Genomic DNA, 51,929 nt, shown 5'->3' with positions numbered 1-51,929 from the left:
TCTGTTGTTGCCACTTATATTTACTTGTCATGATACCTATTGCTTTTTAATTATTTTCTAATTACCTATTGACTTTTGATAGCTGGTCTCGGTTCGAAGCATCACATGTTGCGTCGTCATCATCCACGATCTGCCCCAATTGCGATATGGGACTATCGTAAAGACCTTAAAAGCGCGGCGCTAACTTAGCAACACTTGTGGAGCCTTCCTTCGACGTATTAAGTACGATGGCGAAGTGCGGCATGAAGATACCGCGGGAAGCTGCGATAGGAACGGTCGCGGGAAGCGGTTGGGAAGCAGTTGTAGGAGCAGTAAAACAATGGCCAAATGATCTTAAGAACTTGAGATACTAGCTTTTTATCGTCTTCCCGGTATGGGGTCGAGACGGGATCCAGGTCCTCTGCCCCTTCCGTCTTCCCGGTATGCACTTGTTGGGGGAGCACTGTTTTCCGATTAGTAAAACTTGTAAAATTAACCTTAGTGCTCAAAACATTTCGAATGCGTTTTGAGATGCGGGGATCCACGTCCGGCCTTGTCTCACGTTCCGTCCGTCCCAACGACCGATTCCCAATTGATTTCCAATCGATTTGCAACTGACTCCCGTGAGGTTTCTCTCGACCGTTTCACAATTGTTTTACGCCGGTGATCTTCCGGCAGTTTCACGTGGCATGTTCCATGTCACTGCCTCTCGAGCTACTTCTCGCTGCACGAGAGCGTCATCTGGTTTTTTCCTTTGTTCTTGGAGGAATACATTGCTTTGTCTGCCCATTCTGTCAGGTCGGAGGCGCTTACGCCGGGTTCCCACTGGGCGATGCCGATGCTCAGTGATATCCTGATATCTGACAGCCCTTCACTTCCAAGGTCATTGGAAAGAAGCGTTGACTGTATCCTTTCCCCAATGACTCCTGCCTGTTCTTTTGTCGTATTAGGCAGGATTATGACAAATTCGTCTCCTCCATAGCGGAAACAGAGGTCATCATCCCTTATACACTTTTTGATCGATGCAGCTATCTCTTTAAGGACCTCATCTCCTGTCAAATGTCCGAAACGGTCGTTGATATCCTTGAAGTCATCGATATCTATTACCATCAGAGAAAAAGATCTTCCGCATTTTGATGCTTCCTTGACAGCTGTTTTGATGCAAGTGTCGAAATAACACTTGTTATACAGCTTGGTCATATAGTCTGTGTTGATACTTTTTTGCCTTATTGCAAGCAGCACATTGACAGCAATACCGGCAAGCAGTATAGCTCCAAGAAGACCAGCGATTATCAGAGCCCTGATCCCTGTCATGGCCCTATCGACATATAGCGGCGAAAAATCTACCCCCACCAGCCCGACCGTTTCACCTGTCGTTTTGTTTTTTATAGGAGCAAAAGCAGATATCAGTTTACCCCATCTCTCATACTCAACTGAGCCCGAGACAGAGCCTTCTTCTTTTTTTAAACTTTTCTTTTCCAGGTCCGACATGTTGTCCTTTGTTCCCAAAGGGCAGTAGTGCTCACTTGATGGGTCTTCTGCGTCAAGCACATACGCTATTTTATCCTCAGAGATCAATCTTTCCGTGTAGATGAATTTTGCCTCCGGCTCTTTTTTGATATCTCTGAGGAGTCCGGACATTTTTTTGTAGTAATCCATGTTGTAATTGCCAGGTAAGTTTTTGGCGACGGCGTCGGAAAGCTTTTCATATTCATCTATATCCTGTTCAATAAATTTTGATATTGAAACTGCGACAGTTCCTGCCTTTTTGTTTGTTTCTTTGAGTACTATCTTTTCGACATTTTGATACAAAAAAAAAGCCGGGACAGAAAATATTGCACCGATCACCAGAAGCACTGCAGCAAAAGTGTGGACTTTTCCTTTTAGCAGCTTTTTCAACAGGTTTTCCCGCCTTGCTGTAATAAATTATTTGTTTGCAATAATTTTAGTTATCAATTTGGTCTGCATGTAGATTTTCAGCTTTCAAATTTTATATCAGCAAAGCGGATAAATCAATAAGCGTTTGAAATAATGTTTGAAATAAAGCCGTGAATTTATTACATTAAAGTTAAAATTCACTATCTTGTCTTACCGCCATTTTATTTGTAAAATTTAGAATATTCAGGTTGTTAATAGACCTCATTTATACCTGACAATTAAAATGATTGTAACGAGGAGGTGACTTGCAGGGGGAAATTGTTTAATAGCCAGTTAGTTTAGAACGGGTTTAAACTTTGAATGGCGGCGTTCTTTAATTTATGACTTTGGTATCAGCTTAACAATTGACTTAAATTATAAAAAATCGTAGACAAATTTAATGCAGCGTGATAATCTGTCAAAGGAGTATGGGGTATTTCCCCTGTTTTTTTGCTTTATTATTTAAATTATAAGGAGGAGTTTTTCGTGGAAGCGATATGGAAACTCAACGGTATTATTAATGGGATCGTCTGGGGCCCATGGATGCTTACCCTGCTTGTGGGTACAGGTGTGTGGTTTACTTTCATCCTTGGTTTTCCGCAGATACGTTATTTCGGGGCAATGCTTAGGGAAGTTATTGGAAGATTAAGGGAGAAAAGTGCAGAAGAGGGCAGCATATCCTCCTTCGCAGCTATGGCAACAGCCCTTGCTGCGACAGTCGGAACAGGCAACATCGCCGGTGTCGCGACAGCCCTTCACCTCGGAGGCCCTGGCGCACTTGTCTGGATGCTGATCTCTGCGATCTTCGGCATGACGACGAAATTCTGTGAAGTTACTCTTGCTGTCCGGTTCCGTGAAAAGGATGAACTGGGACAGTACAGGGGCGGCACCATGTATATCCTTGAGAAAGGACTTGGGATGAAATGGCTGGCTGTGATCTTTGCCCTTTTTGCATTCCTGGCCTCTTTCGGCATAGGAAACATGGTACAGGCAAACTCAACTGCCGAGGGTATTTTCCTTGGGTTCGGCGTTCCGCACATATACACTGCGGTAGCGCTTGCCGTCTTGACAGGTCTCGTTATATGGGGCGGACTTACAAGTATTGCAACAGTAACAGTATACCTCGTTCCCTTCATGGCGATCTTCTACATAATAGGAGCTTTTGCAGTTATCTTCAATCACCTTGACGCAGTACCCGGAGCGATATCAATGGCATTTGAAGGAGCCTTCGGAGATCCTATGGCACTGCCGGGTGCTCTTGCAGGCTGGGCGGTCAAGACAGCTATAACCCGCGGTATAGCACGCGGCGTTTTCTCCAACGAAGCTGGTCTTGGTTCCGCTCCTATGGTCCACTGTACAGCCAGGGTCGACCATCCTGTACGCCAGGGGCTGTACGGAATTTTTGAAGTTTTCATGGATACTATAGTTATCTGTACTCTTACCGCTACAGCGATACTCACGACAGGCGTTCTGACCAGCCAGCCTGAGCTCACGGGAGCACAGCTTTCGCTCTCGGCTTTCTCGATGACACTTGGAGGGGCTGGAACAATGATACTTTCGCTTGGACTTTCCCTATTTGCCTTCTCAACGATCCTTGGCTGGTACTGGTACGGAGAGACTGCCCTTGTCTATCTATGCGGCCCCGGAATGATCAAGCCATTTAAAATAGTCTGGATAGTGCTCGTAGTACTTGGCGGATGGGGTGGAGCAGGGATACTTACAAACCTTTGGGACCTCTCCGATACGCTGAACGGCCTTATGGCCATCCCCAACCTTATTGGACTCCTTCTGCTGACGAAGGAAATGAGGCGTCTTACTGCCGATTTTGATGCAAAGGTCAAGTCGGGAGAACTTAGGAAATAGGTATCAGCATTCGATCCATGATCTGATCTAAAAAGAGAGGGTCCCTGCTGATAAGGGGCCCTCTCTTTTTAGTATTCAACTAAGTAAATTCTCTGCCCTGCTCAGTCCTTGCACATTGCTATCAGGTCGACTAAAAGGGCCTGGCCTGTCTCACGTCTTCCGGCGCCGGGACCTATAAGAGTGACCTCTCCGAGGTTGTCAGTTATTATCGAAACAGCATTGGTTGCCCCCTTTATTGAAGCAAGAGGGTGCGTGAGGGGTATCTCTTTGGGCGTAACGTACGCGTAAGGTATCCCGTTAAGCATGCTCAGTCCTGCGATGAGCTTGACTGCATATCCATTTTCATTGGCCTCTTTTATCTTTTCCGGAGTTATACAGGTTATGCCCTGGCGGTCAATTTCTGAAACAGAGATATTTTTTCCGAATATGATCTTTGCAAGGATAGAGACTTTTCCTGCCGCGTCCCATCCTTCAACGTCCCCGGAAGGGTCAGCCTCTGCGTAACCTAGGGATGTAGCTTCTTCAAGAGCTTCTGCATAGGAATATCCATTGTCCTTCATTTTTGTAAGAATAAAGTTAGTTGTGCCGTTCAGAATGCCTTCCAGTTTCAGGATGCTGCATCCTGCCATTCCGTATCGGAGCATCTGCAGCAATGGTGTGCCGCTCATTACGACTCCTTCATACCTGAATTTTGCGCCGCAGCTCTTTGCCAGTGTGCTGAGTTCATCAAAAGCAACAGAAACAGGCCCCTTATTTGTTGTCGTAACATGTATGCCTCTGGACAGCGCTGCCCTGATGTGAGTAAGGCCGGGCTCGCCTGTTTTGAGGTTTGTCGGGGTGGCTTCTGCCATCATGGTAGCGCGGGATTTCTCAAGAAGTACTCCGAAAGCGCCCTGAGTTTTTGGGAAAGAGTCAAGGCTATTGCCCTCTTTAAGGTTTTTTAATACTTTTTCAAGATCAAGCCCCTCAGGATCCAGAGCTGTACCTTTCATAAGATCTGTTATAAGTGTCACCCTGAAATTAAAGCCGTGCTTCTCGGATAGCTCGGCACGCTTTTCGTTAAGTATCTCGAGAAGCGCAGTGCCTACGTTTCCGCAGCCTGCCAATGCTAAGTTGTGTATCATTGCTATGCCTCCTCTATCGTCAAAAAAAAGTTTTTTTGAGTTTAAGTGATGATGTGAAAGTATATCACAATAAAAAAAATAGCGCCCGCTAAAAACTCAAAGATGAGTTTTTAGCGGGCAGCTGGATATCTGTTGCAGTTAATGACCTGCTATTTTGTTATCCGGCGCCTTTTCGGACGATCGGAATCTCTTTCTCTTGTTCCTGACGGTTTGCGGTCGCGATGAGGACCTCTGCTCTCGGATCTCGGCTTGCCTCCGTCTCTCTGATCATGGTAGTCATGGGGGCGTGATTCTATCTTCCTGGCAGAAGTGACGTTGAGCCCTTCTTTTTCGAGGCGGTCCTTTCTGGATTCAAAAAGGACTGCTCCTCTTTCAGAAAGCTCAATAGAAGCGCTGTTGTCGCGAAGCTTGATGTTTCCTACATCTTCTCTTCCGACACCGATGCACCTGCACATCAGTCCAAGAAGTGCTCCCACTTCCCAGCCGTCTGACTTTCCTTCAGAGAATTGAACGATGAGTCCTCCGCCCATATTGGGTCTTGCAGAACTCTCTTTTCTTCCTTCTGAAGGTCTTTTTCCCGAGGGAACCGGTCCCTGGCGGCCTTTGTCATTTCTTGATTTTTCCCTGTTCAGTTCAGCTTCGACATCAGCCTTTATTGAATATCCTGAAGGCTGGTCTCCGTATGCTTTTGCAAGCAATCCTGATACAAGCATCAATGCTTCGTCACGTGTAAGAAGGTTCTCCGCCCAGGACTGAAATTCATCAGATCCGAGGGCATGTTCGATAAGTGTCTTCTCAAAACGGATCCTGGCCTGTCCTTCGATCTCAAGGGCATCCGGAGTAGGTATCCACTCCATTTTCATTTTTGATCCGGCGTTTGAAGCCATGAACTTGAACTGCTTTGCTTCACGGGCTGTCAGAAGGAGCATGTTGCTTCCCTCGTGTCCGGCGCGACCGGTTCTTCCGCTCCTGTGGACAAAGGATTCAAGGTTCTGAGGCAGTCCGAACTGGATAACGTGGCTGACGGCATCGATGTCGAGGCCTCTTGCTGCAACGTCTGTTGCGACAAGGATACCTACACGTCCTCCGCGAAGTGCTCCGAGAGCTGTATTTCTTTCCCTCTGGCTCATGTCGCCATGTATCGCGGTGGCCTTGAAGCCGATATCACAGAGCTTATCCGATATGTCCTGGGTCTCCGCCCTGGTACCGCAGAATATAAGAGCTCTGCTAGGCGCTTCCCATATGAGAACGTTTGTCAGTCCCTCAAACCTTCTGCGGGAAGGAATTATGTAAGCTTTCTGAGTTATATCTTCATGTGAAGTTATGTCCGATACAAGAGATATCTTTTTGGGCGCATTCAGGTACTGTCTTGCAAGGCTCATGACCTCAGGAGGGATCGTGGCTGAGAAAAGCCAGGTCCTTTCTACGTTGTCCATAGACTGTAGGATAGCTTCCATTTCATCATGAAAGCCCATGTCAAGCATATGGTCTCCCTCGTCCAATACTATACTGTGGATAGAAGAAGTTTTGAAAGTTCCCCTGCGTACATGGTCGAGTATCCTTCCAGGTGTTCCAACAACAACATTTGCGCCATCCCGGAGCGATCTGATCTGGCGTTCCATATCAAGTCCGCCTACGAGTGTTGCCACTCTCACGCCGCTTTCAGAACCCAGCCATGCAAATTCACGCGCGGTCTGCTGTGCAAGCTCGCGGGTAGGTGAAAGAACTATTATCTGCGGTTCCCTGGTTTTGAAGTCCAAAGCGTTGATAAGAGGAAGGGCGAAAGCAAGTGTTTTGCCTGATCCTGTTTTTGCCTGGACTATAATATCGCTTTCGATGAGCGTTTCGTCTTCGAGAACGCATACCTGTACCGGCATTGGTGTTTCGAAGCCCTTTCGCTCCAACGCACGCAAAAGCTCCGGCCGCAGATTAAAATCTGCGAATTTTTTTGTTTCCTGTGTCATTATATAATTACCTCCCGTTTTGCATCTTTAAAAAGATGCTCTGTTGCGCCATTGCATGAAATCCCTACGTGTGGCACAACTCAGGTAAGGCAATCATAAAACTCCCCAGCGGAACAGGCCGCGATAGCGGAAAGGTTTTCGTGCAACGGCAATTGGCTTTTTTAAGCCTTGTGATAATGGCAAAAAAAATGAGAATCCCTAAGGGCCTCCCATTTTGTTGCCCCATATGTAGAATCTTTCTACAGGCAAATCATTATGAATGATGTTTAAAAATTGTCAAGAGCATAATAATCTAATCTGAATTAAAAATACACCTTTGTTCAAGTTTGCAGCAGAAAACGGAAACTTGAAAATGACGGATATTGCTGCAGTAAAGTATTTGCCGGACGGGTTTCAGTATCAAATTGCCCAAAATACTTACTTTTTAGATGCAGGATAAGAAAAAGTTAAAGAAAATGTTTGACACGTTTTTGAAATGATGTTAATATGCTCACCAATCTGCGGGAAAGGGAGGAAGTTTGATGTCGTATAAAAGTATGATGGACCAGAACATCATTATTATAATTATTAACGCGGCTCCTCCTCGCAGGAACGGCGCTTAGCGCTGTATTACCGAGCGAACGGATGGAGCCCTTCATTTTGAAGGGCTCCATTTTTTTATCTTCCGACAGGATTTACGGTCTGTAAATTTTGAAACATAGAATGGATGGAGGAATAATTATGGATAACGGAAATAAGAGGACACTTGAAGTAAGATGGCACGGACGCGGCGGGCAGGGCGCAAAGAGCGCATCAGCGATACTTGCCGAGGTCCTTTTTGAAGAGGGCAAGCATGTCCAGGCATTTCCCGAGTACGGTGCAGAACGTCAGGGCGCTCCGATGAGAGCTTACAACAGGGTATCGGATACTCCTATCCGCCGCCGCTGCAGCGTAGAAAATCCAAACATAGTTGTAATAGTTGACCCGACCATGGTAGTCAGTTCAAATCCATGCGAAGGCTGCATGTCCGATGCTGTTTATGTTGTCAACACACCGGAGGACGCCCTGGCGCTCCGCAGCAGGATGAACCTTTCAGCGGATGCCAGAGTCCTTGTAGTTGACGCAACTAAGATCACACTCGAGGAACTCGGACAGAACAGGCCAAACGCCCCCTTGCTCGGAGCGCTTTCACACCTGTTCACAGACGTCTCGGTTGAAACGTTTGCCGATCACTTTACAAAGAAAATGAAGCAGCTTTCGGCACCGGTCCTCGAAGCAAACCGGAGGGCTATCCTTCGCGGCCGTGAGGAGGCTGTATTGGCATGAGCAAACCCAAATGCTGGCAGGATGTTCCTCCCGCGACGATTGCATGGGGAGCGTCGGCTCTTGATGTCGAAACGGGTCTTTGGAGGAGCATGCGTCCGGTGCTTGATCAAAACAAGTGCATATCCTGCCTGAAATGCTGGCTGCAGTGCCCGGATTCTTCCATAAAGACCAATGAAGAGGGACGTGTATGCGGAATCAATATGTTCTTTTGCAAGGGATGTGGTGTATGTGCGCAGGTTTGTCCTGTAAACGCGATATCCATGCACCAGGAAGCAGATTTTAACAACGAAAACAGAGAGCACGGAGAAGATCCGGGGAGAGTTGCAGACCATGTTAAATAAGAGAAAAGAAATGACTTCCGGCAACCTTGCCTTCGCTGAAGCTATGAGGCAGGTCAACCCCGATGTGGTGGCCGCATATCCTATCACTCCCTCAACGGAGATCCCTGTAAAGTTTGCGGAGTTTGTGGCAAACGGAATGGTAGATTCGGAGTATGTCGCTGTGGAAAGCGAACATTCAGCGATCACAGCATGTGTAGGGGCATCTGTATCAGGTGCGAGGGTGATGACAGCGTCAAGCGCGAACGGCGTGGCGCTGATGCACGAGATATTCCCTATAGCGGCCTCATTCCGTGCGCCGATAATATTCGGTCTTGTAAACAGGAGCCTTGGCGCGCCCGTAAATATCCACTGCGACCATTCAGACAGCATGCCGGAGCGCGATTCGGGATGGATACAGATATACTGCGAAGATGCTCAGGAAGTTTACGATTCTGTTCTTCTTGCCGTCAGGCTGGCGGAACATGAGGATGTGCTGACGCCTGTATTTGTATGTCAGGATGGCTTTATTACGAGTCACTGCTATGAGCCGGTAGAACTTCTTTCAGATGAGACGGTCAAAAAGTTTGTGGGTGAGAGGAAAGCGAAATACCCGCTTCTTGATGTAGACAGCCCGGTCTCCTACGGCTCATTCACAATGTCGGAATATTATTTTGAAATAAAAAGAACGCAGATAGAGGGTATGAACAACGTCCCGAGGGTCTACAAAGAACTTACTAAAGAGCTTGCTGAGTACACAGGAAGAGAATACCCGGCGCTTGATGCCTACCGCGCTGAAGATGCTGAATACCTTATCGTGATCATGTCCTCGGCAACAGGAGTTGTAAAAGATGTAGTTGATGAAATGCGTGAAAGGGGAGTAAAGGCGGGATGTCTCAGGGTAAGATTTTTCCGGCCCTTCCCCGCAGAAGACCTTAAAAAACTTGCGAAGGGCAAAAAAGGCGTTGCTGTCCTGGACAGGAGTGCGAGCATCGGAGGAACTGCCCCGCTGGCCGCAGAGGTAAAGTCCGCACTGTACGGACTCAGTGAAAAGGTGCCGCTGCAGGAGTACCTGTTCGGACTTGGAGGCAGGGATCTCTACCCCAGAGATGCCGAAAAAGTTTTTTCAGGGCTTATGGAAAATGACTACAGCGATACTGCAAGGTATATAGGTCTGCTTGAAAAGGATGAAGAAAATGGCGGGAATTAACCTTAAAGAACTGACAAAAAAACAGAATCCACTTACGGAAGGACACAGGATGTGTCCCGGATGCGGGGCGCCTACGGCGGTGAGACAGGCATTGATGGCTGTCGAAGACCCGGTCGTAGTCGTAGGTGCTACGGGGTGCCTTGAAGTCTCAACTACGGTTTACCCTTACAGTGCATGGAGAGTCCCATTCATGCATGTGGCATTTGAAAACGCCGGTGCGGGAGTATCAGGAGTCGAGGCTGCCCACAGGGTTTTGAGCAGAAAAGGTCTTGTCAGGGAGAAGATAAAGTTTGTTGCGTTTGGCGGCGACGGAGGTACCTATGACATAGGGCTCCAGTCTCTTTCCGGAGCACTTGAAAGAGGGCATGATTTTACATATATCTGCTATAACAACCAGGGCTACATGAATACCGGCGCACAGAGAAGCAGTGCCACACCCATCAGCGCGAATGCAACGACATCGCCTGCAGGAAGCGTGATACCCGGAAAACTCCAGAGGGCCAAAAACCTTACGGAGATAGTCGCCGCGCATGATATTCCATATGTTGCCCAGACAACGCTCCATGACCCGATGGACCTTATCGCCAAGGTCAAAAGGGCTGTCGAGACGCCGGGTCCGGCATTTGTAAATGTACTTGTCCCCTGTCCGCTCTTCTGGAAAATTGATTCCGGGGACCAGATGAAAGTCTGTAAGCTAGCTGCTGACAGCCGTTTCTGGCCCGTATATGAAGTGATAGAAGGAAAACACGTCCTCTCATATAAACCCAAAACCCCGGTCCCTCTGGAAGATTTCCTCAGGGCGCAGGGACGTTACTCCCACCTTTTCAAAAAGGACAGGGAGAGGATGGACCTTGTTGCACAGGGCCAGGCTGATGTCGACAGGGAATGGGAGAGGCTTCTGAAAAAGTGCGCAGGTTAACGCATTTCCTTTAGGCATGACAGCTTTTAAGACTGCACAAAAGTTATTCCGAAGGCTCACCTTTGCAGGGTGGGCCTCAGTATTTCCTGTGGACATGAGAGGAGTCCGCTGTTGCTCCCCCTTGTTTGACTGGTTATAATATGGGAAGCAATACAAACGGTTGCATTATGAGGTGTTCAGATGAAGGTCACGATGCAGGATGTCGCTCTTGAAGCAGGCGTAGACAAGGCAACAATAAGCCGTGTTCTTAAAGGGGACCACAGGATCTCTGAAAAGACCAGAGTAAAGGTGATGGATGCTGTAAGGGCGCTCAATTACCGCCTTGATAAAAACGCCCGCAACCTTTCTACCAACAGGAGCGGACTGATCGGCTTAGTAGTCCGTGATTTCACACCCGACTGGTTTCCGAATTTTATATCAGGGCTCGACAGGACTATCTCGAACTCTGAATATGAGATCATATTGAAGCGCACGGAGGGAAGTCCGCTCAGGGCAGCAAGGGAATATGGCAAACTCATTGACAGGAGCGTTGAGGGCATCATCTGGATCGATCCTGAAAACTTTCCCGGGGAGTCTGCCGCTCCGGTCGTCACGATCGGTTTTCGTTATCCCGGGTCGTATCCTGTAATATGGGAGAGGGAATTTGATGTCCCAACCTTTGAGACGGGAGTGCTTGCGGGAAGGCTTATCCTTAACATAATTACAGGCAAACCGGTGCCGTCTAAAGAAATAGTCATAAAAAGCACTTACAGCGGGGAGAGCTTATGAGCCAAATGCAAAAAAGTTTCACCAGGCTGTTCTGTATCCTTCCCTGTTTCTTTTTGATCACAGTTCTGAATTCAACTACTGCCTCAGCAGGTGAAAGGTTTGATCCGGAGAAGGTATACGGTCCGCGGATAGAAAAACTGTGCATGGTAATTATCACAAATGCCGACTCCCAGGTCCTGGCTGCTGAAAAAGGAGAACTTGATATTGTAAGTGACATCAGCCGACCTTCAGATATTGACAGGCTCAGCAGGGATCCGGGGCTTTCAATGTCGCTTGCCAGGGGATTCCACGCATTTTTCCTGCTGCTCAACAATAAGAGCAGACCATGGGATGACCCTGAAGTAAGGCATGCCGCGGCAGAAGCAATAGACAGGAACAATATGGTGCGTACCATATACTCCGGATACTGCGAACCGATAAACAGCTGGCTGCCTCCGGTATCACCATGGTCCCTGCCGGAAAGCACAAAGAACATTTATGACAAGGCATCTGCAAAAAAACGTCTCAGCGCAAAAGGATACAAATGGAGCATTACAGGCGGCCTGATATATCCTGACGGAACTCCTGTGGGTAAAATGAAGCTTCTGACGCCCCTTGCACGGGTAGCGCCTACAACAGCGGAGCTTGCAGAACAGATAGCTGATTCTCTGAGGTCAGTCGGTTTTCCTGTTGATGTCGAGCCGATGGATTTCTCTGCAATGATAGGTAAACTTGACAGAAAAGAATATTCCCTTGGCGTCATCGCATGGAGCATGGGGAAGAACCCTGATTCTCTCTACTCCTTCTATCACAGCTCAATGGACATGCCCGGCGGCTACAACATGACGTCGACCCATGACCCGGCCCTTGACGATGTCCTTTTGAGGCTGAGATACGCAAAAAACAGAGCAGATGCAGAAACTGCGTCGAAAAAATCACAACTGCTTCTGGCTGAACTTATGCCCTCCATCCCTGTTTACAGCAGATTTTCTGTTTCAGCGGTCTCAAAAAAATGGAAAAATGTTTTTTCCAACGAAAAAATGACGGCGGATAATATGTGGACGCTCATCATGGCGGAGCCTGCGGACGGTAAAGAGCGGCCACTCAATATGGTCCTTGCTGAAGAGCCGCGGAACCTGAATCCTTTTGTGGCAAGCAGCGCATATTCCTGGCAGATCCTCGGCCTTATATACGAAAGCCTGATCGGCACGGATCCTTTCACGCTTGACGATATGCCTTCACTCGCGGAGTCCTGGTCTGTTGAAACTGTAACAAATGACGGGAAGGAACATACAAGGCTGACTTTCAGGCTCCGAAAAGGCCTCAAATGGAGTGACGGAAGCCCTCTCACTGCAGGAGATGTAAAAGCTACCTTAGATTTTCTCAAAAAAAACAGTATCCCCAGATTTTTTGACTCTGTCAAAAACATCAGTTCCGTGAGGGTGACAGACAGCACCCAGCTTACTGTGGACATGGATGGAACGAGTTACTGGTACCTCGACAACATCGGGGGACTTCCGTGCATGCCGGCAAAGGTGCTGCAAAAGGTAAACGACTGGCAGAACTGGAACCCGATAGACCCAAAAGGCAAGTTCGGTCCCTATGGTCTTGTGGGTGCCGGCCCGTTCATGCTTGATGAATACAGGCCGGGTGAGTTTGTAATGATGAAAAGAAATAATCACTATCGTATGCTCGAAAAGAAAAATGTGAGGACCGAATGAAGAACAGATGGTTCTGGGGCAGGTTATTATCATCGATAGGGGTCTTGGCCGCTGTATTGGTACTGAACTTCATCCTCTTCAGGATAATGCCCGGTGACGCGGTAAGCACTATCATCGACCCCAATTTTTCTCCTGAGGCAAAGGACAGGCTGAGGGAACTATACGGCCTGGACAAGCCGCTTCCGGAACAGTTTTTTATTTACATCAAGCAGATGCTCACATTCAGCTTCGGACTCTCTTTCCTCAGCAGGAAACCGGTATGGGACGAACTTATCTCCCGTTTGCCCGGAACATTGTTCCTCATGGCGACTTCAATGTTCCTATCCTCGGTTTTAGGTATATGGCTTGGGATCAAGGCCGCATTGAACAGAGGAAAACTCGCTGAGCGGATAGTTTTAAGGGCAGGCGCAGTCACAGCGTCATTTCCCGGATTCTTTGTGCAGCTTGTCCTTATCATGCTTCTTGCACGGACATTCCCGATATTCCCGCTGAGAGGAAGTGTCTCGATCCCTCAGCCGACCGGAGCCGTTTCGATCACACTGGACTATCTTTGGCACATGGCATTGCCTGTCCTCTCCCTCACACTTATGGGATTCGGCGGGTGGGCACTGTATGTTCGCAACCTGATGGTGAAGGCACTGGGGGAAGACTTTGTCCTGATGGCGAGGGCAAGGGGGCTTTCGGAAAACCGAGTGGTCTACGGACATGCCTTCCGGACGATACTTCCGCCGATACTTACTATCCTGCTCATGTCAGTACCCGGACTTGTATCAGGTGCTGTGATCACAGAATCGGTCTTTTCACTGCACGGGGTAGGGACATTCCTGCTTGAAGCAGTCTCAGGCCATGATTATCCTTCCGCAGGTGCTGCATTCTACATGCTGGCCCTGATAACGGTAATATCAAACCTGCTCGCGGATGTTGTATACGGCCTGGTCGATCCGAGGGTGCGCGTAGGAGGCAGGGATCAATGACGGACATCCTGAAACGGAAGAGCGTCATCCTGCTCATCTGCATATTCCTGACAGGCTTCCTTGGTCCGATGCTTATAACGGGGCATCCGTCCGATGTGACCGGGGCACCATTTGCGAGACCCGTATGGTGGAATGCGAAACTTCCCCTCTCTTCGGAATATACGGTGGGAAACAAAGCTGTTGATATCAACTGGGACAAATTGCCTCCTGAAATTTTTGCACTCAATGGGAGGATAACAGCCGATCCTGTAAAAGAAGTAAGGATAATATGGTCCACACCTCATGGAGAAAAGGTACTGGATATTCTCAGAGGAAGCGATGTCTACTGGATAAATATGGACGGCAGGGACATGATCTTCAAGCAGAAGCTCGGACTTCCGCTTATAGGAAAAAGCGTAGAACATCTTTTTCCTTCGAAGGGAAGATACACTATACGCATAGATGGTGCCGAAGAAACAGAACTTTCGCTCTCACTTTCCGGAGGCAGGGAGGGCTTGCTGGGTACAGACCAGAGAGGCCGTGACGTTCTGACGCTCCTTATTTTCGGCATCCGTACCTCCCTGATCGTTGGCATAAGCGCAACGCTCATTGCAAGCCTGCTGGGGCTTGGACTGGGTCTTGCAACAGGATACATCGGAGGATGGTTCGACGCTCTTGTGATGAGGATCGTAGATGTATTGCTCTCGATACCGACCCTGCCAATAATGATGGTCCTGGCAGGGCTGTGGGGAAAAGGCCTGTGGCAGCTGGTACTCATACTTTCCATATTTTCATGGATGGGAACGGCGCGTTCGGTCAGGGCGCTTGTGCTCACCGTGAGAGAAAGTCCCTGGGTGGAGGGACTGAGGGTCCTGGGGGCAAAACGTGGATACATTCTCCGGCGCCACCTTGTCCCTGAGGCGGCACCGATACTCCTTGCAAATATTGCGCTGGGAGTCCCGGGTGCGATACTGGCCGAGGCAGGGCTGGCTTTTCTGGGACTCTCGGATTCGAGGCTCATATCATGGGGACGGATGCTGCATGAGGCGCATTCCTTTGGAGCTTTCACGGAAGGCGCATGGTGGCTGCTTATACCCCCGGGTCTCGGTATAGTGGCTTTGTGTTTGATTTTCATGGACATTGGGCGATATCTTGAGGAGAAGATAGACCCAAGACTTGGGAGCGGTAAAAATGCTTGACATAAAAGATCTCACAGTAAGATACAACTCTATGGACAGAGTGACAGCTGCAGTTAACGGTATTTCCCTCAGCATCGAAAAAGGCAGCTTCACGGGTCTTGTGGGAGAGTCGGGCAGTGGCAAGAGCACACTGATGACTGCCCTTCTGGGACTTCTGCCTCCACGTACGGAAGTCACAGGTGAGATCCTATACAAGGGGGCCGATATCCTAAGGATGTCGGAGAGTGAGATGAGAAATTTGCGATGGAAAGAGATATCGCTGGTACCTCAGGGAGCCCAGAATTCGTTTACGCCGGTAATGAAGATCAAAAGGCATATTGAGGAAGTGCTTAACGTACACTTAGGCATATTCGGCGAAGATGCAGAAAAAGAGGTGGTCCGTCTTCTGGAAGATGTCGGGCTTGATGCAGGCATCAAAGAAAGGTATCCCCACGAGCTTTCGGGAGGCCAGAAACAGCGCGCGGCGATCGCTCTTGCTCTTGCGTGCTCTCCCGCACTTCTTCTTGCTGACGAGCCTACTACTGCGCTGGATGTGATAGTGCAGGCCGAAATACTTGAACTGCTTTCCGGGCTTAGAAAAAGCAAAGACCTGTCGATAATTCTTGTCACCCATGACCTGCCGCTGGCTGCGATGGTCTGTGACAGGCTTGTTGTTATGAAGGATGGGATGATCGCAGAGTCGGGCACACCACATGAATTGGTGAATTATCCCCGGCATCCCCATACTAAAGATCTGATCAGGGAAATGTTCTGGCAGAGGAATAAAAAGAATGGATAATAAAATTATTGAAGCAGTGGAACTGACAGTAAGTTTCAGGTCCAAAAAGGGCTCCGTCCACAAAGCTGTCAGTGATATATCCCTCTCACTGGCGCCCGGGGAGAGACTTGCGGTTGTTGGAGGGTCCGGAAGCGGCAAGACCACTCTGCTGCGTGCCCTTGTCGGACTTGTAAAACCGGAGAAAGGCCGAGTTGCTCTTTTCGGTAAGGATCTCTCCTTGCTTGGTGCAGACGAACTGGCAAAGGCCAGGCAAAAATGTGGGTATGTTCAGCAGGATCCATACGGTGCTATTCCTCCCGGACTTTCGGCACTGGATGCAGTGTGCGAACCGGCAGTTATTGCGGGACTTGATATCAGCAAAGAAAAGATAAGGCAGAGGGCAGAGGCCCTGCTTGCAGAGCTTGGCCTGAGAGGAGAGAGGATACTGAGATCACGTGCTGTTTCCCTTTCCGGCGGACAAAGGCAGAGAGTGCAGATCGCCAGGGCTCTCATGCTCTCTCCGAAGATATTGTTATGCGATGAGCCAACTTCGATGCAGGATGCTTCAACGCGCGGTGAGGTTGTCGAAGTACTGGAAAAATACGCAGCGTCAGGGACTGCGATGATATTTGTCACTCATGACCTTTTACTTGCCGGAAATGCGGCAGAGAGGATAATGGTTATGAAAGAGGGCAGTCTCTGCGAGGAAGGGCCGTCTGAAAAGGTGCTGAATGCTCCTGATGATCCTTATACTGTAAAACTGATCAATTCGATCCCAAGCTTTGACAAGCTTGTAAAGTGATGTTAAGAATGTTTTTCACCCGCTAACTGTGATTTTTTAGTTTATTTTTTTCTTTTTGATATTATAATATTTACAATTTTAACTTATAATCTAATCATTAATGACGCGGAGGTGTTCTCATGTCAGTAATGCAGGATTTTAAGAACTTTGCAATGCGAGGTAATGTTTTGGACATGGCAGTAGGTGTGATAATAGGTGCGGCCTTTGGTAAGGTGATCGCTTCTCTGGTAACCGATATCCTCATGCCGCCGATAGGACTTGCGCTGGGCGGTGTAGATTTTTCCAATCTGTTCATAAATCTTTCAGGGACTCCTGCTGCGACGCTTGCTGAAGCGACAGAAGCCGGTCTGCCTGTAATAAGCTATGGCCTTTTTATCAACACGATCATTAATTTCCTTATTCAGGCATGGGCGATATTCTGGGTCATACGCTTTGCAAACAGAATGTCAAAACCTGCCCCTGCACCGGCTCCCAAGCGTAAATGCCCCTTCTGTTTCTCGGAGATCGATGACAATGCAACAAGGTGCCCCCACTGCACCTCGCAGCTATAGACTGACTGCTAAACCCTGAATTATAATCTGCAAGAAAAATAAATTTTCCATTTATGGATGGGCAGGAAGGAAGTTAACATGGAAAAAAATGGAAAGGTCTACTCAATATCTGTCAGTCCTCAAAGAGGACAGCTTAAAAAAGAAGTACCGGAAGCGCTCTTTATTGCCGGTAAGGGGATCGAAAACGACGGACATGCCGGAGACTGGGGACGTCAGGTCACATGTCTCAGTTATGAAAGCCTTGAAAAAGTAAACAGGCAAAAGGGCCTTAACATGGGACCCGGTGATTTTGCGGAGAATGTTTTGATCGAGGGGCTGGATCTCTCTTCTCTTTCACCCGGAAGCAGGATAAAGCTAGGGGAAGATGCAGTTATAGAGGTCACACAGGTAGGCAAGGAGGATCATCCAAGCATCGTGAGCAGAACATTTGGAATCAGCCTGCTGCCTTCAGAGGGTCTTTTTTGCGTAGTTGTTTCAGGAGGAAAAGTGAAAAAAGGCGACAAAGCTCAGATAGAGAGTCAAATTTAAGTTTCTTTTCGTCCTGGATAAACAGTCTGAAAGGCCGAAGCCCGGAGGTTAACTTCCGGGCTTCGCTTTTTAGCTGATTATTGCTGATGCAAAGGTCAATCAGTGTATTTTCTGATGTGTTCCTGGATATCCGTTAGTGAGACTCTTGTGAGCTCGCTTCTAGGCAGATTGCTGAGTATTTCCCAGGCCATATCAAGTGAGTACCCTATCTCACGTTCCTCTTCTTTTCCCTGCTTAAGGAATTTTTCCTCGAATAGTTTTCCAAATTCCAATGACATTTTGTCATTTTTGGAAAGCTCGTCCTCGCCAACGACTCCTGCAAGGGATCGTACTTCCTGGACCCTGCTGTAGGAAGCGAAAAGCTGGCTTGAAACGCTGGGGTGGTCTTCCCTTGTGTATCCTTTGCCTATACCGTCTTTCATAAGCCTCGAAAGACTCGTCAGGATGTCTATCGGAGGATAGATGTTTCTTGAGTCCAGGTCTCTTGACAGAACTATCTGTCCTTCTGTTATGAATCCTGTCAGGTCAGGTATAGGGTGGGTGATATCGTCGTTGGGCATTGTAAGTATCGGGATCTGTGTAACGCTTCCGCTGACGCCCCTTACGACTCCGGCCCTCTCATAAAGAGATGCGAGGTCGCTGTAGAGGTAGGCAGGGTATCCTTTACGGCTGGGGACTTCACCGGCTGCGACGCCTATTTCTCTCAGGGCTTCGCAGTAGCTTGTCATGTCAGTTATGATGACAAGTACGTGCAGTCCAAGTTCATAAGCAAGATATTCCGCTGTCGACAGCGCCATCCTTGGAGTCGCGATACGCTCGATGACCGGATCGTCGGCAAGGTTCAGGAATGTTACTATGTTATTGCTGTGCCCCCTGTTGGATAGTTCCTGGGTAAAATAAGCCGCGTCATCATGCTTGATGCCTATTCCTGCAAAGACAACGGCGAAATCGTCGGATCCCATGATCTTTGCCTGAGTTGCTATCTGTACTGCCAGCTGATTGTGCGGCAGTCCGTTTCCTGAGAAGATAGGGAGCTTTTGTCCCCTTATAAGCGTCGTCAGGGTGTCTATCGCAGATATCCCTGTGTTGATAAAGTCCTTAGGATACTGGCGCGCCATTGGATTAAGGGGGAGTCCGTTGATATTGACCCTTTTTCCGCCGTATGTCTCTCCGCAGCCGTCTCTCGGTTCCCCAAGACCGTTAAAGGTACGTCCAAGCATATTTTTTGAGAGCCTGATCTCAAGAGGCTTTCCGAGGAAACGCAGTTTGGTCGTATTTGGAATGAGGTCTTCAGTTCCGGTGAATACCTGCACCAGTGTGGCTTTTTCGCTCAGGGACTTTACCTGTCCATGGCGGAGACGCCCTTTGCTGTCACGTATTTCAACAAGCTCGCCGTAACCTACACCGCTTACGTTCTCAACAAGAACAAAAGGGCCTTCAATATCTTTTACTCCGATATATTCAGCGTTTGCCACCGGCTACTCACCTCCAAGCTTTCTTGTTCTTTCAGCTGCAACCCTGTCGAGGTGAGCGTTTATCCTCTTTCTCACCAGAGCAAAGCCATTTTTGTCATCGGGTGAGAGTTCACGGAGGTGTGTGATCGAGTCGACTGATTCGTCTTCTTTAATAAGGGATATCGGAATGCCCTTGCGGACCAGTCCGAGAGCTTTCTGGTAGAAATCCATTATTACTTCAAGTATCTCAAACCCCTTTGACGGAGGAGAATAGGAGTCTGAACCGAAGGAATTTTGCTGCAGATATCCGTTCTTGATCAAAAAGGCTGTAAATGCGACAAGTCTCTGATCGTCGGGAAGTACATCCTCTCCGACCAGCTTTATGACCTGCTGTACCTTGTTATCCTCAGCAAGTATCTGACGGACCTCGTCTCTGAGATCTCCCCATCGGGGATCTACGTTCGAGCAAAACCATCCGTTTACCTCTTCTGCATATTCACTGTAAGAGTCTATCCAGGAAATGGCAGGATAATGTCTGGCATTTGCGAGGTTTTTGTCCAGTCCCCAGAAGCATCTGATAAAGCGTTTGGTGTGCCTCGTAACAGGCTCTGTAAAGTCTCCTCCCGGAGGTGAAACGGCTCCTATTACAGTAATGCTGCCGTTTTCTCCGCCTAATGTCACTACACGTCCGGCTCTTTCATAGAATTCAGCCAGCCTGCTCGGCAGATAGGCAGGGAACCCTTCTTCGGCAGGTATTTCTTCAAGGCGGCCCGAAAGTTCGCGAAGGGCTTCGGCCCATCTTGAAGTTGAGTCTGCCATTATAGCAACGTCATATCCCATGTCACGGAAATATTCGGCGATCGTGATCCCAGTATAAATTGACGCTTCGCGGGCCGCAACAGGCATGTTTGATGTATTGGCGATCAGGATGGTTCGTTCCATAAGAGGTCTTCCCGATCTGGGATCTTCGAGTACAGGGAACTGTTCAAGAACGTCTGTCATTTCGTTCCCTCTCTCTCCGCAGCCTATGTAAATAACTACCTGAGCATCTCCCCATTTTGCAAGCTGATGCTGGGTAACGGTCTTTCCTGTCCCAAAACCTCCTGGGATGCATGCCGTACCACCTTTTGCTATCGGGAAGAGTCCGTCGATGACTCTCTGCCCGGTCACGAAGGGCTCGTTCGGAAGCAGGCGTTCCCTGTATAGCCTGGGAGTCCTTACCGGCCATCTCTGGATCATAGGTATGGATACTTCACGCCCAAACGCGTCTTTGATCTTTGCGACCATTTCGCCGCCTTTGTGAGGGCCTTTTGAGATCACCCAGGTAAGTTCGCCCTCAGTGTCAGGAGGAGCCATTATTTTGTGAAGCAGTAGAGGTGTCTCCTGTACTGTGGCAATTACCGTTCCTCCTGTTACGAGTTCGCCTGGCTTGGCAACAGGGGTCACCTCCCAGATCTTGTCACGGTTCAGCATATTGACCGAAGTGCCCGGAGAAATATACATTCCCTCAGATTCAAGAAGGGCATCCAGAGGCCTTCCTATCCCATCGAAGAAGCTGCCAATCAGTCCGGGACCCACCTCGATCGAGAGGGATTCACCCGTGCCGGTGACGGTTTCATAGATACTGAGCCCGTCAGTGTCCTCATAGACCTGGATAGTTGCATTATCGCCGTCCATGCTTATTATTTCACCCATAAGCTTTTTGGGGCCGACATTAACAACTTCACGCATTGCAAAATTACGCATATTAGAGGCCTTTATGACAGGACCGTTGACGAAGGTAACTGTACCTTCCTTATTATTTGGGGCGATGATTGTCTTAGCCTCCAAGTTCCATTCCTCCTAAAGCAGCGGCAGGAGCCGTTCAGCCAGAGTATCGGCCATTTCCTGCGTAAGGCTTTGCCAGTCAGAGTTGACCTGCCTGCGGTTGTCATTTGTAGATACCCAGCATCCGCCGAGTATGGGAGCCGTCTCAGGATCAAAAGTAATTCCAGCTTCCGGCATAAGTTCTTGTACTTTTGATATCACTGAGTCAGCCAGGCCCGCGTCAACTGCTGAAAGCCTGAGTTTTAGTCCATTCGTCTCCCTTAGGGAATTTATTGCATCGATGCACATCCCTGCAAGGATTTCAAAATAGTCCTCACGTTCCCTGATATGCACAAGTTTGTCCTGAAGCCTTCCAAGCGCTTCAGATAGTATCCTGTTCTGCAGTCTCAGTGTTTCTGTGGATTTTTCTCTCTCTGCAGATAAGATTTGCCTGCGTCTGATATCCTCAGCTCTTTTTCTTGCATCCTGAAGGATAAGGTTGGTTTCACGCTGAAGTTTTTCTGTCTCCCTGAGCAGCCATTCTTCGGATTCCTGTCTTGCCCCTGCTACCAGATCTTTCTTTCTGGAATCAGCTCTGTCAAGGATTATGTCTCTTAATGTCCCTATCTTTTCACTGGATACTTCTTTCATTACATTTTCACCCCAATGGCTTCCTGTACGTATCGGGTCAGAAAATCCGGTCCCCGTTTAGTACCGAATCTGTCAGGTATCTCAACCAGAAGAGGCAGTTCCCCGCGCTCTCGCAGCTGCTGAATAACATCCGGAGCCATTTCCGCAGCCTTCTCTGTAATTGCGAGAATGGCCAGGTCAGGCATCTTTAGCGCTCTGTCTATTGCCGCAAAAGTTTCATCGGCGGTGTGAACGAGGCAGCCTTGAATACCGGCAAGTCTCATGCCTACCAGGGAATCATGGTTGTCGCTCACAAGAAAAGCTTTCATGATATTGTTTCTGTCCTTAGATCCGTCCTAGTATCAGAAGTGAAACGATAACGCCGTATATAGCGATACCTTCTGAAAGGCCAAGATAAATGAGGGTTGTTCCCAGCATCTCGGGTTTTTCTCCTACCAGACCGAGGGCCGCGGATCCAACGCTTGCAACTGCAAGTCCGGCTCCCAGGCAGGCGAGTCCTGTTGAGACAGCAGCGGCAATAAAGCCCATTCCGGCGCCTGTCCCCAGAGGTGCTGCAGTGGCCTCAGCGAATGCGGGGTGCATCGTTAGAGAGAGCGCTGCCCCTGTAAATACGAGGAGCGATGATACCCCCAAACCTGAAAGGTAAAAGGCTCGGCCTCCCTTATAGCCTCTGCGCTGCATTAAATACCCCAGACCTATCATTGTTGCGACAGTGCCGCAGCACATTGCAAGTCCAAACATCAAAAACCCACTCCTTCACATTAATTGTACAAAAAATTATCAGTTTGATCTTTATTATGTCAGAAAACTTTTACATATATGTAATTATTTTTGGGCGGCCGGAGCAACATACTTGGAACCGTCCTTTTTCCAGCCGACCGGTTTGAATTCACTTCCACCTCCCTTGTAGAATTTACCGAAGAACTCGTAATATTCGAGCCTTAGCGTCTGGATAAAGACAATAAGACCTTCCAGACATACTATTACGACATTTCCAACTACGAGTATTATCCCTTTCATTACGATCCCGCCGGGGAGTGAATGTACCATCTCGGAGAGCATTATTACTGCCATCGAGAGCCCGACGTGGTTGAGCGCGAAGGCTGCGAGCCTTACAAATGACGCTGTGTTAGAAACGAATGACATCAAGTTGTGCATTATCTCAAAAAGATTAAGGACTACAGATTCTTTTTCATCCTTCTGATGCAGCAGGTATCTTGCCAGGATATCCCTGAATATCATAAGAAGCATCATTACTCCGATCCCGCCCCACATTATGTCAGCTGCGATCTCAGGGATCTTTGTGCCCGTCATATATATTGCGGCGAGGGCAGCCATTGTCCAGTAAAGCATGAGTCCGGCCATTCCCTGTCCGTCGAAGAGCAGTCTTCCAAAATCCCTGGCTCTGTACTGTTTTATCATGTTGAGTATGAGCCCGAGGCTTATCATGAATACTCCAAGACAGATGGCGATTATCAGAAGTTTGTTAGTATCGTGCATCGGAGACAGCCACAGTGCGGGAATTATGTCTTCCATCCCGAATATGCTCCCGTAAAGTACTCCAAAGACCATAGAGCTCACGGCTGCTGATTTCATGACCTGTCCAAAGGAACGTTTCATCATCCCCCGTTTGACCATAAACATTGAACCGAGAAATATCATTAATCCGTGTCCAATATCTCCGAACATGAAACCAAAAAAGAGGATGAACGATATGGCTACTATGGGAGAGGGGTCTATCTCTCCGTAAGACGGCAGACTGTACATTGACACTATGTCCTGGAAAGCCCTGAAAAAAGAGTTGTTCTGAAGAAGCGTCGGTACACGTATGCCTGAATAGCTGATGTCCTTTGTCTCTTCTACCATGACGGTCGTCATAGGGGCATCTTCCTCGACAGTTTTTTTGATAACTGCTAGAGTGTCAGCCGGTATCCATCCTGAAAGTACGAACATCCCGCTTACCTCGCCGCGTCCTTTGCAGACGTCATAGACTCTCTGCATTGTGTAGAGCTGCGAGTAGAGAAGTTCATATTCCGAACGCTGCTCCCTCAGCATGTCCTTGGCAGCCTTGGCGAGTCCTTTGATGGCTCTCTGGTGGTTGGCTATCCTCTTGTTTACAAGAGTAAGGGGATCCACCCCTTTTAACTGCGATGCGATGTCTTTTAATGAAAATTCCTTGAAGTAGACAGCTTCCAGAAGCTTCCGGGTAGATTCTTCATGCCCCTTTACGGTCAATACAAGTACCCAAGTGTTGCCGTTGAGCACTGTCAGCTCATTTGTCGTAATGGGCGACTCTTCGCTGCTCTCTGTCAGCCTCTGATAGTTTTCATTCGAGAGCCGGCCAAAAAATGGGATCAGGAATGTGCCGCTTGCAAGTTCCTCCGGGCCGAATTCAGTGCCTTTCAGTGCTTCAACGAACAGTTTGGTGGCTGTTAAGAGATCTTCCTCTTCTGAAAGTACGACCCTTCTCTTTTCCCATACTTCCAGTCTTTTTGAAGTCTGTTCAACTTTCCTTCGGGCTGCAGTAAGGGTAAACTCTTTAGTAAGCGTGACAGGAGACGGATCGGGGATCATTTCACCCGCGATCTTCCATACTGTTGTGACCTTTGCCAGAAGTTCATCGTAAGGATTTTCTGTTTCAGTCGTTACTTTAGACCGGAGATTCCTGTCGTTTACCAGGAGGTCGAGCGGCAAAGGCTGGAAGCCTCCCGTCAAAACCATCTGACGGGCGACAGGTTCCATTTCCGAGTCAGGACCTATCATGGTCAGTGCGACCATCTTCATTACTGCCATTTGGGTTCACCCCCGCTGATTATCGGCCTTATAAGGTAATTGGCCGCATTCCTGCGATCATAATCATATCTGACATCTTCTATCACACGGATCACATCGTCCAATTCATGAGATTTTAATACAAAGTAACTGATAGCTGTATGAAAACCAGGAGATCCCTTCTGGAATATAGCCAGGGCCTTGAGATAGTTGTATCTCTTTATGGACATCTCAAGCGCCAGTTCCTTGTCTTCCTGTTGAAGGGCATTTCTGAATATTTCAGCATAAACAGGGAAAGACGACCCCAGCCTGTCGATCCTCTCTTCCCAGCTTGTCCCCTTTGTCATATCCCTGAGATGGTGGGTCTTCACCTTGTATTTTACCGGGAGCATCCTGCTGAGCGTCTCTTCAAGCGTCATCTGGTAATACCATACGCACCTGTGGAAATGATAAAGGTTGAGAAGGTCTATCCTGGTCCCGAACAATGGCTCAAGTAATTTCTGCTCGTTTTCCGGCAGATTTTTAAGGTCATTGTATAAAGATGTTTCTACAAGGTTGTCTATCGCAATTTCAAGCGAAAAAAGGGACTCCTCACCGTTGATCAGGCGTTTGACCGGTTCTGTGAGGACCCTATGATATCTTGTATCTTTTAGTGCATCAAGGACATCATTGTAGTCCCTGCTGTTCAGCAGGAGGTCATAGGAGAGTTTTGATCCCGGGACGGCAAAAAGACGTTTTCTCATTTCATCGCGGTCAAGCCTCTTTGTCCTTACCCATCTGAAAATGCTTTTCAGATGCTCTGCCTCATACCATCCAAGCCAGTCTGTGAATAACTGACGCCTCGGTCCCGAAAGGTAGAATAAGAATGCAGTTGCTTCAGCGAGTATCGATGACTTCACGGCATTCTCAAGATTTACACGGTGCACCTTTGCGGGAGGCAGAGTTTCAAGGTGTTCTTTGTATCCCTCGGTCTGTTTAAGAAAATCTGCTATCTCACTGATACTGTTAAGGTTCAGCAACGCCCAGTACTCTTCAGAAGTAAGAAGCTTGCTGAAGAGTACGTGTGACTTCACACCTATGGCTGTTGCCTGCCCCTTTGAAGTGGATTGCAACCTTAATTACCCCTTTTGGTTTTTGAAATGTATCTTTCTGCTATTTCAGAGACCATAGAATCAATAACAGGGTCGACATTCTCTTCGAAGCGTTTCTGCATACGGGTCCGTTCCTCTTTTCCAAGGACCGCGATCTGTTCAGCCTCTGTCCTTGCTGAATTAAGCGCTGTTTCCATCAGGCCTTTTGCCTGCTCCCTTGCCGAAGCCATTTGGTTTGCACGTTCCATGGCAAACTTTTCCTGCGCTGTGCGAAGGAAGCCATCTGATTCATTTTTTGAATCCTCAACGATCCGTTTTGCCTCTGATTCCGCTCCAAGCAGAACTGCGAGAACTTCCTGCAATGTACCCATCGTCATTACCTCCGGAATTTGACTACTTTTTTGTCTTTTTCTGAGCCATTTTCATCCTTGTAAAGTCTTCGCGCTCACCCTCCTCCAGGACGTCTGATATAAATCTTATATCGGCCTGGTTTGAAGGGATAACAACCTTTTCAAGAGCATTTACACGCCTGTGTGTTTTCCTTATCTGGACTGCAAGCCTGTAAACGCTTGTCTCAACTTCTGCAAGCTGTGCGAGGAGCACCATGACCTTTCGGAATTTTGAATATGCCGCATCCATTGCCCCGGAAGATCCGTAAAAAGAATAACTGGGGACGGTCTTATCTGATAACGGATCAACATCTGGTATCTCGACCCCCATCACAGAGCGAAGACGCACGGTGATATCAGATGTAATGGGGACGGCTTCGGAAATATCTTCAACAGTATCTATTCCAAGAGAGATGTTGGCTTTCTGGAGGGCATCGTATGCATCATTGAAAATTCGTTCAACATCCTTCTGGATAGTTTTTGCAGAATCTATGAAACGGACAAGCTCCATCATGAGTACCTGTCGTTTTTGATCCAGGAGATCATGTCCAGACTGTGCCATTTGCATGGAGCGTGTAAGTTTAACAAGGTTTCCCCTGGTTGGAGCAAGTTTAGTAGCCATAAGATCCCCCTTTGCCTGGTCAGGGTCATTGTTAATGATCAAAAAACACTCAGTGTGGGGTCTGTTAAGCCAAAATGTGCTAGAATTCCACTTGGTGCTTAATTCTGCCCAAAAAACAACAAGCTCTGCTGATAACAGAGACCACAAAGACGATTCTAACTCTTATTTCTGAGTTAGTACAGGGGGTAAATTCAGCTCATGTTTATATTATTTATCAGTGAGACAGACCTGTCCAGGGAGAACGGACTTTCTGCAGCGGGAGCCAATGCCGAGGCTCTTCCTTTTACCGCTCCGGCAGATGCGGATATGCTTTATTACGACAAGCCGAGGGTAATCGACTGCATCCCGATCGATCCGTTCGGTCATCCGACTCCGGCTCTTGTGACCAAAGCAGCAGTTCTGGAGGGAGGACTGCCGGTGATGAACATAAGGGCAGGTACATCTGTAGCTCCGGTGGCTCCCTTTAAGGATCTCGGTGCATTCCCCGGCAAGGATCCGAGAATTGGGGCTGCAGTACCCGACTACTTAATGATCTCTGAAAAAGCCGCAGAGGCGGCAATAGACCTTACCGGATCCGGCATAAAGAAGTTTGTGCTTGCCGAGTCCATTCCCGGAGGTACAACAACTGCCCTTCTTCTCCTGAGATCTCTTGGATACAACGGGACAGTTTCATCGGCAGGGCCGGTAAACCCGCTACCTAAAAAGGAAGAAATATGGAACGCAGTCGCCTCAAGGCTGAGGATCAAGGTGGGCGGAATGAAAGGCATGGGCCTGGCAGCAGCGGCAGAAGTCGGAGATCCGATGCAGATAGCAGTTGCTTCATTTGTATCTGCACTGCCTGAAGATGCAGAAGTGATATTGGCTGGAGGCACACAGATGATGGCAGTTGCAGCCCTCCTGCGGGACATGAAGGTCACGAGGCCTTTGCTTGTAGCTACAACTAAATATGTATGTCAGGACAGTACCAGCTGTTTTGTCGAATATGCAGAAAAAATTGGCGTCGAATGGTACTCGGCTCCCCTTGATTTTTCTGCATCAAAATTCCCGGGTCTTGCGGACTATGAAAAGGGATATGTAAAAGAAGGGGTCGGAATGGGAGGAGCAGTCTGGTATGCGCTCGGGAAAGGGGCAACGATCGAAAGGATCACAGATCGGACGGAGAAACTATACGCAGCCTTGACCTCATGAAAAAACTTTTTAAAAATTACGTTTAACTGAATTTGAAAAAGCGGCAGATCATTCTGCCGCTTTTGACGCCTTCAGTGTTGAATAGATGGCGGCAGATAAGATCAATGCCCCTCCTGCAAACTCGTTGAAGGACGGTATTTCACCGAGGAAGACCGCGGCCGCTGCTATTCCGTAAACAGATTCAAGACTGGCTATCATCCCGGCTGTCTGTGCCCTTATGCTTTTCATCCCGTTGATAAACATCGAATGGGCGGCTGCGGTGAAAAGGACTCCGAGGAGGACCAGGAGAAATATGCTTGTCACTGTAAAGACCGGCCTGTATATAAAGAAAGCAGGAAGCAGGACCAATGTGGCAGTCCCCTGTTCGTAAAAGGCGATAAGCCTTCCGGAGTATTTTTTTACAAATTTCCTGTTTATCAATGAGAGCGCTGCGTAGGTAAGGCTGCATGTCATTCCCCATATTATCCCCAGTGTGATGTTATTGCTCAGATGAAATTCCGGAACTATTATCATCACCCCTGCAAACATAACGAAGGCGCAGATAACGTCAGTAATTTTGATCTTTTCACCAAAAATCAGCGGCTCAAGAAATGTGATAAAAAGCGGAAAGGTAGAAAATGTAAGGACACCTATTGCCACTGTTGATACCTGGATGGAAAGGAAGAAAGTAGTCCAGTGGACTGCCAGCATCAAGCCCGCCGCGGCCAGAGTGAAGTAATCCCTTTTTGATCCGAGGCTGATGTCCGTCCCACTGTACCTGAAAAAGAGGTACATGGAGATGCTTGCAAAAAAGACCCTGCCAAGCGCAATTATAACGGCAGGCTGTCCGACATACCTGGCAAAGAGGCCTGAAAGACCGAAGAGGACTACCGCGATGTGGATCTCTATGAGGCTTCTTGTCTTATCTTTCATTGAAATGGACCTATTTAAAGAGGGGAGCCGGGTCGAAGTACTCACCGCGCCAGGAAACGCTGAAATGCAGGTGAGGACCGGTTACTCTGCCGCTTTTACCGGAGAGGCCTATTGTTTCTCCGCGTTCAACTTCATCTCCCTTTGATTTGGAGACCTTTGACATATGGCAGTAAAAAGACATGAGTCCTGCCCCGTGGTCTATGTATAAGCATTTGCCTGCAAACCAGAAATCCCCGGTCAAAACGACTCTGCCGGGCGCTGCAGCTTTGACAGGCGTCCCCAAAGCAGCCCGCATGTCGATGCCTCCGTGCCGCCCTTTGAACTGCCCGTTGAAATACCTGCTCTTCCCATAAACTGAGGAATAGGTGCCCGGTACAGGCCTTAAAAGAGGAAGCAGCGGCGCCGATCCGGGTGTGTTTGTCTGTATAGCAGATCTGCCCAGCTCGGCCTCCTTTTTGATCCTCTTTCTCAGGTTCGCAGGAGGTGTAAGTTTTTCAGGCGGGACTTTGAGGTTTTCCCGGGGATATTTATGGGCGATGAGGCGGATCTCACGGCTTTCTTCCAAAAGTTCTCCATTTATTTCGCAGATGAACCTAAGCACGCTTGTTCCGGCTCTTGCATTTTTCAGGTCAGTCCCAAGAAGCACAGAGAAGGTGCCGTTGTCCCCTGTCAAAACGCATTCTTTTTCCTGCCATGATATGGTGACCCTCTCGATACTGTTCTCCGATCTGGCGCTTACAAGGAATGGCTGGCCGATCTCCGCCTGTGCCGGCGCAGTAACGGTGATATTTTTCTCCACGGCGTAAAGGGCGGTCTGGATAAAAAGCAGCATTATCAATGCCGAAATGGCCCTTTTCATCATATCCCTCCCTCATGTCCATTATGTAAAACAGTTATGTGATTATTATAGTATGATTTTAAAGAAGAGATTCAGAAGTCCTCCGGTCAGCAGTGCGGCTGTGATCATTATGCCTGAGCTCATCAGCATCCTTTTTGTTCCCAGTTCCTTCCATAGAATAATGAATGTAGCTATGCATGGGAAGGTCATCGCAAGAACGACCACTGCGATGAGGGTCTGCGATGCTGACAGATCCAGCGGGATGAGCAGCCCCATGGCGATGTCTTTCCTGAATACACCCATAACTATAGGAATCGCTGTCGCGGAAGGAAGTCCAAGGAAGCCTTCAAATATCGGGGAGAGGGCATCCGCGACCTTTTTCATAACACCAAGGGTCTCAAGTATATTAACGAGGAATATCCCAAACAGCACAAGGGGAGTGGCTTCATATAGGAAATCCTTGATCCTGAACCAGAGTTTATTCAGCCAGGCTTTCATAGAGGGCATCCTGTAGGGCGGGATCTCTACTATCAGTTCGGGACTGTAGCCTTTCAATGTCAGGTGCATTATCCTGCCCAGTACGAGCCATACGCAGAAGAGTATCCCGTAGACGGCCGCGACATATATCATCCCGAACTCACCCAGCGTTGCTGAAAGCATTGCCTGGATAGAGACGCAGGGGATACCCACAGATATAAGAGTGGCGGCTATAAATCTTTCCCTCTCGGATTCAAGCACGCGTGTTCCGAGGATCCCGGGGACGTTGCAGCCGAAGCCAAGCAGAGTGGGGATTATTGCATAGCCATGTATTCCGAACCTGTGAAGAAGGGCATCAAAAACAACGGCGAGCCTCGGCAGGTAGCCGAAGTCCTCAAGGAAACTGAGGCCTGAGTAGAATGCGATTATATAGGGAAGTACCATCCCGAATTCCACATAGATCCCTGTTGAGAGAACTCCGAGACTTTGCTCAAAGTTGATTTCGCCCTCTATTAAAGTTCCGATAAGGATATTCCTTATCGGTCCTTCTCCGAGCATAGTGTTTAGTTTTTGCAGCACAGGCATCCAGAGGTTCTCAAAAATCGGATCTGTCACATAGGTGATTATGCCCTCACCTACGAACCTTATCGCCATAAATCCCATAATGAGGACAAGAAAGCCCATTATGCCTCCGAGCACTGGATGTGCGGAGATGTCTTCGATCCTGTCCATGGTCGTATGGTGCCTGTGGGTGACAGTCTGTACCTTCGTTATGATCTCACCTATGGCGAGCCAGCGCGTTTCTTTGGACATGGGCTGCAAAGGACTCACCCTTGCATCTTCCATTTTTGACACAAGCTCGCTAAGGCCCTGGCCGGTTACTGCTACGGTCGGAACTATCGGGACGCCCAGCTCTTCTTCAAGTTTTGGGATGTCTATCAGGATCCCCCTGTGTCTTGCCTCATCGACCATGTTGAGTGCGACGACAACGGGGATACCACGCTCGAGCACCTGGATCGCCATGACGAGGTTTCTTTCGAGGGCAGTGGCGTCGATAACAAGGATAACAACATCAGCGCCGTCTTTTAAAATGCGGCGTGCTATTACTTCTGCTTCATTGGTCGGGTCAAGTGTGTACGCTCCCGGAACGTCGATCAGTCTGGCTGTTTTGCCGCCATATCTCATTGTTCCCTCAGTAAAGCCTACAGTTGTGCCTGGGTAATTTGAAGAGAGAGCATGTGTTCCCGTAAGTCTTGAAAAGAAGACGCTCTTTCCAACGTTGGGGTTTCCCATAAGAAGTACGCGTCCGCAGTCCTGAGATATTGAAGGGCATTTATTGCCTCTGACGTTGCAGAGGCTGCAGTCGCGGCAGCTCATATAAATTTAGGCCACAGGCGGCTTTTTTCAACAACCGGCTGGGGAGGGGAGTCTACGCCTTCAACTTCGATCTTGCCGGCAATGGCATGTGCCACGGCGAAGTGCCTTCCGTCGAGCAGGAGGGTTATCGGGCCACCGAAGGGCATGCCGGAAACCTTGCGGATCCTTTTGCCCACTCGCAGTCCGAGCGCTTCAAGGCGTTCGCCTGATTCACCCTGCGGTATGCTCTTTATTACAGCACTCTCTTCGTCTTTTACCTGTAAGAGGTTCATATGGTACAGTCCCCCATTGTTAGATTTTATCAGTTACTTTAGGCTAACCGATTATCCTACGGCGTTATAGCCTTGTCAAGAAATATATAGCCTAATTTCAATATATCCTTTTTTGTTTTAAGGTGCAAATATCTCAGGTATAGGAGAGCTTTAGAGGATATATCACCAAATATGTGATCTTTACTGAAGTAAGGTCTGAATAAAAAATAAGTGATCACCGCAAATATAAATAGTACGGAATATTTAAGAGCGTGCTCTCTCTTTCCGGGCTTAATTGCTCATCAGCGGCTGTTTGTAGTAGACTTAAGCAGGCAGACGAAGAGATATGGCTGTCATCTGAAATTGATGTGTGTAAGGCTTTGAAGTTCGGGGCTTTTGTGAGATGATAAAAAATCACTGCTACAAATAAGAATGGAGTGGTATTGGAATGCTGCACTGCGGAATAGTGGGGCTGCCCCTGAGCGGCAAATCTACAGTATTCAACGTGATAACGAGGGCCGGCGCGGAGGTAAAACCCTATGCCGGCGGGAAGACGGACCCCAACAAGGCTGTCGTCGAAGTTCCGGATAAAAGATTTGATTTTCTGGTCGAAGTGCACAAACCCAAAAAAGTGACTCCGGCTCAGGTCGAGTTTGTAGATCTTGCCGGCCTCTCGCGCGGAGCGGGCAAGGGAGAAGGGCTTGGCAACTCCTTCCTCTCTTTTGTCGCTGATGCTGATGCCCTCATTCAGGTCATCAGGTGTTTCAGCAACAAATCTGTAGAACACCCCGAGGGCAGCGTTGATCCGCTGCGTGACTGGGACATTATTGAAAATGAGATGATATTCCGGGACCTGGCCGTCATCGAAAACCGGCTTGGAAAGCTGAAGTCCAAAAAAAAGCTCACTCCCGAAGAAGAGACTGAGAAGAGGCTCCTTGATCAGTGTTTCGAATGCCTTCTGGAAGAGAGACCGCTGCGGAGCATCGAACTGAAGCCAGCCGAGTGGCGCCTTCTGAGGGGGTTCTCATTCGTGACTTCCAAGCCTGAGATAATCCTGCTTAACCTCGATGATTCGCAGTCAGATGAGACAAAGATACCCAAATGGAATGAACTGAAAAAGAGGGCTGATGAACAGGGAGTAAAGCTCTGCACTCTTTATGGAAGCCTTGAAATGGATATAGCCGAGCTTGATGAAGAAGAGGCTGCCGCATTCACAGAAGGCCTCGATATTACTGAACCCGGCAGGGAAAGGCTCATTGAAGAGGCTTACAGGGTGCTTGGTCTGATAAGCTTTTTTACCTGCGGTCCTGATGAAGTCCGTGCGTGGACCCTGCGTGCCGGAGACAATGCCGTTGATGCAGCCGGCGCTATCCATTCTGATCTTGCAAGAGGATTCATAAGGGCGCAGGTCGTTGCTTTTGAAGATTACAAACAACATGCGAGCTCCTTCGATGAATGCAGGAAGGCCGGATGCCTGAGGCTGGAAGGCAAAGAGTATCTGGTCAAAGACGGGGATATCATTGAAATAAGATTCAACGTCTAAAGGAGGCGGTCACATGATCTTTGAACCGATAGAGCTGAAAAACAACATCCTGAATAACAGAATAGTTTCGGCGCCCCTTGCATCTTTAAGTTCCAAAGAGGACGGTACTCCTTCTGAAAGATCGTTGGAAATATACGGGCGTTTTGCCGCATCAGGGGCTGCACTCATAATAGCAGAGCACCATGCAGTAAATATCTGCGGAAGGACCAGGCCTGCGCAATTTCTTGCTGACAGTGACGAAGTTGCGAAAAAACACATGGAAATATCAGAAGTGCTTAAAAAAGGCATTGCACTTTGTATGGTTCAGGTAAATCATGCGGGTGCAAAGATCGCCGACCCCGCTGTTTTCGATATGGAAGGATACAGGCCCCAGTCACCCTCCGGTATCCCCGTAGGTGACCACTGGGATAAACCTGGCCGAAAACCTGAAATCATGACGCGAAGTGAAATTAAGAAAACAGCGGAAGATTTTATCAGCGCGGCTATTCGCATGGTCAAAACAGCAGGTTATGACGGTATCCAGATACATGCAAGCCACGGATATCTTCTGGGACAGTTCCTTAGCCCCCTTACTAACAGGCGGGACGATGAATATGGGGGGACAGATGCAAAAAGAGCGAGACTGCTCTATGAAATTACAGATGGCATAAGACAGTCGCTTAAGGATATCCCCCTGTCAGTTCGTCTTGGCGTTGCTGATTATCTTCCGGGTGAAAATCCCCGAGGACTGTCGATAGACGATACTGTTTCAGTTGCCCGAGAACTTGTTGGTCTGGGTGTGGATATGATAAGCATTACAGGTAATCTTTGCGGATTCGGGGCAGACAGGAAAGACAGCGCCTATTTTGCTCCCTATGCAGAAAGGATCAAGGGTTCGGTCGGATCCTCAGCGCTGGTTGAATGCACGGGTGGGATAAAAGATCCGCAGACGGCAGAGAAATTACTCAGGGATGGCGTCTGTGACCTCGTTGGTGTTGGTAGGCTGATGCTGCAGGATCCGGATTTTGTCTCACGGTGGAAGGAGTCATGTTGATTTGAAGGTATATATCAGCTCAGATATGGAAGGCTCGACCGGAGTAGTCTCTGCAGAACAGGTGGCGTACGGAAATCTGGGATACGAATTCGGACGGAGGATGCAGCTCCATGACACCATTGCTGCAGTTAATGCGGCCCTAAGCTGGGGAGCTGAGTCCGTAACCGTGAACGACTCTCATGACCGTATGATAAACCTTGACGTATCGATGTTTCCCCGCGGGGTCTCGCTCATTACCGGAAGTCCAAAGATATTGGGCATGGTAGAGGGAGTCTCCGGTCACGACGCTGCCATCTTCATTGGTTATCACGCTATGGCGGGCACAGAAAAAGCCGTACTTGACCATACATACAGCTCTAAAGTCGTATACGGATTCAAAGTCAACGGCATAAAACTAGGGGAAACCGGACTAAACGCGCTTTTCTGCGGAGCCCTCGAGGTTCCTGTTTCCATGGTGGCAGGTGATACCGCAGTATGTCTTGAGGCATCCAGCCTGCTGGGCGAGACGCTTGTCACATGCGCCCTTAAAGATGGACTTGGCAGGAATGCAGCACTTACAAAAACTCCGGATGAGACCGCAGCCCTGTTGTCGGAAGCTGTTAAAAAAGCTCTGGATGCAGCGGCAGAAGGTAAAAGCCCTGTTCTGAAGATGGAAGCCCCCTATAAAGCGGAGCTTACTTTTCATACAACAGCGCAGGCAGATGCTGCGGGACTCGTTCCCGGAAGCGAGAGGGTATCCGGAAGGACAATGGTCTTTACCACAGAGGATATTTTTGAGATAAGGCGCTGGTGCTCTTCCTCGATCGACTGCGCATCGCTCGCGGGGTATTGACGAAGTTGCTCTCTATAGGTGTTGATCTAGGAGGACATACCATATCAGCGGCCCTTGTCGAGGCAGAGGGTAAAGATGTCCGTATCCTCAACAGGGTAGACAGGGATACTCCCGAAGGCAGGGACATTGGGGAAGTCGTGAACTGCATAGCGGATATGATTGCGGAGGTCTCGCAGGGCAGGGGCATATCATTTGCCGGTGTAGGCATACCGGGGTTTTTAGATGCTTCACGCAGGATCATTACAAAACTTACCAATTTTTCCGGACTTGAGAATATTGTTTTCCTCGACTACCTTAGGCAAGCCCTTGAAAAGAGGGGAATGTCGCCATTGCTTGCAATGGAAAACGATGCCAACTGCTTTGCCGTTGGAGAGGCATTTTGCGGTGCCGCGAGGGGATGTAAGGATTTTATCGTGCTCACGCTCGGCACCGGCATAGGTTCTGGCATATTTGTTAACGGCAGGCTTGTGACAGGAGCTCATGGGATGGCCGGGGAGGCCGGACACATTTCGATATCAGAGCTCAAAGACATCAGATGCGGATGCGGCAGTGCAGGACATCTGGAAACAATTGCATCGGCAGATCACATTGAGCAGAAGGCGGCCAAAGAGGGGCTGCCCGCTGACTTCAGATCACTGTGGCAGATGCGGAATGACAAGAGAGCCGATAACCTCATCTCAAACGCGCTTGAAACGATGGCCAGAGGCATAGCCTCGCTTATCGTAGTTCTGGATCCCGAAAAGATCATACTGAGCGGAGGCATGAGCAAAGCAGAGGGGATCGCAGAAGAACTGGAAACTAGGACACTTCCATGGCTTCCGCTGCCTATGAGGGAGCATCTCAGAATTGAGGTCTCTTCGCTCGGAGCAGATGCCGGGCTTTATGGAGCGGCTTCCATAAGTTTGCTGAGAAGATGATGTTGATGTCAAAACCTAAAGTATTTCTGACCCAGCTAATACAGGATACCGGAATGTCACTGTTGGAAGGGAAGGTCGATCACAAGCTCTGGAGCATCGACGGCAAGCCGGATCCCGAGACCGTGTTAAGAGATATTCCCCTGGCCGATGGCCTGATAATGACGATGGGCATTCATATGGACAGGGATTTTTTTGAAAAGGCAGTGAAGCTGAAAATCGCAAGCCTCTATTCTGTCGGATATGACAACGTTGACATAAAGGCTGCGACCGAATTTGGGATAATGGTGACCAACACTCCCGGGGTGCTTACGGATGCAACAGCTGACACGGCGATGATGCTCATGCTTATGTCTGCCCGAAAGGCGATGGAGAACGAGAGGATAATGAGGGAGGGCGGCTGGGCCCATTGGTCTCCAAACCAGTTTGTCGGTAAAGACCTTTCATGTTCCGTTCTTGGGATCGTAGGATTCGGGGAAATAGGCCGGGCTGTCGCAAAAAGAGCGCTGGCCTTTGGAATGAAGATCATATACACGTGCAGGACACGCAAAACGGAATATGAAGAAAAACTCTGTGCTGAATACGTAACTTTGGAAGATCTCCTTAAAAGAAGCGATTTTGTATCTCTCAACTGCGCCCTGACAAATGAGACGGCAGGGCTCATAGGAGAAAGAGAGCTTCGTATGATGAAAAAAGATGCGGTGCTCATAAACACTGCCAGGGGAGCTGTCGTTAACCAGAAAGCCCTCTTCCGTGCATGCTCGGAGGGTTGGATCTGCGGAGCGGGCCTTGATGTATATGAGAAAGAGCCTGTTCCTATGGATGAACCGCTGCTCAAGCTAGAGAACGTTGTGATGATGCCTCACATAGGGAGTGCCACCCAAAGATCCAGGGAGGGGATGGCGCGGCTTGCCGCTACGAACCTGATCGAAGCTCTTGAGGGAAGAGTCCCGCCAAATCTTGTGAATCCCGAAGTTTTGAAACGAATAAGAACCAAAGACATTTCACAAGTGCAAGAAAATCACCGCTGACATTATATGGGCGGTGATTTTTTATTTCTCTGCCATAAAATATAAAAAATTGTATAGTTGACAAAAAAGTGTATGAAATGTTATCATTTTCAAAGTGAATTAAATCACATTAAATTGGAGGCTGGTAAGTATGGTCAAAATTCTGCTGTTGTTAATAGTTCTGGTCAATGGGCTTTTCGCATTCCGATTCTTTACAGATTTCATGAAACACAAAAAGGAAGCATGGGCAGAACCGGGAAACAATATACTCCTTGCAGTCTGGGGAGCAGTCTGTTTCTTCTTTTCGACTTTCGGTATTTCCGATTTCGCGCTTTCAACTGTCCTTTACCGTGCAAGAAAGCTTGTTGATGACGCAAAGCTTCCAGGAACGCTCAATACACAGTGCGCAATACCGGTAGCTGTCATGGCCCTTGCTTACATATCATCAATTGACGTTGATCAGATGACCCTTGTGCTCCTGATAGTCTCACAGATGATAGGCGCTTATTTTGGTCCGCGTTTTGTTGTAAAGATGCCGGTAAAACACATAAGGATGTTCATGGGAGTCGGACTTGTGCTCGCGTCATTCTTCGTGGTTGCAGGCAAGTTCGGACTGTTGCCCTCGGGCGGTGAGGCTACAGGCCTGACCGGCGGGAAACTTGCACTCGGCATGGTGCTTCTGTTGGTCTACGGTGCACTTAACAACGTCGGAGTCGGTTCTTACGCTCCTACGATGGCGACAGTTTACGCACTTGGACTCAACCCGGCTATTGCTTTCCCTGTAATGATGGGCGCATGCACATTCTCTGTTCCGGTCGGCGGTATGGAATTCGTACGTCTCGGTCAGTATGCCAGAAAGATAACTCTCTTCAGCAGTATCTTCGGCATACTCGGAGTCCTCGCTGCGGTATTTATCGTCAAGAGTCTTGATACCAGCATGCTCCAGTGGGTAGTTGCAGCGGTCATCCTGATAGCAGGCCTTGATCTGCTGCGCGCTGCGTTCACAAAAAAATAAAATATGATCGTCAGTTAGCTACAAACCAATAGTCTTTTCAATGAAGTATAATATCCAAAGAATTTGAAAAGACTGAAGCGACCAAGAAAGGAGTGCCACAGATGTTACTTTTATCGAGAGAAGATATTCTTTCTGTGTTTACTATGAGAGATGCGATAGAGGCAGATAAAAGGGCCTTTGTCCTCCATACGAAGGGTAAGGCTATTGTTCCCCTCCGCATAAACCTCGAGACAGAATCAAAGGCCGGGCAGTGTATGTTCATGCCTGCTTATGTAGGGGGAGAACTCAATATGGCAGGGGTGAAGCTGGTATCCTATTTCCCTGCAAACGCTGAAAAGGGTATCCCCGTCGTTCCGGCTACAGTAGCGCTTATAGACGGCACAACAGGACTCGTTACCGCAATAATTGAAGGCACAACACTCACTCAGATCAGAACAGCGGCGATCTCAGGCGCAGCAACAGAACTCCTCTCTAACCCGAACAGCAGGATCGCGGCCCTTTTTGGAACAGGCGGCCAGGGACCTGCCCAGCTGGAGGCACTTATGACAGTCAGGGAACTTGAGGAGATAAGGATATTTGATGCGCTTCCCGGACGTGCTGCGGCCTTCGTTGAAAAGAACCAGCCGCTTGCAGACCGTTTTGGGGTTAAGCTTGTCGAAGCGGCTTCTTCGAAGGCAGCTGTAACCGATGCAGACATCATAACAACAGTCACTACGTCAGCAACCCCGGTCTTCTCCAATGAGGACATCAAGCCCGGATGCCATATAAACGGAGTTGGCTCGTACACCCCAGACAAGAGGGAGCTGCCTGCAGAGCTTATCCGCCGTGCCGGCAGGATCTTTGTAGATAACCGTGAAGCAGTCCTTTCGGAAGCGGGAGATTTTATCATTCCCATGAAAGAAGGTCTCTTCTCTTCTGATTCGATCGCCGGAGAGCTTGGCGAACTGATCCTGGGCAAAGCCGAGGGCCGCCGCTCCAAAGACGAAATCACGATCATGAAGACGGTCGGTTTTGCAACACTTGATATAGTAGCTGCAGCAGAGGTCGTTAAAAAGGCATCTGAAGCAGGAGTAGGTACTGTTATCAAACTCTAGCAATAAACTTTTGCTGACGGGAGATGATCAATGATGTTCTCCCGTCAGTTTTTTGTGAGGCGAGTATATGTTAAAAAAAGTCCATCCTGTCCTTCTTCCCTTCATACCTGTCGTGGAGCTTCTCGGTAAAATGCTGGGAAGTGACTATGAAATAGTTCTTCATGATGTTTCTGACGGCGACACATCCATAGTTGCCCTTGTAAACGGCAACCTTACCGGCAGGGATGTAAACGCACCTATGACGGACTTCGGAAAATTCCTTATGTCAGACCCCAGATCCATTGAGGTTGACTATATCGCCAACTACCCATCCGAAGCGGGGAATGGGAGACCTATGCGTTCAGGCGTGGCACTCATAAAAGATGAAGAGGATAAACTGGTTGGCTTTCTCTGCATTAATTTTGACATGACAAAGGCGAGCATTCTGAAAGACATGGGCGATTTTATGATGAGGACGATCCCGCTCTCTTTTGAAAGTGTTAAAACAGAAAAGTTCAGCGGGATCAAAGGCCATGAATCCCTTATCGAAAAAGCCAGAAAGAAATTTGGCAAACCGCTGAATTTTTTAAACAGCGAAGAGAGAAAACAGTGTATTAAATTTATGGACAGTCTTGGTTTTTTCAAACTTAAGGGATCTATCGAAAGCCTTGCCAAGGAGATGGGAAGAAGCCGATACACCCTTTATGCTGATCTAAGGTCGGTAAGGGACGGCCAGGACTGATAAATAAAACGATATATTCTGTTTTGGCCGCCTTTATGGCGGCTATATTTTTTGACTTGAATACGTATATAATGATATAATTCTCGTTTGTCAAATATCGATATATCTAAATTTTGAAAATATCTGTGCCGTTTAGCGGTAATCTGCAGATGAAGGGAACAAAAACAATGCAGGACTCATCAAAGATCAGAAACATAGCCATTATAGCCCATATCGACCATGGCAAGACCACCCTTATCGACGGTATATTTAAATCGGCGAGGCTTTTCAGGGATAATCAGGTAGTGGAAGAACGTGTCATGGATGCGGGAACGCTTGAGCGCGAGCGGGGCATAACTATAAAGGCCAAGCACTGCACAGTCGAATGGGGCGGCTACAAGATAAACATTGTTGATACTCCCGGGCATGCGGATTTTTCTGGGGAGGTTGAAAGAGTCCTTTCAATGGTAGATTCTGTTCTCCTCCTTGTGGACGCGAACGAGGGACCGATGCCCCAAACAAGATATGTTCTCATGAGAGCTCTCAGACTGGGACTAAATCCCATCGTGATCGTAAATAAGGTAGACAGACCGAATGCAGATCCAAACGGCGCTCTTGATAAAACTTTCGATCTTTTTATAGAACTTGGAGCAACGGAGGAACAGTGCGATTTTGCGGTCCTCTATGGCTCAGGTCTTCAGAGCTGGTTCGTTGACGATCTCGACAAAAGGGAAGATAACACCAAGGCTGGAATGGACGACCTTTTCAGAACAATAATAGATAAAGTCCCAGCGCCCCAGGCTGAGATGGACAAGCCCTTCCTCATGCAAATATGCACTCTTTCATGGAGCGAATATCTTGGAAGGATAGGGTGCGGAAGGATCCTTCAGGGCACTCTGCATAGGGGAGACAAAATTGTCAGGACACATACAAGATGGAAAGATTACGATCAAACCGATTGGGAGATAGTTTCTACTGATACTTCATCCTGTACCCACCTTTATGTGACCAACGGCCTTATCAGGACAGAAGTTGATGCTGTCGGAGCCGGGGATATTGTTTGGTTTACAGGACCGGAGAATATAGACCTCGGTGACACGATCAACTCGCCTGAACTTTCCGGACATGTGATGCACCCGCTGGATATTGAAGAACCTACAGTTTCAATGTTCTTCCTTGTCAACACGAGCCCATTTGCCGGTCAGGACGGAAACGCTATAACCCTGAGGCAGCTAAAGGCCAGAATTGAACGTGAGACAAAAACAGATCCTGCGCTCCGCATGGATGATATCGGCCGTCCCGATGGAGTTAAGGTCTCAGGCAGAGGTGAACTTCATCTTGGCATTCTGATCGAGGAGATGCGCAGGGAAGGTTCTGAAATATGTGTATCAAGACCTGAAGTCATAGTCCAGCACGATGCCAGAGGCAAAATGCTGGAACCAATGGAGGAAGTCATCGTAGACGTTCCGGAGGAATATCAGGGCGTCGTGATACAGAAACTGGCTCAGCGCAAAGGTGAGCTGAAGAACATGGAAAACGGCGGCACCGGAGTGCTCCGGCTTTCTTTCCGGATACCGACAAGAGGTCTTATAGGCTACAGAGGAGAGTTTCTTACAGATACAAGAGGCCTCGGGATACTGGCTTCAAGATTCGTTGGTTACGGCGAATGGGTAGGAGACATAGCATCAAGAAGCAGAGGCTCCCTTGTGAGCATGGACAGCGGGACGACTACGAGCTACGCCCTCGATAATCTGCAGGAACGCGGAACGCTTTTCGTTAAGCCCGGAGAGCCTGTTTATAACGGACAGGTCGTAGGAGAGAGCTCGAGAAACAAGGACATGCCCTGCAACCCAAGTAAGAGAAAACAGCAGACCAACCACAGATCAGCTACGAAAGATATGATAACGGTCCTTGATGTCCCGAGAATAATGACAATAGATACAGCGCTTGAATGGATAAGCGATGACGAGCTTGTCGAAGTTACGCCCCTCAACGTGAGGATCCGTAAGATGATCCTCAACTCGGATGAACGAAAAAAAGCAAGAGCTAGAGCCGGAGTGGTGGAATCTGACGAGGAAGAGTAAATGAAACAGGAACTTATGGCCCTCAGGGAACTTGAAAAAGACGAGGTCTTTGCATGCATATCCGGACTGATCAAAAGTGCCGGTCAGATCGACGAAAGTTACAAGCAAGAGACTATCTCCTGGTACTGTGAATCTGTATGCCGCATGGCAGAGGCTGCTGAGATGATGGGAATAAACGGCAATATCTGGCAGTCATGGATAACCATGCTTTTTGCAAAGTTCGAGACCACTTTCTCGCTTGCTCAGGAACGCAGGAAAGAGCTCTCCGGAACTCTCTCCAGGCTCGTAAAAGAGGATATTGAGACTATCCGTTTCTATTTTAATTTCGATCTGAACCTCATTGATGAAGACCTCGAAGTTTCCGCTTTTGGAAGGTACGGGGATTATAAGCCGCTTAAGCTGGAAAACGGTGCGCTTGACAGGTCATCCGGACATATTGTCCGCGAATTTGCCGATGCACTCAGGAAGTCTGCGGATACAGATGATTTTTACAAAAAGATTTTGGAGTTCCATTATAAACACGGCTCAGGACAGTTTGCCCTCAACAAGGCTTTCAGGTGGGACGGCAAAAGAGGGGAATTGATCCCTGTAACACACACTGAAGAAATATCTCTCGAAGGGCTTGTCGGGTATGAAGAGCAGAAAAAGATAGTTGTCGATAATACAGCAGCATTCCTTGAAGGCAGGCCTGCAAACAATGTCCTGCTTTACGGGGAGAGCGGCACAGGAAAATCTTCCACCGTCAAAGCGCTTCTGAATGAGTTTGCCCCGAAAGGACTCAGGATGGTCGAGGTGTACAAACACCAGATCGAAGACCTTGAGACTATCGTAGATCTCATAAAAAACAGAAACTACAAGTTTGTTATTTTTATGGATGATCTCTCTTTTGAGCATTTCGAGGTCGAGTACAAGTTCCTCAAGGCTTTCATAGAGGGAGGCCTTGAAAAAAGACCTGACAACATCCTCATATATGCTACATCCAACAGACGCCACCTGATGAAAGAGACCTGGGCTGACAGGGAAGACAAGTATGAGGACATGCACGAATCCGAGACGATCCAGGAGCGGATGTCCCTGGTCGACAGGTTTGGCCTCATGATCAGATATTTCTCACCGGAGCAGGAAGAGTATCTCAATATTGTAAGGATCCTGGCAAAAGAATATGAGGTAGATGCTTCAGAAGAGGAACTGGTACTGGGAGCCGTCCAGTGGGAACTCAAACATGGAGGTTTTTCAGGCAGGGCGGCAAGGCAGTTCGTAGAGTTCATGGCTGGAAGAAAAGAATAGTTTGTTGCCTGAGCGAAAGAGCTTTTATTAAAATCAAAAAAGAGTCACGGAGTTATCTTTCCGGGACTCTTTTTTTTAGGTCGTTAATAAACGGTGATATCACTAAACGTACTGGGTCAGGTAGCCGTAACCCCTTTTCTCCATCTCGCTAAATGGGATGAACCTGAGGGAAAGGCTGTTTATGCAGAAACGGGTGCCGTTTGGGGAGTGAGGGTCTCCGTGGAAGACATGCCCCAGATGCGAGTTTCCTGCTCTGCTCCTTACCTCTGTCCTTCTCATCCCGAAAGAATTATCGTTCAAATAGACTATTGTGTTGGGGTCGATGGGCTTTGAAAATGCAGGCCAGCCGCACGGACTTTCAAACTTGTCTTTTGAAGAAAATAGCGGCTCGCCGGTTACTGCATCTACGTAGATACCCTTTTCTTTGTGGTCCCAGAACTCGTTGTTGAAGGATGGTTCCGTGCCGGACTCAACTGCTACCATATAGGCCTCTTTCGAAAGCCTCTTTTTTATTTCTTCATCTTCTGGCCTTCTGTATTTGGCAGGGTCGACTGTCATATCTTCAACAATTTTCATCTCAGCGGGAGTGATATGGCAGTATCCTCCAGGATTTTTGTCAAGGTAATCCTGGTGGTACTCTTCCGCATCATAAAATGACTCCAGCGGTTTTATCTCAACTGCGAAGTTTTTATGGCGCATCTTTTCGACCTTTACTACGTGTTCGACTGCCTTTGCGGAATTTTCATCTGTAAAATAGATCCCGCTCTGGTACTGGCTTCCTATATCATTGCCCTGCCTGTTTTTAACTGTCGGATCTATTGCCCCGAAGAAGGCAAAGAGTATGGCGTCAAGGCTGATCTTATCTTCTTTGTATTCGACACGCACAGTTTCGCGATAACCTGTCCTCCCTGAACATACTTCTCTGTATTCGGGCTTTATAGAGGCGTCGCCGTTGGCGTATCCGCTTGTTGCCCTTACGACTCCAGGGATCGACTGCATCATTTTTTCAAGTCCCCAGAAGCACCCTCCGGCGAGATAGATCACCGCAGTTCCTTTTTCACTGATGTAAGTCTCATCTTTAAAAGCGAACGTCATCCTACCACCCCCCTTTGTCGTTTTCACTGCAGTTGAGGAACTTGCTGCAGCTTCGGCGCATATCCTTACCAACGGCTGAAATACTGCCAGTGCCATAAATGTAAAAAGGATGATCGAAAATAAGATTTTCTTCATTCAGTCACCTCTTTCATAAGACTGTCCGGATGCTGCTCTAAGGGTATTATGCCCTTTTCGGATGTCTCTTTGATGAGGGTTTGCTCACTTAAGAAATTTCTTTCTTTTAAAGATCCAAAGGCATCCTATGACGACCATGATACTTAAGATGAATACATAAAGGTATCCGTAATCCCAACGAAGTTCAGGCATATAGTCAAAATTCATTCCGTACCAGCCGGCAATGAGCGTTAGGGGAAGGAATATTGCAGTTACTACTGTCAGCACTTTCATAACAACATTCTGACGGATGTCGATCTGCGTCTGGTAGGCGTCGCTTATCTGGAGGGAATATTCGCGCAGCATCTGAGTTTCCTGGCGCAGCCTGTGGGCCCTGTCAGAAAAATGTTTCAGCAGTCTCAGAGAAGGATCATCAAATATCTCATTATCATTCTCAAGAAGCTCCAGTGCAACATCGGAGAGCTGTGAGTAATAATGCGAACGGGCCAGGATCTCTTTTCTTATCCCCACGATGCTGTACATGAAGCCTTCAAGTTTGTCCGATAGTACGGATGCCTCGAGCTTTGCGAGCCGGTCCTCTATACTTTCAATGTATCTGAGGTCATCTTCAACTAGCGTCTCCATAAAAGCGTAGAAAAAGTGGCCGATAGAAGGCTCACGCCATGTTGAAGTCTTCTCGATCTTTTCGAGGATGGACGAAACTAACCCTGAATCGTCTCCAAATACTACTCCGTTGCTCCTTATGTAATATGAAAATCCGGAATGTTTCCCAAGCATTTTGTTTTCAGGAACAGAGAGAGTTCCCGAAAGCATGTCCTCGTGGACTTCCGCTTTGCAGAAGCGAGGTTTTGGATAGCGCGGCATACTTGAGTCATTGAACCCCGGCGGCAGATCCTTCTCGTTTAATTCATCAGACCGCACCACAGCGATAAATGGCTGGGGAACATCGCTCCCCTCTGCTATCTTCATAAGCTTTTTGCCTATCGAATAATACAAAGTATGACCCTCCTCTTGAGGAGCAGCTACTATTATCAGTCTTTCTTAGCCTGTTCTTTTTTTCTGTATCTCCAGATGTAGACCGTTGTCAAAATTACACATGCTATTATCAGTAAAATAGAAATTTTCTTGATCTCCTGGTGGATCAGCTCCTGATTGCTTCCCAGGAAGTAGCCGGTGAGTGCCAGTATTACCACCCATATCCCTGAACCCAGTGCTGTATAAAGACAAAACTGTCCCATAGGCATTCTCGCGAGCCCTGCGGGAAGCGATATATACTGTCTTATGACAGGGATCAGTCTGCCTGTAAATGTGCTTATGTGTCCATGTTTTGCGAAAAAGATCTCTGCTTTGTCAAGTGATTCATGTGTTACAAAAAAGTATTTCCCATACTTCTCAAAGATCGGTCTTCCCCACTTTACTGCTATCCAGTAATTGAAGATGCCTCCAAGGATACTTCCCGCGATGCCGGAAAGAATAACGAGCAAAAGGTTCATCTCGCCTTTCCACGCAAGATAACCTGCCGGAGGTACTACGACCTCACTTGGGAATGGAAAAAAAGAAGATTCAAGAAACATAAGTCCGATGATCCCCGGGTAACCCATGTGTCCAATAACTTCAACCAGCCAGTTGACAAGTGAAGAAAACATCGCTGACAGTCCTGATAAAGCTTCCAAATCTCATTTCCTCCAGTTGATCATATCCATGCCGGACTCCTCTTTATAGTAAGCGGCATGTTCTTGATAAATTATAATGATGCGCATGCATACCCGCACCCATAGTAAGATAAACTGAAAAAGACCAAAAGTCTACAGAAATTTTATTCTCACGAGGCTCCGGTAACTTATCGCAGCCGGGAGGAATATAATTTCGTTTGTAACGTGCCTGACTTTGAGATAAAATGCACGTTGAGAGCATGGTAGTATGCTCTCAGCATTTAGGATGGAGGAATCGATTTGGAATCCAAGACAAAGCTTGCTTTGGTGATCGCCGGCAATTTTTCAGGAGATGAAGAAAACGCTGATCCGTGCTCGCTTTTAAATTATCTGCCGGAGGACATAGTAGATTGCTGCCAGCTGATCGAGTGGAGCTGCCAGCCCAGCAACCATTACTCCATGAAGTTGACAGCAGAAATGGAGAATATGTTTGAAACGCTGGTCTCAGACGGCTATACAGGCATAATTGTGATCTCGGGAAGCGGAGTAATGGAGGAGATGGCATATCTTACAGACCTTCTCTGGCAGCATCCGCAGCCTGTAATATTTGCCAACCTGATGGTACAGGGGCGAGCAGGTCTTAAAGAGGGACTGATGAATCTCAGGTGCTCTGTTAATGCAGCCCTTTCTGAACAGGCAAGGGACAAAGGAGTTCTGGTCTGTTCAAGCGGTGAACTCTTTGCAGCCTCGGAAGTGGTCATGGTGGATCCTACGAGTCCTGAGAACATATTTCAGTCACCGGAAAAAGGTTCCCTCGGGAAAATGCTGAATGATGAGGTCAAGTTCATCCGCAGTGTAAGAAGACCGGGTTTTCTTGCAAGAAAGCCTGAAACTCCTGCAGCAGTTGAGCTTGTATATGCATCACTGGGAGGCGGGGAAAGGATAATATCCTCCCTGGCTTCGAATAAAGAGATCCAGGGCCTGGTCCTTGCAGGGTTTGGTACGGGGAACGTCCCTCCTTCATGGGTCCCTCATATCAGGAACATACTCAGAAAAAGAATACCCGTAGCAGTGGTTTCAAGATGTTTTCAAGGACACGTTGCCAAAGCTAACTATTTTGAAGGATGCTTTATGAAACTGCTCGAGATGGGCGTAATGTCCGGTGGAAAGCTGAATCCTTACCAGGCGAGAATAAAAATGGCGCTTGGATTAGCAGCGGGACTCACCGAACAGGGGCTCAGCCTATATATGTTAAATCAGGCTGTCAGCGAAGATTCAAAGCTTCTTTATAAATGAAGGTATATTGCCTGAGTCTCGGATGTGCAAAAAATAGGGTCGACAGTGAGTGTCTGGCAGGAGAACTCCAGCGTGCCGGTCATATATTGGTCGATGATGTTGAGTCTGCTGATGTCGGGATAGTAAACACATGCGGATTTATACAGCCCGCATCCGAAGAGAGCATCGCGGCGATCTTGGATCTGGAACAGCTTAAAAACGAGGGAAAATTAAAAAAGATAGGTGTCGTTGGATGCCTTGTAAACAGATATTCAGATGATCTGATCAAAGAGATGCCATCCGTTGATTTCTGGGCAAGGAGCGAGGATTGGTCTTCCGTTATAAAGAACATGGGAGGAGTCCCCGTGAATAGCAGGTGCAGAACTTCCCTCCCATCGTCTTCTAAATTTACTAGATATCTGAAAATAAGCGAGGGCTGTGACAATAAATGCACATACTGCGCGATACCGGGTATCAGGGGTGGACTTAGAAGCCTTTCCATGGAGACCCTTATCAGTGAGGCCGATCAGCTTGTGAAAGAGGGAGCCGTGGAGCTGTGCGTGGTGGGCCAGGATCTGACGGTCTACGGTACCGACTTATATGGGAAAGATTCTCTCATCGATCTCATTGATGAGCTGGAAAGCGCACTGCCGAAAAACATATGGATCAGGCTCCTCTACCTTCACCCAAGCCGGATCACGAAGAAGCTCCTTGAGAGGGTCGCTTCCGGGAAACAGGTCCTTCCATACCTTGACATACCGATACAGCACGCTGATCCAAATATCCTCTCTGCAATGAACAGGAAAATATCGCCGGATGAGCTTGGGTCGATATTTTCAGCTGCAAGAAGCATAAACGAAGATTTCGCCCTTCGCACAACATGTATGGTAGGCTTTCCCGGAGAGAAAAAGGCTCATTTTGATAATCTGCTGGATTTCGTCTCTAAAACACGCTTTGACAGGATGGGAGCATTTGCCTTTTTTCCTGAAGAGGGCACAGAGGCAGAAAAGATGGATCATCAGGTCCCAGAGCCCGTAAAGCAAAAACGTCTCAATAAACTGATGGCCCTGCAGGAAGAGATCTCTATGGAAAGGCAGTTGCTCTTTGAAGGCAGAGTAATGGATGTTCTTATCGAGAGGATAGACAGGGAAGCCTCTTTTGCCGAGGGAAGAAGTTTCCGGGAAGCACCAGAAGTGGACGGCCTGATAGAAATAAGGAACATCAGTGAAAAGGTCAAAGCGGGCGAAATTGTTAAAGTAATAATGACGGAGGCAATGCCTCACGATATGGTTGGAGAAGAGTTGAGATAATGGTACTTATTCCTGAAATGAAAACCTGGTATGGGATGATATCAACCCTGGGTACTCTTGGCAGGTTCAGCAAGATGCCGGGAACACTGGGATCCATGGCAGCGTGTTTAATATGGATAGCTTTTGGCGGACTGCCTCTTTGGGTGATCGCAGCCGTAGCTGTTATAGGAACGATAGCTGCTGATAAATATGAGAAAGCTGTTAAAAGGGAGGATCCGCCGGAAGTTGTGATCGATGAAGTCGTAGGATGCTGGACAGCATGCTGGGGTTTTGAGCCTACGTACGCTATCGTCGGACTTTTTCTCTTCAGGATAATCGACATAACAAAACCATTTCCTGTAAGGGAGATGGAAAGGCTGCCCGGCGGGGTAGGCATAATGGCAGATGATATCTTAGGGGGCGTGATCGCCAACCTGCTTCTCAGGGGATTGACATGGATCTTCTTTAAGGGCGGGATGGAAACGATCCTTGGTTTTGTCGGGAGATGACAATGGATACAGGCCTTCTTGCAGAAAGACTGATAGAAGAAGCAGCTTCGCGCAATATGACCATCTCACTTGCTGAGTCATGCACAGGCGGAATGATAGCCGGATCGGTAACTGATGTTCCCGGAGCCTCGAAGGTCTTTCTTGGTTCAGCTGTAACGTACAGCAACGAAGCAAAGATCGATATCCTTGGGGTCGATCCCGGGATAATAAATGATCATGGTGCGGTGAGCTCCCAGTGTGCAGAAAAAATGGCTGAAGGAGCAAGGAAGATATTCAAGTCTGAAATAGCTCTTAGTGTAACAGGGATCGCAGGACCTGACGGAGGAAGCAAAGAAAAACCTGTAGGAACAGTCTGGTTCGGGATATCTTATAACGAAGCCACATATACATTTAAAAAACAATTCAGCGGGGAAAGGGCGCTCATACGGAATTCTGCAGTAGAAACAGCCCTTACAGCCCTATTGGAAAGGGTGCAGTGACATGGTAGGGTGAATACCATCTTTTTCGGGAGTTCTCCTGAGGACTTTTGTCTGTATAACTATTCCTAAACCCCAGTTAAAGGTACTATCAGACTGGCTTTCTGCGAGAAGACGTGAATCGCACGAGTTCAGGTGGGCGTACCCTGAAACTATGCACATAACTCTTAAATTCTGCGGTGAAAGGCCATCCGAGACAGTTGACATGCTTTTGGAGAATTTAAAAAACATCAGGCCAACAGGTCCATTCGAAATTAATATTGAAGGGATCGGGGGATTTCCGGACCTGGTCAGGCCGAGAGTAGCCTGGGCAGGTATCAGGGAAGACACAGAACATCTTCAGGCAATAAGGAACGAAGTTGAAAAAGCTGCCCTGAAAGCATCTATACCGAAGGAAAACAAAAAATACACGCCTCACATAACGGTCGGCCGCAGGAATTCCAACCTCCCTCTTCCCGAAAAGATCTTATCCTCAATGGAGAGCGAGGCACTGGTTACTGAGCCATGGACAGTCAGAGAGATAATTCTTATGAGAAGTGAGCTTTCTCCAATGGGACCGAGGTATACGCCGCTGGGTCTTTTCAAAATATGACATACTGTATATAATGTATTTGTAATCAAATAGCGCCAAATAGATACGGGGAGGCAATCGAATGGCCAAAAAGAAAGATTCGGTAACCAGAGAAGACATACTCGAGCAGGCGTTGATCGAAATAAGAAGCAAGTTCGGCGACGGAGCGATAATGAGGTTGGGCGATGAAGTTCAACGAGTTGCAGAAGTGATCCCGAGCGGGATCCTTCCTCTTGATGTTGCTCTTGGCATCGGCGGTATCCCTCGCGGGCGTGTTGTTGAGATATTCGGCCCAGAGGGCGGCGGTAAAACGACGATCGCTCTTCACATCCTTGCGGAGGCGCAGAAAACGGGCGGACTTGCGGCCTTTATTGATGCTGAACATGCACTTGACCCCCGTCTTGCATCCTCTCTCGGAGTTGATACCGCAAACCTCTACATGTCTCAGCCGGACAGCGGCGAGCAGGCTTTCTACATACTTGACACCCTTGTCAGAAGCGGTGCGTTTGACGTTGTAGTCATAGACTCTGTGGCAGCTTTGACCCCACAGGCCGAGATCGACGGAAAAATGGGAGAGGGCAGCAACCAGATGGGCCTTCATGCAAGGCTCATGTCATATGCACTAAGGCGCCTTACCGCGGCAATTTCAAAAAGCAACACGACCGTTATATTTATAAATCAGCTGCGTGCTCAGATAAGCACAGGCTATGGAGCAGGCCCTACAGAAACTACAACAGGCGGAAGGGCACTCAAGTTCTATAGCTCGGTAAGGATAGAGGTAAAAAGGGGCAAGCAGGTCACCCAGGGAGAAACTGTCATAGGCCATGAACTTTGGATCAAGGTCGTCAAAAACAAACAGGCTCCTCCATTCCGTACAGCTCACACTACCCTCATATACGGCAAAGGAGTTCCCAAGGCGATGTCGGTACTTGACATGGCTATCGACAGGGAAGTGGTCAAAAGAAAAGGTTCATGGCTTGCCTACAAAGGTGAAACTCTCGGACAGGGCAAAGAGGGGGTCGCATCATACCTTGATGAGCATCCAGAACTAATGGAAGAAATAACAAAGGATGTCCTGCATAAGGTTGCGGAGGGTCTTGGCCTGCTGGCTGAACCTGTCGCAGAAGATGAAGACGCAGTTCCGGGAAGTATCGAAGACTCTGTGGAAGCACTCCTCGAAGAAGGCGTATTGAAGCTCGATATTACAGAGGACGAATAAACGAAAGTATCGATATTAACTCTGCTATTGACTACTAAGTACATTCACTGAAAAATAATCTAACAATATAAATCTGGGTGTTTCGGCGAGAGCTGAACACCCAGATTTATATTTAATTGAAAGATATGTAAGGGCTAAACACAACAATAAATAATATAAATAATTATATGTATGGCTTTATATACTTTTGGTCTACGTTAGGTAACATAAAAGCCCTATTGTATTTGTTGACAGTAATGACAATCATCTATAGAATACCTCTTGCACTCTCCGGCGTAGGTCGGCTGAGTCCGCACCATGACAGTTGAATAGAGGGAAAAGCAAAAGTACGGATAAGGTTTACGGATCATATCCGTGGCATGTAAACGCTGTGAAATAATAATGGATCAGCGGATAAAAGCCGAGAAGAGAAAATAGAAGTAAGCCAGCACTGAGACGTATATCAAGACCTAACAGAATTGATATATGGAAAGCACACCAGAATCAAACGGAGAGTTTGATCCTGGCTCAGG

49 protein-coding genes are annotated in these 51,929 nt (G+C 48.1%); 30 read left to right on the top strand and 19 right to left on the bottom strand.

Annotated features, from left to right (window positions below):
* Window positions 1-693 precede the first annotated feature (693 nt).
* Complete coding sequence (locus CVV54_09855; GenBank protein PKL03650.1) at window positions 694-1,878, bottom strand: hypothetical protein; 1,185 nt, start codon at window positions 1,876-1,878, stop codon at window positions 694-696.
* 504 nt (window positions 1,879-2,382) lie between these two features.
* Between CVV54_09855 and CVV54_09850 the strand changes: the two genes are divergently transcribed.
* The gene (locus CVV54_09850) at window positions 2,383-3,759 is read left to right on the top strand and encodes a sodium:alanine symporter family protein (GenBank protein PKL03649.1); all 1,377 of its coding nucleotides are present in this window, start codon (window positions 2,383-2,385) and stop codon (window positions 3,757-3,759) included.
* A gap of 101 nt (window positions 3,760-3,860) precedes the next feature.
* Here CVV54_09850 and CVV54_09845 read toward each other — a convergent pair whose 3' ends face one another.
* Entirely contained in the window at window positions 3,861-4,883 is a 1,023-nt protein-coding gene (locus CVV54_09845; protein PKL03648.1) for a homoserine dehydrogenase, read from the bottom strand.
* 149 nt (window positions 4,884-5,032) lie between these two features.
* Complete coding sequence (locus CVV54_09840; GenBank protein ID PKL03647.1) at window positions 5,033-6,847, bottom strand: DEAD/DEAH box helicase; 1,815 nt, start codon at window positions 6,845-6,847, stop codon at window positions 5,033-5,035.
* Window positions 6,848-7,567: 720 nt separating this feature from the next.
* On the opposite strand from CVV54_09840, the gene CVV54_09835 reads away from it, so the two are divergent.
* The 12 genes from CVV54_09835 (at window position 7,568) to CVV54_09780 (ending at window position 17,856) form a co-directional block, all read left to right on the top strand.
* Window positions 7,568-8,152, top strand: coding sequence for a pyruvate synthase (locus CVV54_09835; GenBank protein ID PKL03646.1), 585 nt, complete (start codon window positions 7,568-7,570; stop codon window positions 8,150-8,152).
* On the top strand, window positions 8,149-8,493 hold the full coding sequence (locus CVV54_09830) for a pyruvate ferredoxin oxidoreductase (protein PKL03645.1): 345 nt from the start codon (window positions 8,149-8,151) through the stop codon (window positions 8,491-8,493). The genes CVV54_09835 and CVV54_09830 overlap by 4 nt, the downstream gene beginning before the upstream one ends.
* Window positions 8,483-9,679, top strand: a complete 1,197-nt coding sequence (porA, locus tag CVV54_09825; protein PKL03644.1) for a pyruvate ferredoxin oxidoreductase — start codon at window positions 8,483-8,485, stop codon at window positions 9,677-9,679. The genes CVV54_09830 and porA overlap by 11 nt, the downstream gene beginning before the upstream one ends.
* On the top strand, window positions 9,666-10,598 hold the full coding sequence (locus tag CVV54_09820) for a pyruvate ferredoxin oxidoreductase (protein PKL03643.1): 933 nt from the start codon (window positions 9,666-9,668) through the stop codon (window positions 10,596-10,598). The genes porA and CVV54_09820 overlap by 14 nt, the downstream gene beginning before the upstream one ends.
* Before the next feature lie 180 nt (window positions 10,599-10,778).
* Window positions 10,779-11,366, top strand: coding sequence for a hypothetical protein (locus CVV54_09815; protein ID PKL03642.1), 588 nt, complete (start codon window positions 10,779-10,781; stop codon window positions 11,364-11,366).
* A complete protein-coding gene (locus CVV54_09810; GenBank protein ID PKL03641.1) occupies window positions 11,363-13,066 on the top strand; it encodes an ABC transporter substrate-binding protein in 1,704 nt (567 codons plus the stop codon). The genes CVV54_09815 and CVV54_09810 overlap by 4 nt, the downstream gene beginning before the upstream one ends.
* A complete protein-coding gene (locus CVV54_09805) occupies window positions 13,063-14,040 on the top strand; it encodes an ABC transporter permease (protein ID PKL03640.1) in 978 nt (325 codons plus the stop codon). The genes CVV54_09810 and CVV54_09805 overlap by 4 nt, the downstream gene beginning before the upstream one ends.
* Entirely contained in the window at window positions 14,037-15,218 is a 1,182-nt protein-coding gene (locus tag CVV54_09800) for an ABC transporter permease (protein PKL03639.1), read from the top strand. The genes CVV54_09805 and CVV54_09800 overlap by 4 nt, the downstream gene beginning before the upstream one ends.
* Window positions 15,211-15,996: an ABC transporter ATP-binding protein gene (locus CVV54_09795; protein ID PKL03638.1), complete on the top strand. Its 786-nt coding sequence runs from the start codon at window positions 15,211-15,213 to the stop codon at window positions 15,994-15,996. The genes CVV54_09800 and CVV54_09795 overlap by 8 nt, the downstream gene beginning before the upstream one ends.
* Window positions 15,989-16,777, top strand: coding sequence for a peptide ABC transporter ATP-binding protein (locus CVV54_09790; protein ID PKL03637.1), 789 nt, complete (start codon window positions 15,989-15,991; stop codon window positions 16,775-16,777). The genes CVV54_09795 and CVV54_09790 overlap by 8 nt, the downstream gene beginning before the upstream one ends.
* Window positions 16,778-16,896: 119 nt before the next feature.
* Window positions 16,897-17,328, top strand: coding sequence for a large conductance mechanosensitive channel protein MscL (gene mscL / locus CVV54_09785; GenBank protein ID PKL03636.1), 432 nt, complete (start codon window positions 16,897-16,899; stop codon window positions 17,326-17,328).
* Between the two features lie 78 nt (window positions 17,329-17,406).
* Entirely contained in the window at window positions 17,407-17,856 is a 450-nt protein-coding gene (locus CVV54_09780; protein ID PKL03635.1) for an MOSC domain-containing protein, read from the top strand.
* Window positions 17,857-17,951: 95 nt separating this feature from the next.
* Here the strand turns inward: CVV54_09780 and CVV54_09775 are convergent, their stop codons facing one another.
* The 9 genes from CVV54_09775 to CVV54_09735 form a co-directional block, all read right to left on the bottom strand.
* The gene (locus CVV54_09775; GenBank protein ID PKL03634.1) at window positions 17,952-19,331 is read right to left on the bottom strand and encodes a V-type ATP synthase subunit B; all 1,380 of its coding nucleotides are present in this window, start codon (window positions 19,329-19,331) and stop codon (window positions 17,952-17,954) included.
* A 3-nt stretch (window positions 19,332-19,334) separates the two neighbouring features.
* A complete protein-coding gene (locus tag CVV54_09770; protein PKL03653.1) occupies window positions 19,335-21,122 on the bottom strand; it encodes a V-type ATP synthase subunit A in 1,788 nt (595 codons plus the stop codon).
* 30 nt (window positions 21,123-21,152) lie between these two features.
* The gene (locus CVV54_09765) at window positions 21,153-21,767 is read right to left on the bottom strand and encodes an ATPase (GenBank protein PKL03633.1); all 615 of its coding nucleotides are present in this window, start codon (window positions 21,765-21,767) and stop codon (window positions 21,153-21,155) included.
* The gene (locus CVV54_09760; protein ID PKL03632.1) at window positions 21,767-22,075 is read right to left on the bottom strand and encodes an ATP synthase subunit F; all 309 of its coding nucleotides are present in this window, start codon (window positions 22,073-22,075) and stop codon (window positions 21,767-21,769) included. The genes CVV54_09765 and CVV54_09760 overlap by 1 nt, the downstream gene beginning before the upstream one ends.
* A gap of 16 nt (window positions 22,076-22,091) precedes the next feature.
* On the bottom strand, window positions 22,092-22,508 hold the full coding sequence (locus CVV54_09755) for an ATPase (GenBank protein PKL03631.1): 417 nt from the start codon (window positions 22,506-22,508) through the stop codon (window positions 22,092-22,094).
* Window positions 22,509-22,592: 84 nt separating this feature from the next.
* Window positions 22,593-24,560: an ATPase gene (locus CVV54_09750; GenBank protein PKL03630.1), complete on the bottom strand. Its 1,968-nt coding sequence runs from the start codon at window positions 24,558-24,560 to the stop codon at window positions 22,593-22,595.
* Window positions 24,551-25,651 (bottom strand): hypothetical protein, encoded by a 1,101-nt coding sequence (locus tag CVV54_09745; GenBank protein ID PKL03629.1) that lies wholly within the window; start codon window positions 25,649-25,651, stop codon window positions 24,551-24,553. Before CVV54_09745 ends, CVV54_09750 begins: the two co-directional genes overlap by 10 nt.
* 2 nt (window positions 25,652-25,653) lie before the next feature.
* Complete coding sequence (locus CVV54_09740; GenBank protein PKL03628.1) at window positions 25,654-26,001, bottom strand: hypothetical protein; 348 nt, start codon at window positions 25,999-26,001, stop codon at window positions 25,654-25,656.
* 22 nt (window positions 26,002-26,023) lie between these two features.
* Complete coding sequence (locus CVV54_09735) at window positions 26,024-26,641, bottom strand: V-type ATP synthase subunit D (GenBank protein ID PKL03627.1); 618 nt, start codon at window positions 26,639-26,641, stop codon at window positions 26,024-26,026.
* 198 nt (window positions 26,642-26,839) lie between these two features.
* Here CVV54_09735 and CVV54_09730 point away from each other — a divergent pair, with 198 nt between their 5' ends.
* Window positions 26,840-27,829, top strand: a complete 990-nt coding sequence (locus CVV54_09730) for a TIGR00303 family protein (GenBank protein PKL03626.1) — start codon at window positions 26,840-26,842, stop codon at window positions 27,827-27,829.
* Between the two features lie 48 nt (window positions 27,830-27,877).
* On the opposite strand, the gene CVV54_09725 is transcribed toward CVV54_09730, so the two are convergent.
* Genes CVV54_09725 through CVV54_09710 form a run of 4 tightly spaced genes read right to left on the bottom strand, consistent with a single transcriptional unit; the run spans window position 27,878 to window position 31,705 of the window.
* On the bottom strand, window positions 27,878-28,741 hold the full coding sequence (locus tag CVV54_09725) for an EamA family transporter (GenBank protein ID PKL03625.1): 864 nt from the start codon (window positions 28,739-28,741) through the stop codon (window positions 27,878-27,880).
* 10 nt (window positions 28,742-28,751) lie between these two features.
* Entirely contained in the window at window positions 28,752-29,603 is an 852-nt protein-coding gene (locus tag CVV54_09720) for a M23 family peptidase (protein PKL03624.1), read from the bottom strand.
* A 42-nt stretch (window positions 29,604-29,645) separates the two neighbouring features.
* On the bottom strand, window positions 29,646-31,433 hold the full coding sequence (locus CVV54_09715) for a ferrous iron transporter B (GenBank protein PKL03623.1): 1,788 nt from the start codon (window positions 31,431-31,433) through the stop codon (window positions 29,646-29,648).
* Window positions 31,430-31,705: a ferrous iron transport protein A gene (locus CVV54_09710; protein ID PKL03622.1), complete on the bottom strand. Its 276-nt coding sequence runs from the start codon at window positions 31,703-31,705 to the stop codon at window positions 31,430-31,432. Before CVV54_09710 ends, CVV54_09715 begins: the two co-directional genes overlap by 4 nt.
* 427 nt (window positions 31,706-32,132) lie before the next feature.
* Between CVV54_09710 and CVV54_09705 the strand changes: the two genes are divergently transcribed.
* The 10 genes from CVV54_09705 to CVV54_09660 all read left to right on the top strand — a co-directional run bounded on the left by CVV54_09705 (window position 32,133) and on the right by CVV54_09660 (window position 43,196).
* Complete coding sequence (locus tag CVV54_09705) at window positions 32,133-33,227, top strand: redox-regulated ATPase YchF (protein ID PKL03621.1); 1,095 nt, start codon at window positions 32,133-32,135, stop codon at window positions 33,225-33,227.
* A 13-nt stretch (window positions 33,228-33,240) separates the two neighbouring features.
* Complete coding sequence (locus CVV54_09700) at window positions 33,241-34,260, top strand: NADH:flavin oxidoreductase (protein ID PKL03620.1); 1,020 nt, start codon at window positions 33,241-33,243, stop codon at window positions 34,258-34,260.
* A 1-nt stretch (window position 34,261) separates the two neighbouring features.
* A complete protein-coding gene (locus CVV54_09695) occupies window positions 34,262-35,092 on the top strand; it encodes a peptidase M55 (protein PKL03619.1) in 831 nt (276 codons plus the stop codon).
* The gene (locus tag CVV54_09690; protein ID PKL03618.1) at window positions 35,047-36,009 is read left to right on the top strand and encodes an ROK family protein; all 963 of its coding nucleotides are present in this window, start codon (window positions 35,047-35,049) and stop codon (window positions 36,007-36,009) included. The genes CVV54_09695 and CVV54_09690 overlap by 46 nt, the downstream gene beginning before the upstream one ends.
* Before the next feature lie 5 nt (window positions 36,010-36,014).
* Window positions 36,015-37,037: a D-glycerate dehydrogenase gene (locus CVV54_09685; protein PKL03617.1), complete on the top strand. Its 1,023-nt coding sequence runs from the start codon at window positions 36,015-36,017 to the stop codon at window positions 37,035-37,037.
* A 130-nt stretch (window positions 37,038-37,167) separates the two neighbouring features.
* Entirely contained in the window at window positions 37,168-38,031 is an 864-nt protein-coding gene (locus CVV54_09680; GenBank protein ID PKL03616.1) for a hypothetical protein, read from the top strand.
* Between the two features lie 101 nt (window positions 38,032-38,132).
* The gene (locus CVV54_09675; GenBank protein PKL03615.1) at window positions 38,133-39,125 is read left to right on the top strand and encodes an ornithine cyclodeaminase family protein; all 993 of its coding nucleotides are present in this window, start codon (window positions 38,133-38,135) and stop codon (window positions 39,123-39,125) included.
* 67 nt (window positions 39,126-39,192) lie between these two features.
* A complete protein-coding gene (locus CVV54_09670) occupies window positions 39,193-39,846 on the top strand; it encodes a hypothetical protein (GenBank protein ID PKL03614.1) in 654 nt (217 codons plus the stop codon).
* A gap of 167 nt (window positions 39,847-40,013) precedes the next feature.
* Window positions 40,014-41,909, top strand: coding sequence for a translational GTPase TypA (gene typA, locus CVV54_09665; protein PKL03652.1), 1,896 nt, complete (start codon window positions 40,014-40,016; stop codon window positions 41,907-41,909).
* Window positions 41,910-43,196, top strand: coding sequence for an AAA family ATPase (locus CVV54_09660; GenBank protein ID PKL03613.1), 1,287 nt, complete (start codon window positions 41,910-41,912; stop codon window positions 43,194-43,196).
* 102 nt (window positions 43,197-43,298) lie between these two features.
* On the opposite strand, the gene CVV54_09655 is transcribed toward CVV54_09660, so the two are convergent.
* From CVV54_09655 to CVV54_09645, 3 genes are all read right to left on the bottom strand, one after another.
* Window positions 43,299-44,426, bottom strand: coding sequence for a peptide methionine sulfoxide reductase (locus CVV54_09655; protein PKL03612.1), 1,128 nt, complete (start codon window positions 44,424-44,426; stop codon window positions 43,299-43,301).
* 84 nt (window positions 44,427-44,510) lie between these two features.
* A complete protein-coding gene (locus CVV54_09650; GenBank protein ID PKL03611.1) occupies window positions 44,511-45,422 on the bottom strand; it encodes a cobalt transporter in 912 nt (303 codons plus the stop codon).
* A gap of 35 nt (window positions 45,423-45,457) precedes the next feature.
* Window positions 45,458-46,072 carry a DedA family protein gene (locus tag CVV54_09645; GenBank protein ID PKL03651.1) on the bottom strand — a complete coding sequence of 205 codons (615 nt, stop codon included), beginning with the start codon at window positions 46,070-46,072 and terminating at the stop codon, window positions 45,458-45,460.
* A 306-nt stretch (window positions 46,073-46,378) separates the two neighbouring features.
* Between CVV54_09645 and CVV54_09640 the strand changes: the two genes are divergently transcribed.
* The 6 genes from CVV54_09640 (at window position 46,379) to recA (ending at window position 51,417) form a co-directional block, all read left to right on the top strand.
* Window positions 46,379-47,374 (top strand): asparaginase, encoded by a 996-nt coding sequence (locus CVV54_09640; GenBank protein PKL03610.1) that lies wholly within the window; start codon window positions 46,379-46,381, stop codon window positions 47,372-47,374.
* A complete protein-coding gene (gene rimO, locus CVV54_09635; protein PKL03609.1) occupies window positions 47,371-48,663 on the top strand; it encodes a 30S ribosomal protein S12 methylthiotransferase RimO in 1,293 nt (430 codons plus the stop codon). The genes CVV54_09640 and rimO overlap by 4 nt, the downstream gene beginning before the upstream one ends.
* On the top strand, window positions 48,663-49,151 hold the full coding sequence (locus CVV54_09630; protein PKL03608.1) for a phosphatidylglycerophosphatase A: 489 nt from the start codon (window positions 48,663-48,665) through the stop codon (window positions 49,149-49,151). The genes rimO and CVV54_09630 overlap by 1 nt, the downstream gene beginning before the upstream one ends.
* On the top strand, window positions 49,148-49,630 hold the full coding sequence (locus CVV54_09625; protein ID PKL03607.1) for a damage-inducible protein CinA: 483 nt from the start codon (window positions 49,148-49,150) through the stop codon (window positions 49,628-49,630). The genes CVV54_09630 and CVV54_09625 overlap by 4 nt, the downstream gene beginning before the upstream one ends.
* Window positions 49,631-49,643: 13 nt before the next feature.
* Window positions 49,644-50,219 carry an RNA 2',3'-cyclic phosphodiesterase gene (locus tag CVV54_09620; GenBank protein PKL03606.1) on the top strand — a complete coding sequence of 192 codons (576 nt, stop codon included), beginning with the start codon at window positions 49,644-49,646 and terminating at the stop codon, window positions 50,217-50,219.
* Between the two features lie 61 nt (window positions 50,220-50,280).
* A complete protein-coding gene (recA, locus tag CVV54_09615) occupies window positions 50,281-51,417 on the top strand; it encodes a recombinase RecA (protein ID PKL03605.1) in 1,137 nt (378 codons plus the stop codon).
* Window positions 51,418-51,929 lie beyond the last annotated feature (512 nt).

The sequence above is a fragment of the Synergistetes bacterium HGW-Synergistetes-1 genome, from assembly GCA_002839185.1.
Taxonomy (GTDB): domain Bacteria; phylum Synergistota; class Synergistia; order Synergistales; family Synergistaceae; genus Caenicola.
This window is presented reverse-complemented; position numbering and strand designations above follow the sequence as displayed.

Bases quoted from the DNA above. Each gene is read 5' to 3' on its own strand.
- CVV54_09845 (PKL03648.1), bottom strand. From the start codon at position 4,883: ATGATACACAACTTAGCATTGGCAGGCTGCGGAAACGTAGGCACTGCG.
- CVV54_09840 (PKL03647.1), bottom strand. From the start codon at position 6,847: ATGACACAGGAAACAAAAAAATTCGCAGATTTTAATCTGCGGCCGGAG.
- CVV54_09835 (PKL03646.1), top strand. From the start codon at position 7,568: ATGGATAACGGAAATAAGAGGACACTTGAAGTAAGATGGCACGGACGC.
- CVV54_09830 (PKL03645.1), top strand. From the start codon at position 8,149: ATGAGCAAACCCAAATGCTGGCAGGATGTTCCTCCCGCGACGATTGCA.
- porA (PKL03644.1), top strand. From the start codon at position 8,483: ATGTTAAATAAGAGAAAAGAAATGACTTCCGGCAACCTTGCCTTCGCT.
- CVV54_09820 (PKL03643.1), top strand. From the start codon at position 9,666: ATGGCGGGAATTAACCTTAAAGAACTGACAAAAAAACAGAATCCACTT.
- CVV54_09815 (PKL03642.1), top strand. From the start codon at position 10,779: ATGAAGGTCACGATGCAGGATGTCGCTCTTGAAGCAGGCGTAGACAAG.
- CVV54_09810 (PKL03641.1), top strand. From the start codon at position 11,363: ATGAGCCAAATGCAAAAAAGTTTCACCAGGCTGTTCTGTATCCTTCCC.
- CVV54_09805 (PKL03640.1), top strand. From the start codon at position 13,063: ATGAAGAACAGATGGTTCTGGGGCAGGTTATTATCATCGATAGGGGTC.
- CVV54_09800 (PKL03639.1), top strand. From the start codon at position 14,037: ATGACGGACATCCTGAAACGGAAGAGCGTCATCCTGCTCATCTGCATA.
- CVV54_09795 (PKL03638.1), top strand. From the start codon at position 15,211: ATGCTTGACATAAAAGATCTCACAGTAAGATACAACTCTATGGACAGA.
- CVV54_09790 (PKL03637.1), top strand. From the start codon at position 15,989: ATGGATAATAAAATTATTGAAGCAGTGGAACTGACAGTAAGTTTCAGG.
- mscL (PKL03636.1), top strand. From the start codon at position 16,897: ATGTCAGTAATGCAGGATTTTAAGAACTTTGCAATGCGAGGTAATGTT.
- CVV54_09780 (PKL03635.1), top strand. From the start codon at position 17,407: ATGGAAAAAAATGGAAAGGTCTACTCAATATCTGTCAGTCCTCAAAGA.
- CVV54_09765 (PKL03633.1), bottom strand. From the start codon at position 21,767: ATGAAAGAAGTATCCAGTGAAAAGATAGGGACATTAAGAGACATAATC.
- CVV54_09760 (PKL03632.1), bottom strand. From the start codon at position 22,075: ATGAAAGCTTTTCTTGTGAGCGACAACCATGATTCCCTGGTAGGCATG.
- CVV54_09755 (PKL03631.1), bottom strand. From the start codon at position 22,508: ATGTTTGGACTTGCAATGTGCTGCGGCACTGTCGCAACAATGATAGGT.
- CVV54_09750 (PKL03630.1), bottom strand. From the start codon at position 24,560: ATGGCAGTAATGAAGATGGTCGCACTGACCATGATAGGTCCTGACTCG.
- CVV54_09740 (PKL03628.1), bottom strand. From the start codon at position 26,001: ATGGGTACATTGCAGGAAGTTCTCGCAGTTCTGCTTGGAGCGGAATCA.
- CVV54_09735 (PKL03627.1), bottom strand. From the start codon at position 26,641: ATGGCTACTAAACTTGCTCCAACCAGGGGAAACCTTGTTAAACTTACA.
- CVV54_09730 (PKL03626.1), top strand. From the start codon at position 26,840: ATGTTTATATTATTTATCAGTGAGACAGACCTGTCCAGGGAGAACGGA.
- CVV54_09725 (PKL03625.1), bottom strand. From the start codon at position 28,741: ATGAAAGATAAGACAAGAAGCCTCATAGAGATCCACATCGCGGTAGTC.
- CVV54_09720 (PKL03624.1), bottom strand. From the start codon at position 29,603: ATGATGAAAAGGGCCATTTCGGCATTGATAATGCTGCTTTTTATCCAG.
- CVV54_09715 (PKL03623.1), bottom strand. From the start codon at position 31,433: ATGAGCTGCCGCGACTGCAGCCTCTGCAACGTCAGAGGCAATAAATGC.
- CVV54_09710 (PKL03622.1), bottom strand. From the start codon at position 31,705: ATGAACCTCTTACAGGTAAAAGACGAAGAGAGTGCTGTAATAAAGAGC.
- CVV54_09705 (PKL03621.1), top strand. From the start codon at position 32,133: ATGCTGCACTGCGGAATAGTGGGGCTGCCCCTGAGCGGCAAATCTACA.
- CVV54_09700 (PKL03620.1), top strand. From the start codon at position 33,241: ATGATCTTTGAACCGATAGAGCTGAAAAACAACATCCTGAATAACAGA.
- CVV54_09685 (PKL03617.1), top strand. From the start codon at position 36,015: ATGTCAAAACCTAAAGTATTTCTGACCCAGCTAATACAGGATACCGGA.
- CVV54_09680 (PKL03616.1), top strand. From the start codon at position 37,168: ATGGTCAAAATTCTGCTGTTGTTAATAGTTCTGGTCAATGGGCTTTTC.
- CVV54_09675 (PKL03615.1), top strand. From the start codon at position 38,133: ATGTTACTTTTATCGAGAGAAGATATTCTTTCTGTGTTTACTATGAGA.
- CVV54_09670 (PKL03614.1), top strand. From the start codon at position 39,193: ATGTTAAAAAAAGTCCATCCTGTCCTTCTTCCCTTCATACCTGTCGTG.
- typA (PKL03652.1), top strand. From the start codon at position 40,014: ATGCAGGACTCATCAAAGATCAGAAACATAGCCATTATAGCCCATATC.
- CVV54_09660 (PKL03613.1), top strand. From the start codon at position 41,910: ATGAAACAGGAACTTATGGCCCTCAGGGAACTTGAAAAAGACGAGGTC.
- CVV54_09655 (PKL03612.1), bottom strand. From the start codon at position 44,426: ATGAAGAAAATCTTATTTTCGATCATCCTTTTTACATTTATGGCACTG.
- CVV54_09645 (PKL03651.1), bottom strand. From the start codon at position 46,072: ATGTTTTCTTCACTTGTCAACTGGCTGGTTGAAGTTATTGGACACATG.
- rimO (PKL03609.1), top strand. From the start codon at position 47,371: ATGAAGGTATATTGCCTGAGTCTCGGATGTGCAAAAAATAGGGTCGAC.
- CVV54_09630 (PKL03608.1), top strand. From the start codon at position 48,663: ATGGTACTTATTCCTGAAATGAAAACCTGGTATGGGATGATATCAACC.
- CVV54_09625 (PKL03607.1), top strand. From the start codon at position 49,148: ATGACAATGGATACAGGCCTTCTTGCAGAAAGACTGATAGAAGAAGCA.
- recA (PKL03605.1), top strand. From the start codon at position 50,281: ATGGCCAAAAAGAAAGATTCGGTAACCAGAGAAGACATACTCGAGCAG.